Genomic DNA, 57,671 nt, shown 5'->3' with positions numbered 1-57,671 from the left:
AGTGCCGGGCTTTACCGATTTTTATTCATCGAAAGAACACGCGACCAACGTCGGTACGATGTTCCGCGATCCAAACAATGCCCTGCTACCTAACTGGACCGAAATGCCAGTTGGTTATAACGGACGCGCTAGTACCGTCATCGTCAGTAGAAATGATGTCGTACGTCCCTCAGGTCAGCTAAAGCCCAACCCTGATGAACGTCCTATTTTCTCTGCCTGTAAGCGCCTAGATTTTGAGCTCGAGACCGCTTTTGTCGTTGGTAAAGGCAATCATATCGGTCAACCAATCGCCGTAGATGAAGCGGCTGATCATATCTTTGGCATGGTACTGCTCAATGACTGGTCAGCTCGAGATATCCAAAAGTGGGAATATGTGCCTTTAGGTCCGTTCAATGCTAAGACGTTCGCCTCGCAAGTTTCTCCGTGGATAGTCACGATGGATGCATTGGCACCATTTAGCACCGCTTGCCCAACCCAAGAACCCAAGCCACTGGCTTATTTGAACGAAAAAGACAGTGATAACAGCTTTGATATTAATCTATCCGTTGAGCTACTGCCTGAAAATGCAAAAACGGCTACGGTCATTTGCGAGACCAACTTTAAGTACATGTACTGGTCAATGGCGCAGCAGCTGACGCATCACACTATTACTGGCTGCAAAGTAGAAATCGGCGACATGATGGGCTCGGGCACAATCTCAGGGCCAACGCCTGATTCTTATGGCTCAATGCTAGAGATTGCATGGAATGCTACCAAACCCGTAGCACTTGAGGGCGGTGAGTCGCGCACCTTCATCGAAGATGGCGACACCGTCATTATGAAAGGCTATAGCGAAAAAAATGGCGTGCGTGTTGGGTTTGGTGAAGTACGAGGCAAAGTACTGCCCGCACTTAGCTTTGATTTTAACGAATAATAATGGCATAGAAAAAAGGCGTAGTGACAGTAGATTTGAGCCGTTAGAACCATCATGACATTTGGTCTATTAGTACTGGCATCGTTTCTCTTACATTCATACTACGCCTTATCAAAAGGAGTTTGATATGAGCTTTCAAATTGAAAAAATCCATCACGTGGCTTATCGCTGCAAGGATGCCAAAGAAACCGTCGAATGGTACAAGAAAAACCTCAATATGGATTTTATCTTGGCATTTGCAGAAGATCACGTACCTTCGACTAAAGCCTTTGACCCTTATATGCACGTCTTTTTGGACGCTGGCAATGGCAATGTGTTGGCATTTTTTGAAGTGCCCAACCAGCCTGAAATGGGCTTTGATCCGAATACCCCAAACTGGGTGCAACATTTAGCGCTAAAAGTCAAAGATCGTGATGAGCTAATGGTTGCCAAAGAGCATCTTGAGGCCGCAGGTATCGATGTCATTGGCGTCACCAATCACGGTATTTTCCACTCTATTTATTTCTTCGATCCTAATGGACATCGTCTCGAGTTGACCTATGACGACCCGACCTCAGAAGATAAGGTCTCGATGATTACAGATGCCATCAAGCAAGACATGCTAGATGAGTGGTCTCGCACCAAACGCGCGCCAGCACATACGCAGTTTTTGCATAGTGATGAGTTGGCTGAAGCACGCGACATTGCGCCTGTCGGAGAGTAACTGCGTCGTCTTTCTACTTGCTACCTTTTTTACATTATCTATCAATCATTACTTTGAAATTAGATAAGTAGTGATCAGTTCAAAATAATGAAGAGATGGCATAGCTAGCGAACCATATTTAACCATCATGAAAGGACTCAATGATGAAAGTAAAATTCCCTTTAGGCATACTCTTTGCGGCCTCAGTTGCGATAACTGGCTGCTCTAACAATGATCAAAATGAACAAGCCTCAAGCGTGGATGTCAATACAGGCGACGTGACGACTCTGAGATTTTCACACTTTATGACGGCCAATGACAACATCAATACCGAAGCATTGGAGCCATGGGCAAAGAAAATCGAAGAAGACTCAAACGGTCGTTTAAAGATTGAGATTTATCCTTCTGCTACTCTCAGTAAGCCGGGCGCTACCTATGATGCGACTGCAAAAGGCATCGTTGATATCGGTATGCAAGCGCAAGGATATACCGCAGGACGGTTCCCTTTAACGCAGATTGTAGAACTGCCCGGTATTACCAATACCGCACAGCAGCAAAGCTGTATCCTGCATAAACTTTATGACGAGGGTGTCATTAAAAATGAGTACGAAGATACTCACCTGCTCGCGCTCATCGGGACTGGACAAGGCGCCCTTCATACGGTTGATAAGCCTATTCGCACGCCAGCGGATATGAAAGGCTTACGTATTCGCCAACCTTCTGCCGTTGCTAGCCACATTATCGAGGCAACTGGTGCCGCACCCGTTGGCATGCCTGCCAGTGATACTTATACCTCGCTTCAGCGCGGTGTTATTGATGGGCTTAGCTTTACGTGGCAACCCATTCAGGCCTTCCGTCTTGATGAGCTCATCAATACACATACCAACATTCCTTTTTATAACTCTACCTTTGTCATCAGTATGAACAAAGACAAATATGACAAGTTGCCCGATGATCTCAAAAAAGTGATTGATGACAATTCAGGGGCGCAGATGGCAGCAAATGTTTCCAAAGTATTTGACGTCAGTAATGCTAAAGCCATGGCTGCTGCCAAGGAAAAAGGCGATATCATGATCGATATCCCTGACCCACTCAATGACCCCGACTGGAGGGGCCCATTGATGGAAGGCTCGCAGCACTATCTAGATGAAGTCAATGCCACTGGTCTAGATGCTAATAATGTATACGAAAAAGCAAAAGCAGCAAGTAGCGCCTGCGTGGTTTAGAGGATGGACTTAGTGAGACAACATGAGTAAATAAATCTCTCGACACGATAACGCGATATAGTGAAACCATTATAAAAATGGTACAGGAAGATTAAATGGTATTTTTCGCAGCCTCTGGAGACGCAGTCACAGCAAGCAAGAAAAGTAGCGTTTAATCGAGCGCGTTTCCTATGCTGTATTAATTTTATTAAGGTTCTACTATAGCCAATCAGCTTGTAGTTAATATTTTGGCTATGCTATTTGATAGCGCTGTGCGATTGCTAGTATTTGCTCGACTACGTTCTGTTGCTCACTCATTGTTAGTTGCTCTGTGGTTCCGATGATAGTGATGGCATATTCTAGCGGTAGAGCCTCGCTAGCGGTTTTGTCACTACTCGCGGATAGATCGGCAACACTATTAGCAACACTATTAGCAACACTATTAGCAACACTATTAGCAACACTATTGGCAAGATGCGGCAATATCACAGGTATCGTAATGGCATTAATACCCATGAGCATATCACCAGTAACGGTTGCATAGCCTTGAGTACGAATTTTGGCTTGCAGCTGAGTAAAGCTCTGCCACTTCTCTGTCATATCTGCTGCGGCATTACTTGACTGCCATTCAGCGGTGACCAACGGCTGAATGACCGCATCAGGTTGATAGCTGGCAAATAATTGCCCTGTGGCTGATGTTGTCAAAGGCATACGCGAGCCGATACGAGTAATGATGCTAATCGGACTGTCTGGTTCAACGGACTGAATAATAATTGGGCCTTCGCTAAACCACTTAGCAATTTGCACGCCGCAATTTAAGGTATCTTTAATCTCATTAGCCACCTGCGTGAGACGCGCCAAGAGATTGTTTTGACTGAGCTCAGTATGTCCTAATGCTGCCAATGCATTTACTCTATCGCCAAGCCCATAGCGACCATCATCAAGCTTGCGAGCGTAATTTTTGCGAATGAGGCTGACCAAGTAACGATGAGATTTTGCTGGATGCATTTGCATGGTTTCAGCGATATCCTTTAGCATCATAGGCTCATTGCGATCGATAAGCACATCTAGTATCGACAATCCAATCTCAAGTGACTGGATGCCACTCTGATTTTTACTCGTGACGGATTTATCTAAAAAATTTTTATCTGCTGGCATGATGGCTCGTCTCTAGTGTACTTAATTGTTGTTTCTTGATACTGAATTGCTCAATGAGAATTGCTCAATGAACTGGTGGTGAGATACAGGTCAAATTAATAGCGACATGGCTCAATAATACTTACTTTATCTCACATAAGCTTGATACAAATAACCTATCACAATAAGGACATAAATAATGATGACACTTTACGGCTATTTTCGCAGTGGTACTTCTCACCGTACCCGTATTGCTTTGAATTTAAAAGGCTTAGATTATGATGACATCGCGATCAATCTGGCACAAGATGAGCAGTTAAAGGACGCATTTAAAGCGATTAATCCGCAAGGACTGGTGCCGGTCCTACAAGTGGACGATTTATTATTATACCAAAGTCCAGCTATCTTGGAGTGGTTAGAAGAGACCTACCCTGAGCACGCTTTATTGCCCCAAGATGCCGCTGGTCGCATGCATGTGCGTGCGCTAAGTGCGATGATTGGCTGCGATATCCATCCGATTAATAACCGCCGTATTTTACAGTACTTACGTAATGAGTTGTCAGTAGATAAAGAAGCAGTCATTGCATGGTGCAATCGTTGGATTACTGAAGGGTTTGCAGCGTTAGAGACACGATTGGCAGCAGATAAAAACCGTGGGCAGTTCTGCTATGGTGACAGGCCCACTTTTGCAGACTGCTATTTAATCCCACAGGTTTCTTCTGCACGGCGCTTTGAAGTGGACCTGACTCCTTATCCTAATATTGTTGCTATTGATACGCATTGTCGCACGCTAAAAGCCTTTATAGATGCCGATCCTATGATGCAGCCTGATGCACCAAATTATTGATAAATATCAATATATTTAGACCAATAAATTGATAGACACAATACAGCAAAAGAGTGTATATTTAAAAACGACTTAATAAGGATATTATTTCGTTAACTGGTAATTGCAAGTGAGATCGACTCTCAACCGCCCTATCACTCAAAGTTTCTTTACAAGGATCCGTATGAAACATGCTACCAAGGCTCTAATAGCAGCAATGGCACTGTGCGTAAGCGCAAGCGCCGTTGCATCAAGTCACCGTGAAGCTCCTTCTATCACCAAAACCCCAAAAGTCGATGCGTCTGACTTTTATATGTTCAATAGCTATGAGGCTAATCGGGGAGATTACGTCACGATTATTGCCAACTATTTGCCGCTACAAGATGCTTATGGTGGGCCCAACTACTTCGCCTTAGATCCAGATGCACTCTATGAGATTCATATTGACAACAACGGCGATGCGGTTGAAGACATCACGTTCCAGTTTGATTTCACTCAAAACCTAAACAGTATTGAAATTGACTCAGACGGCAATCCATCAACGCCAAATGTGGCCATTCCTTTATCTAACGCTGGCGATGCCTCACAAGCCGCAAATGTGCAAACGAGTGAAAGCTATAATGTCACGATGGTCAAAGGCGATCGCCGTAGCGGCGCGCGCACTCCTTTAGGAAACTTCAATAAGCCATTCGACTATATCGGTACTAAGTCTTTTAAAGAGATAGACTACCCTACATACGCGCGCAGTTTTATTCAGCCTCTAAATCTAGGTAGCTGTGGTAAAGGTCGAGTATTTGTCGGTCAACGTGCTGAAGGTTTTGCCATTGATTTGGGCCGAGTATTTGACTTAGTGAATCTAAACCCGTTAGACACGCGTACTTCCGGAACCAACATACTAGCAGACAAAAACGTCACCTCAATTGCGATGGAAGTGCCAAAATCTTGCCTCGTCAATAGTACTAGTAAAGATCCTGTGATTGGTGCTTGGACCACAGCCAGTGTCCGTCAGGCAACCTTAGTGAACCCTTCGCCTGCTTCTGGTATCAGTACCACTGCCAAAAAAGGCGGTGCATGGACACAGGTTTCAAGACTGGGTATGCCACTGGTCAACGAAGTAGTGATTGGTCTCAAAGATAAAGACAAATTTAATGCTTCAGAGCCAAAAGATGATGTGGCAAACTTTAAAAATTATGTTTTCTATCCAACGCTTCCAGCGTTGATTCAGACGTTATATCCAACGGCACCTGCACCAACGAACTTCCCACGTCAAGATTTAGTGACCGCATTTTTGACAGGGGTTCCTACTGTCAACAAACCTACTAATGCAAATCAAGTACCTGCCGATATGCTGCGCTTGAATACTGATATTGCGGCAGTACCTGCTGCCATGCAAAATGACTTGGGTCTGATCAGTATCATCTCTGGCATCCAAACTGACGGTCGCCCGAACGCTGGTGCAGATACCGCAGGATTTCCGAACGGTCGACGCCCTGGCGATGACGTCACTGATATTGCATTGAGAGTATCGATGGGTGCGCTCTGTCATTCTGGTTTAGATGCTAAGGTTATTCCATGTGCCCCTAGTGATGCTAAAGCTGGTAAAGCTTTGTTAACTGACGGTACGCTCAAACCTGCTACTGAATTTGACTCGGTCTTTCCTTATTTGAAAACGCCTAATCCAGGTGCTACTAGTCAATAAGCTGAAACTCAACCAAGGAGAAATACTATGCGCTATATAATGTTAGCCGTATTGATCACTGGATCAGCTGCACTTTCTGGTTGCTTCAATGATAACGATAGTTCGTCAAATATAGGTAAAAGTGATGTTGCAGTAGACCAAGCAAAAGCTGAACTTGCTGTCAAAAGAACGTCTGATGTGATTGACGCCAGCAATAATCTAGACACCAATGAGCCTCAGGATATCGATCGAATTGTACTTCCTGAAGCCAATTTGGCAGAGCCTGTTGCAATAAAAGACCCCAACGCTTCACTATAATATGAGACAGTTCCAGCACCTGATCAGTCCACTGATTGGGTGTTTCTTTATCTACTGATCTGAGGTGCGCTTTATGCATTGGATTAAAACGCTTGCCGAATTATTCTTTCTTTTACTCATCAGTATCCAGCTTATTCATGCGGCCCCTTTTATCCCCACAAACGATCAACAAATTCTTGCGACTTTACCTGATAACTCCCCGCCACCGCGCTACCTGAGCACTGCTGACTTTGTATCGGATACAGGGTCAAACAACCTTGATCAAACCAGTGAGCTATTAGAACGCGCCTATCTACAAGGCGATCCGCGAGCGTTAGGACAAGCACGCGCACAATTAGATCAGACCACAGATCAAAGTATAGATACCCTAATGCTACAAGCGCGAGCATTTCAATCGGATCATAAATTTGCCAAAGCAGAAGAAATATTGAAGCAAATCTTGGGTCAAGATGCTGCGCATCCAGATGCGTTATTGACTCTATCTTCTTTATTGCTCGTCCAAGGTCAATTTAGTGATGCCATGAGCTACTGCCAAAAGCTCGATGACCCTGCTCTGCGCGTTTATGAGTTGGCCTGCGAAGTTCAAATACAAAGCATGACAGGTGAGCTTGATGCAGCAAAACAAACACTTAGTGGACTGGCCGCTATCGCTCCTGGTCTAGACGCATCGACAGCACGCTGGATCTATCTGATTCAAGCAGATGCTGCATTGCGTAGTCAAGATGCCACGCTCGCCAAGCAAGTATTTGACGTCATGGACGATCAGACCGTACCAGCACTTATGGCTCGAGCCGACTGGCTACTGAGTATCGGTGAATACACACAAGTTCGCGACTTGCTACAAGAGCATACCGATAAAGATGCATTACTATTGCGCCTCATTACTGCACAAATGAAGCTGAATGACCCCAAAGCTAAGCAAAATTTAGCACTGATGAAAGAGCGCATTGAGGTATGGCAAATACGTCAAGAAAACGCTCATATGCGAGAACAAGCAACCTATGCTCTGCTTGCCAATCAAGTGGAATCAGCGCTTAAACTGGCCCAAGAGAACTGGCAACAGCAACGTGAAACAGCGGATATCGAGCTGTATGCCACCGCAGCACTGAGGGCAAACAGCCAAAAAGATATCGACTTAATACGCCAGTTTATAACCGATACGCAGTTTGAATATCCAGCGCTAGAGCGCGATTTACGCATGGGTAAAATAAGTGATTGTATGAATTGCCAAGCTGTACTGACGTCAGACTCAAATACGCAGACAAGAAGCACCTCAATTACTGAAAATAAGCATCTAGGTATGCAAGTCACGAATAAGGATGACACTATATGAGCGCGCTTTGCAGACTTGTTTGGAGTCACACTTATCGTTACTTCACTTTACTAATGCTCATGCTCGCCTGTACTTTTAGTCAAGCGCATGAGTCCAGTACCGCTTATTTGAACCTTACTATTGATGACGCTGATAGTGCCACAAACATTATGTACGATGCTACATACGAGTTATCACTGCGCGATCTGGCATTGCTCATCGATATAGATCCAAACAAAGACAGTCAGGTCAGCTGGGCAGAAGTGAAATCACAGACGCCGCTTATAGAACAGCTCATAACTGCCAAAGTAAAGCTAGAAAACGCGGCACAAACGTGTCAAACAGCAAATTTCTCACCACTCGCAATCAATTCACGTGGGGGTTTTAACTATTTATATACCAATTTTGCAATAAGCTGTGAGCAGCCAATCGATAATCTTGATTATCAGATATTAGCAGGTATTGATGCCAATCATCGCCTAATATTGACGCAAGCAGATTCTGACGCACCCCTACAAGTCTTAACGGTCGGACAAAGCCCGTTAGGTTCAGAGGCTGATTCTGGCTGGATGGCGACAGCGACAAACTTCCTAAAAAGTGGTATACATCATCTGCTCATTGGCCTCGATCACTTGCTGTTTTTATTTGTATTGCTCATTCCTGCGGTATACATTCGCAAGCAAAAGCAGTTAGTTGCCGTTGCCAATCCAAAAGCGGCGCTACTTGAAGTGTTTTGGATTGCGACATCATTTACACTCGCGCATTCCATCACATTGAGTTTGGCAGCGCTACAGATCGTCAGTATCCCTGCCCGCTTTATTGAATCTGTCATCGCATTGTCTATTGCGTTTGCTGCACTCAATAATTTGGTGCCGATGCTGCGAGTACGCGCTGTCTATTTGGCTTTCTTTTTTGGTCTCATTCATGGCTTTGGCTTTGCCAATGTGTTGGTAGATTTACCACTCGCCACAAGTGCACGTGTACTGGCATTATTGAGCTTTAATATTGGTATAGAATTGGGGCAGCTGGTATTTATCGCTGTGGTATTTCCCATAGCATTGTTGCTGCGGCACACGCAATTCTATAAATGGGGTATATTTTATATAGGGTCTTTGATTGGTATTTTAGTGGCGCTATGGTGGTTTTTTGAGCGCGCCTTTTAAATTTAATAGCGCGTTAATTATTGCGAGAGATTGAGTCTTGATTTTTTGTTATCTTATGAACAGCTGGCATTAAGGTCTTTCGTAAACTAGTGACATCGGTACAATAGCATCAACTACCTTATCATGGTTTGATATAGGATTTAGTTGCCCCGCTCTCACTTGGGTGGTGGCAACAGCGTCAATAACAGGACTGCCTGACGACTCAAGCACTTGCACCTCAATGATATGACCATCTGTATCAACGTGCAGCTCCAACATGACAATAAAAACATCGCCCAATTGACGATCAATATTACGCCATATCAACGATGGAATACTGGTATTAGGCTCTTTTCCTTCACTCCAGCTGCCATACTCTGCAACAAAGACTGAGTCTTCCTTAACCTTATCTTCTACCATATCTTGGTTGTTTTCTTGCTCTTCAGCTTGATCAGCAGCCATCACTAGCATATGGCTGAATGCCTCATAATCAGCTTGCCATTTTTCTTGCTCGGCGCGCTTTTGATTGGCTTGTTTGGCAGCTGAACGTTTTTGCGCAGCTTGATCACGATTAAACTGCTCTGTCACGCTACGTATCATGTCAGACAGATCATCCTCTTCTTTATCTTTTGTACTGCCTGTTTGATTAGAGACGCTCACCACTTTTCTGGATTCTATTATGGTCAGTTTTTGTACCGATGACAGATTGGTAGGCTGCATTGCTGTGTCAGATTTTTCTTTGGACAACTCCGTACTTTTTACGGTAGTCGCTTGTTTTTCTTCTACTTTGGTTGTGATTGGCTCAATTGACTCTGTCTTTAAGTCTGTAGAAACCTCTATCTTTGGCAATGGTTTGGCGGGTTCAACTTTTTCTATTGGTTCAGCTGGTAACTTTTTAGAAGGTAAAGGTTCAGGGGATATAGGCTTGCTCTGGGATTTTGTGTTAGGTAAATTTTTAGCCGGTTCGGCTAACGTTACCAATTCCAATTGAATGGCTTTTGGCCTATTTTTCGGCTCGATAGGTGGCGGGCTATCTAGGGACATCATCGCCCATACAGTGACACCATGCAGGACAATAACCACAATGGTGATCCAAGCTGTAATAGGACGAGTAAAAGGATTGGGTATCATAATACTTATTAGAATACTCATTAAAAACAAACCTGTATATGGGTTTTTTAATGAGTTTTTGAATAATTAAAAACGAATAATCTAACAATCCTTACTCTCTATATTTTTAATATGCTTACCTTCTTAAAACTGGCAAATTGATTAAAGAAATGATTATATGATAGTCAAGATTTATACGATTAATATCGTTATTACATTAAATATTTACTCTTCACCCATAAAAAAGCAAGACATCTAATGCCTTGCTTTTTATATCTTACTGACAGTTACCGTTGAGTAGCTTTTTTAGTCAAAATGGAACCCTGCACCAATCGCGCCACCGACGTTGCCTTGAGTATCTGCCGTACCGTTTACTTTGATAACCCAGCGACCGTCGTTAGAAAGTTTTGAGAAACCGATAGCTACTGCACTTTCTCCATTGTATGTACTCACACCACCACCGATAAGTGACTTGCCTGAAATAAAGGCCTGAGGTAGTGCAGACATTGCCATCGCAGCTGAGATACCTGCATTGGCATCGTCTTCTACTTCATCGATTCTGTAGCCAAGGTCGTTCATGTTGTTATTGAGTCGACTATCAAGTGCACTAAGCTGACTGTAGTTGACAGCATCTTTCGGCTCTATGCCATCAGCAACACCAGTTAAGCGCTGATTGCCTGCATATAAACCTTGAGCGGTCATACTTGGTCCATCTTGCATGGTGATGCCACTACTATTGATAACCGTATTGCCAGCCGTCACACTATCAACGCTGATATTACCATTCAAATCAAACTTGATGCTACTACCCTCTGCGGTGGTGATGATGTTATTACCACCTGTGAAGCTTAGGACACTCTCATCTCCAACTGGCTTGTTGATGGTAGCGCCACTATCGGCACCAAAGTTGAGGCCAGCATCGAGCCTATCCGTGTTGGTCTTGATGTTGGTAGTGTTGGTTGTAATATTGGTGGTATTGGTCATGATATTGCTAGTATTGGTAGCAATGTTTGTGGTGTTGGCCGCAATATCGGTTGTGTTATTGGTGATATTGGTTGTATTGACCTGTACGTTTTCATTGATTTCTATCGTGCCTTGTCTAATAGAAGCAATCGCACCATCGATATTACTTTGACCGGTTCCGCCGATATTGCTGTTGGTAAAAGTACCATCGTCAGGATTATAAACCGTGTTGCCACCGATGATGCTACTGATACCAGCGCCTTGTGCATAGAGCTGACTACCGTTGATAGCATCTTGGCTTTCTGCAGTCACTTCGCCGTTTTGAACATTGGTAACCTTGTTATCAGCTGCATCAATACCACTTTTTGTGATACTAGGACCACCTGCAATCGTGAGTCCATTATCATTGATGGTCGTATCGCCAGCGGTTACGCTAACTACGCTGATGTCTGGATTTAGATCAAAGCTAATATCATTAGCGCCAGCAGGTACAGCAGCTAGGCCTGTATTAGCATCAAGAGCAGCCCCATTATTGACTAAGGTTCTAGATACTTTGATATTACCGTCTCTGCTATTTAGATCGATTGCATCTCCTTGTCTTACCTGAGTAGCAACATCACCTTGAGCAGTAATATCCCAACCTCGATCCAAGGCAATGGTCACTTCTCTTAGTTGCCCGACGTTTACCGCATCAGAATTTAGCTCGCCTCTGCCAACGTTGCGGATAGGGTTGCCGCCGTTGTCAAGGCCAGTGCTGCTTAGTCTGACGGTTCTACCCATGCCATTATCAACAAAGGTAAAACCTGTGCTATTCATGATGCTATTGCCTATTTGCATACGACCTTCGTCGCCCAAGTCCAACTGATTGTTGAGCGTCACTTGGACACCCGTGGCAGACGCTGTAGTCGTTAGGTTGTCGTCGCCTGTGATATTGATCGTATCGCCTAGTGCAAACTGCTGATCGTTATCACTATTGCCATCACCAATGTTAATGCCTTTGGCAATTTCGTTATTGGTCGTTGTGAGCTGTGCAAAGTTGACAGCATCAGTTGGCGCAATACCTTCACCAACCTTGATAATTCTGTTGTTACCATTATCAAGACCTTCGTTACTTAGGGTAATGGTCTGATTAGGACCATCAGTGATGGTGATGCCTGCATTGTTAAGCACCATGCTTTCCATTCTCACGCTACCATTTTTACCAAGTATTACATCTTCAGCCAGTCTAACATTTAGATTGCCTTCTTCATCAGCGACCACCCCGATGTTATTCTCAGTCAGCTCTGTCGCGCCTCCTTGGATCGTTAAGGTTTGACCTAACTTACGATTGACGACAACTGCGGTATCGTCTCCGGTAAAGTCCAATCCCAAGTCGACTGTACTGTTGGTTGCATTCAATTGTCTAACATTAACGGCATCTGTATCGTCTTCACCATCAGCAATCTCCGTGATTCTATTGCCGCCGTTATCAAGACCCATACTGCTCAGTCTAACCGTGCTACCGCCAAGGAAGCTGACACCACCTGTGTTCAACAAGGTATCCCCTGTGGTTACACTAGTAAAGGTGACATTTTCTGCTGTCGAAACTTTAATACCACCCTCTTCAGCACTAAGAACAATGTTATCTCCTATGAGGAAGTTAGCAGTGTTGTTATCTTTGGTCAGTGTCTTGACATCTTCACCATCGATTTGAGTGATGACACTTTGCATGGCACTATCAGCTTTTACTAAGCTGGCTTTGCTGTCGGCACTTAGGTCAACGGCATAGTCAGTTATGTTGGTCGACTCGTCTTTTTCACTAGCTGTGACTGTGACAGCGGAAGAGCCTGCTGAAGCGGTAACGCCATCTGCATTGACGGTGTAGACGTCTTGACCGTTACTACCTGTAGATTTCGCAACATTAGCCACGTTAGTACCTGCGGCAACTTCTGTTTTAGCAGCGGCAGAAGCACGATTCACATCTCCTATATTTGCTGCATTGAAGTCATTACCCACACCGCTTGCGACGTTAGTGATTTGATTGCCGCCGTTATCAAGACCCATGCTGCTCAGTCTAACCGTGCTACCGCCAAGGAAGCTGACACCACCTGTGTTCAACAAGGTCTCCCCTGTGGTAACACTAGTAAAGGTGACATTTTCTGCCGTCGAAACTTTAATACCACCATCTTCAGCACTAAGAACGATGTTGTCTCCTGTGAGGAAGTTAGCCGTATTGTTCGTTTTATTCAGTGTTTTAACCTCATTGCCGTCTATTTGAGTGATGACACTTTGCATAGCGCTATCAGCTTTTACTAGACTCGCTTTACTGTCGGCACTTAAGTCAACGGCATAGTCAGTTATGTTGGTTAGCTCGTCTTTTTCACTAGCTGTGATAGTCACGGCGGAAGAGCCTGCTGAAGCAGTAACGCCATCTGCATTGACGGTGTAGACGTCTTGACCGTTCTGACCTGTAGACTTCACAACATCAGCCACGTTAGTACCTGCGGCAACTTCTGTTTTAGCAGCGGCAGAAGCACGATTCACATCTCCTATATTTGCTGCATTGAAGTCATTACCCACACCGCTTGCGACGTTAGTGATTTGATTGCCACCGTTATTAAGACCCATGCTGCTGAGTCTGACGGTGCTACCGCCAAGGAAGCTGACACCACCTGTGTTCAACAAGGTATCCCCTGTGGTAACACTAGTAAAGGTGACATCTTCTGCTGTCGCCACTTTAATACCACCATCTTCAGCACTAAGAACAATGTTATCTCCTGTGAGGAAGTTAGCGGTGTTGTTCGTTTTATTCAGTGTTTTAACCTCATTGCCGTCTATCTGAGTGACCACCGTCTGTAGCGCATTGTCAGCGTTTACCAAGCTGTTTTTGCTAGACTCGCTTAAGTCCACTTGGTAGTCGGTTATGTTGGTCGCGTCTTTGGCACCCGCTGTGATAGTCACGGCGGAAGAGCCTGCTGAAGCAGTAACGCCATCGGCATTGACTGTATAGACGTCTTGACCGTTACTACCTGTAGATTTCACAACACCAGCCACGTTAGTACCTGCGGCAACTTCTGTTTTAGCAGCGGCAGATGCACTATTAAGCTGACTGACATTGACGGCGTCTTTAGCCTGTACGCCATCGTCAACGTTAATAACTTTTTTATTACCGGCATTGATACCACCCGATTTGGTCACGCTTGGACCACCGATAATATTAAGTCCATTACTAGATATGAGGGTCGTAGAGAGAGGGCTTGAGACTGCTACACCCACGCTGCTAACGGTTGTATTAATCAACCCATTACCTGTTTTAACGCCTAAGCCATCTACAGTCGTACTAAAGTATGAGTTACCTGTTGTTAGACCAGAGCGATCAAGTGTCGTTGTGCTACCTAGTCCAAAAGGAGAACTTGAGCCCATTTCTACGCTACCGTTATCGCCTAGATCTAGGTTGTTGTTAAGCTCGAATGAGACGTCATTGCTGTTTGCTGTTTTGGACACACTAATGTTGTTATTTTTACTATTGAAGTCAACCGCTTCACCTGGTCCTACATTGCTTGCAGTAGCACTGTTACCTTGTGCACTGATATTCCAGCCTTTGTTAGCGGTTTCTGTCACACCATTAAGCTGTCTGACATTGACGGCGTCATCTAGTTCACTACCATCAGCCACCTCAGTGATTCGATTGCCGCCGTTATTAAGACCCATGCTGCTGAGTCTGACGGTGCTGCCACCTAAGAAGCTCACACCACCTGTACTGAGTAAGGTATCTCCTGTGGTCACACTAGTAAAGGTGACATCTTCTACTGTCGCTACTTTAATATCACCATTCTCATCGCTGAGAACAATGTTCTTACCACTAAGGAAGTTAGCCGTATTGTTCGTTTTATCCAATGTTTTAACTTCATTGCCGTCTATTTGAGTGATGACACTTTGCATAGCGCTATCAGCTTTTACCAAGCTGGCTTTGCTGTCAGCACTTAAGTCAACGGTATAGTCAGTCATGTTGGTCAACTCATCTTTGTCACCTGCTGTGACCGTAACGGCGTCAGAGCCTGCTGAAGCAGTAACGCCATCTGCATTGACGGTGTAGACGTCTTGACCGTTCTGACCTGTAGACTTCACAACATCAGCCACGTTAGTACCTGCGGCGACTTCTGTTTTAGCAGCGGCAGATGTGCTATTAAGCTGACTGACATTGACGGCATCTTTTGCTGAGACACCATCTGCGACGTTAACAATCTTTTTATTACCAGCATTGATACCATTAGATTTAGTAATACTTGGACCATTGATCATGCTTAGACCATCACTGGTCAATGTTGCATTAGATAATGGGTTTGTACCCGTTACCGTCACACCAATGCCACTAACGGTTGTCACACCACCCATTGCTAGGCCACCTGTGACCATGCCCAAGCGACTAACCTGAGTTCCGCCAAAGATATTACCTGTGCTGACGCTACCATTACTACCTAGATCGAGGTCGTTATTAAGCTTGACTTCGATTTTGCCATTTCTCACTCTTGTGTCGATATTGTCATTAGAGCCGACGACTTCTACCGCTTGACCCAATGACTTTTGTACGGTATTACCATCAGCAGCTTTCAGAGCAAAGCCTTTATCGACCTTAGTATTAGTTTCAAATAGCTGGCTTCCATTCACTGCATCGGAGCTACCTTCGCTTATTTCGCCTGCAGCGACGTTAGTCAGTGTAACGGGGGTAGTTGAACCCATGCTACCTAGTGTTACACTAGTTTTGGCTAAGTTATCATACTGCACTGAATTATCTGCTTTGATTAGACTGTCTTTAGTGCCTTGGCTTAAGTCAACTGTGTAATCAGTCAAATTACTGGCATCCGTCGTAGCACTTACGTCTATAGCTGTAGAACCTGCTGAGGTTTTAGAACCATTAGCATTGACGGTATACACATCTTGCCCTGTAATACTGTCAGTTGAAAAGTCCACGCTGGCGACATTGGTGCCTTTGACTACTTTGGTTCTAGCAGCGGCAGATGCGCTATTAAGCTGACTGACATTGACGGCATCTTTTGCTGAGACACCATTTGCGACGTTCACCACTTTTTTATTACCAGCATTGATGCCATTGGACTTAGTAATGCTCGGACCATTGATCATACTTAGACCGTCACTAGTCAACGTCGCATTAGATAATGGGTTTGTACCCGTTACCGTCACACCAGCACCACTGACTGTAGTAACACCACCTAATCCTAGACCGCCTGTGACCATGCCCAAGCGATTAACCTGAGTACCACCAAAGATATTACCTGTGCTGACGCTACCGTTATTTCCTAGATCGAGATCGTTGTTGAGTTCAAATGAGACATCATTACTGTTTGCTGTTTTGGAGACAATAATGTTGCTGTTTTTACTATTGAAGTCAACTGAGTCACCAGGTTCTACCGTACTTGCGGTAGCACTGTCACCTTGTGCACTGATATCCCAGCCTCTATTAGCTGTTTCTGTGACCACTTTTAACTGAGATACGTTTACTGCATCAGTATCTGCTGAGCCACCTGCAACGTTAACGATACGACGTTCGCTTCCAACAGCTCCTACCGAGACTGTGCCATTATTGGCATCAGCAGCAATGTTGGTTAAGAATGAAGCGCCACTTTGTACCGCAGCAATAGAGTTTTGACCTAAAGCCACGCTATTTAGAGCATTTGCTCTAGAGCCTTGACCTACTGCAACGCCGCCTACAGCCTGCGCTTGCGCATCAAGACCAAGTGCAACGGTGTCATTGGCAGTTGCTTTAGCTTCGTAGCCGATAGCAACCGCACGACTTGCGCTGGTTCCGTTTGTGGCTCGTTGCCCTATCGCAACTGAATTAACACCTGCTTTTGCATCTTGACCACCAGCAAATCCGTTGAATGAAGATCGTGCACCTTCGCCAATGACGGTCGCGTTTGAGTTCCCAAACGCGTTTTCTCCAACCACGGTTGAGCGATTACCGTTTGCATTGGCATTAGAGCCAACGGCAAGCGCATTAGTGCCTGTTACTGACGTAGTGTATGGCTGTGTATTGCTAGAGCGGATAGGGAAATCAATGCCAGCAACGACAGTATCTAACGCTTTTAACTGAGACACGTTCACTGCATCACTGTCTTGACTACCTGCTGCAACATTGACGATCTGACGGTTTCCACCATCCTCTCCTGTACCAACCGATACAGCACCGAGCGTTACACTCCTAGTAGATTCAATCATTGATCCATTCGCCGAGGTTGGAACAAATACTTGTCCCTGTGCACCAGTAGCAGCACGGTTAGCAAGCGACTTGGAACCTAAAGCCACACCGTCTTGAGCATTAGACTCTGCACCCGCACCAAGCGCAACTGCTCCTTTTTCGGTAGCTGAAGACCCCATACCAAAGGCAGAGGATGCGGTGCCAGTTGAGTTAGCATGTACGCCAACAGCGGTAGATAAATCACCTTTAGACTGTGACTTTACACCAATAGCAATCGATGCTGCACCACCTGACTCGGTGTTCACATCGAACTGATTGGCTTCTACCATATCCTTACCAGCATAATCCTTGAATACAGTATTAACGGTACCACCGTTTAGCACCGCGCTTGTAGAGTTATCTTCAATATTAGCTTTTGAAGCATTGTTTAAATCATCACCGCCAAGCGCAATAGATGAATGTCCTTTCGATACTACATTGGCACCAATTGCGATGGATTGCTCTCCACTTGCTGTGGTGTGTTGACCGCTTTGACCACTACCAATTGCAATGGCTTGCCCGCCAGTAGCACTGGCATTGCCACCCATAGCCATCGCATTTTGTCCGGTTGCGCCATCGTTATTGGCATTGCCAACAGCAGTTGAGTTGACACTATAGTACTTGGTTTTGTTAGCTGCGACTGCATTGTTCAGATCACCGATGTTTGCTGCATTGGAGTCATTACCCACACCACTTGCGACATTTTTAATTTGATTGCCGCCATTATTTAGACCATTACTACTAAGCGTCACATTATTAGCTGCACTGCTAGCCGTGATCTTGATACCTGAATTATCAACCAAAGTATCACCCATTTTGAGGCTACCATCAGTACCCAGATCGATTTTTTGAGCGAGTTTGACGGTTAAAGTATCGCCTATGCCAAACACACCGATGTTACCATTCGTTAGCGTTCCAGTTGCCCCGCCCAAGATATTAAGTGTCTCGCCATTAGTACGTGTAATGGTCGCAGCATTATCCCCTTCAAATTTTAGTGCGATTGAACTACTGGGGTTACCCTGACCAGAACTATTGTGGCTATTGTTACCAGAGGTGTGGGTATGGACGCCATGACTACCATGGCTGTGACTATAGTCACCATCATGGTGATTCTCTGTACCTGTTGCACTTGCCTGCATACCAAAACCAGCCGCCAATAGCCCAAGCCCCATGGCACTTAAGCGTAATGTCTTGATAGCAGATATATTGGATGTGGTATTGATAGTAGCGTTAGAGCTAACACTAGATTTGGAAGATTTGCCACGCCCTTTTGCGTATTCACCGACTGCGGTAAAACAATTTAAGGCTTCATTCCAGATGACTTTATAGATGCGGTTCATGATGTGTACTCCCTTACAGATTTGTCAGATTTAAAAAATCAGAGATAAAATCCATCTTGCAAGAGAGTCGATATGACCAAATAAAACGAGTTATGAATCTATAATAATGAAACCTTGTCAAATGTTACTGGTGTTAACGTTCAATAAATGAGACGTTTTGTTTTGTAAGTTCTGTATCACTCTCTCTATATATTAGTATTACCGAATATATAGAGAGTAACAATGCCGTTCATCTGAGATTTGATACCGTTCATCTATTATATTCATATAAACAAATATATTTATGTTAATAAATGAATATAGATATTCCCATATTGATTTACGATCAATATTCTAATAATTTTTTTTGATGTTTCTTTTAATATCGCTGTCTTAATGTTTATAGAACATAGAACATCAATCCATGAAAAGTATCTACTGGTACGTTAAACTTTTTCCTCATGATAAATTTTACTATTTAATCGGTAATACTATCTGCACCACCAATCCTAGTACACCATCTCGTCGATTATGGGCGTTGATATATCCCCTATGCGCCATCACTACAGCATGAACAATGGCCAGCCCCAACCCATAACCGCCCGTGTCACGATGACGAGCCGTGTCGAGACGGACAAATGGCTGAAAGATGCGCTCTAAGTCATCGTCAGCGACGCCGCCGCCCTCATCCGTGATGGTAATCTGAATCGCAGGCATCTTATTATCTATCTGCACCGCTTTCATCTCAGCGCTGACTGTTGAGCCCGCTGCCGTATGCATAAAAGCGTTGCGAACGACATTCTCAAGTGCACTGTGCAACTGCTCTTGATTGCCTTGTACTGTCCAAGCGCTTTTTAAATCATTTGATAATAAATATTCAGGTGGTTGCCACTGCCATCTGACCTCTTTATGCTGAAACTCAAAACACACATCCTGCCCGATGTCACTGATAATCTCGGACAAATTGACTGCTTCGCTCTCCAAATTATCAATCGTATATTGCTGCATTTGTAGGGACTGAATATGGATGATTTGCTCAATTAACTCATTCATCCGCGCAGACTCTTTGTCAATACGGTCTAAATAACGATGGGCATTGGGTGCAAAATCACGAGTCAGCTCAGTTGCAACATCGAGACGCGCGAGCGGTGAGCGCAGCTCATGCGAGATATCACTGAGCATCTGCTTACGCGCCAGCTCACTATCAGCCAGTCTCGTTGACAAATGAGCCACGTCTTTGGCCAGTAGCCCTAGCTCATCATCACCCATTTTTGATAGCGCTGGATTGGCTTGATAATCCCCATCAATCATACGGTGCACGGTACTCTGTACACGTCCAATACGCTGAGTCAACGTACGGCTGAGCCAGACACAAACCAATACACTAAAGGCAATAATTAATAATAAACGTATAGGGAAATTACCATGCTGTAGCTCCACCACATCTGCAAAACGTAGGTGCGGGCGCAACTGTATGATGACTGATTGTCCATCAGGCAGTTCAACCGAGATATCTGCCAGCTCAGGACGCGCATCAATATCCGCTATCGCAGCACTGCTCGACATTATTGGTTTTAATATTTCGTGCAAAACAGAAGGCTGTCTTGTGGGTATCTCATCATTCAGATTGCTTGGTTTATTATCGTAAGCTCTAGGTAGTGGCGGCAGTGGTTGCTGCATGGCTCGTTCCATCGACTGCTGCCCGCTCTGCCCACGCCCTTGCGTGCGCTCGTCTCTATCTCGATAACGCGGAAATATAATAGCGCCCTGCTCATCGTAGACTCTAATTTGACTCATGAGGCGTCGATCTTGACGATACATCTGCCTGACAGCTATCAAATCACCCACTCGCAGCGCATCGACCATCTCTTGACGCTGAATTAATAGACTCTCAATTTGTATGTCCATACGAGCCGTTAGCTCTTTTTCAGCCAGCCAGCGCTCCACCATAATGGATAACAGTGAGGTAATTAGTATCGTCAGTAATAGACTTAGGAATAAACGCCAAAACAGCGTAATTCGCACTTTGAATTTCGGTGCTTTGATGGAACTACTGGAATTTTGCATCGACGATTTCATGATTAGAGCACCAGTTGATAGCCTTTACCACGTACCGCTTTTATTGGTTCGTCATGAAAAGGCTGAAGTTTTTTGCGCAGGCGAGACACGTGCACATCAAGGCTACGATCAAAAGGCTGCAACTCACGCTGCAAGACATTCTCTGACAGCCATGCTTTGCTGACCACTTCCCCTTTTTGCTTGAGCAGCGCCACGAGTAAGTCAAACTCTGTTCCCGTCACTTGTAGTGCTACACCATCTATTTCACAAACACGCTGGTTTTGATCAAGATGCAAGCGACTCTCTGGTAGCGGCGTATGCTCAGACGTGGTCGTGTTGGTACGCTTAATCACGGCATTGATACGCGCCAGTAGCTCGCGGGGGTTACAGGGCTTGGTGATATAATCGTCAGCGCCCAGCTCCAAACCAATAATACGATCAATCTCCTCACTCTTTGCCGTCAGCATAATCACAGGGATATCACTGATATTTGGCAGTTGCCGCAGCACACTTAGCCCATCTATTTTTGGCATCATGATATCGAGGACGAGCAAATCATAAGCAGAATCATCATGCGCCACCGCTTTTAATCGTTGTATAACCGCTGCACCATCATGGACACAGTCGCAATGAATACCATGGTTGTGCAAATACTCTTGTAGTAACTGAGTCAACTCTTCATCATCATCGCCTATCAATATATTTGGCACACTCACCTCCTTTCCATGATTTTAATTGGCTTTCATTTGTTTACTTGCCCATATTATCAGGCAAGCGCGTATCAATTCGCTATAAACGTTACCTTTCTTAATACTTCATAAATGTTCGTAACCTTTAACTACCGTAAGATAGCTTCTATCAACCGCAAGACCTGCACTTTTAAGACGACTAATCACAACGATTAATAGCGCTTAAAACGCGATGCTTGCAAGATAAGACTTTAGTATTTATTTAACCAAACTCACTGTAATTAAAGGATGTCATCATGAAAAAATTATTATTGGGCTCAGTATTAGCAGCTTCTAGCGTATTTACTGTGACAGCATGCTCTAGTGTCAATGCAGCCTCTGACACCGCGCCAATGAATCAAATGCAAAAGAACCATAAAGACGGCGCCATGAGAGGCCCAATGTCAAAACTGGATCTAACAGCGACGCAGCAAGCGCAAATCAAAGCCATCATGCAAGAAAAACATGGCGATCGTACTGCTGACCGTGCAAAAAACCAAGCTGAACGCGCACAAATGGAACAACAAATACAAGCACTGACCAATGCAAGTACGTTGAACAACGCGGCGGTAAACCGTTTAGCCGATCAGCAAGCGGCAAAAGCAAAACAGCGCTTTATTGAGCGCGTCCAAACGCAGCATGCCATCTCTCAGGTATTAACCGCTGAGCAGCGTGCAAAAATGGAACAGCTCAAATCAGAAAGACAAGAAAAAGGTCGTAAGCACTCAAAAGATCGTAAAGGCCATGGCAAACCACATCATCAAGGTATGTAACTTGTCACTAACCGTCTGTCACTAGCCATCTGATTGGTGCCCATAACCACTTATGAATTTATAGTGATTTGCACAGAAAAATAGTGACTTGTATAGAAAAAGCGCATCGTATAAACGGTGCGCTTTTTTAATATAAAATTATTCTACTCAAAACTCAGTGAGCCTAGCTATTAATTACCCAACTGTTAATTACTCAATCGCATCAAAGCGAGCTTTCGCCATTGGCAATATAGTAAAGATCATCTTACCCACTGCTGTTCCATTACCATCGCGATAATATTGCAACAGCTCAGGGCCGTATTCTCGCATATCAATGCTATTGCTGGCGTTCGGTGATTGAACATTATTTGGCAGATTCGGAAATGCCTTATCTTTGCCATTAATAGCAGAATACTGCTGCAAGACATCTATTGTCATACTTTTATCTGACGCAGTTTTGCCAGTGTTATCTAGTTGGCGGTGCAGATGCTGCCATTTGAGCTGACCACGTTTGTCAAATCCATATAGCTCTTCTACTGTGGTGTTTGCAGCGACTTCAGATTCTGTCTTGTCTTCATCATTTATTTGAGCATTTATCATAGCCAGTATTATTTGTGCCATCGCTTTACTAGTGAGTTCCTTTGAGCTTTGAATCGTCTCAAAGGCTGTCATAGGCTCGGCTTCTTTTACCAGCTCTGGGTATTTTTGGCTAATGCGCTTGTAGAAGATTTGCAGATAATTTTGATAATCGTCTTGATAGCTATCAAAACTTTGCAGTCGGCGAATCACTTGGTCAGTTGAGATCATTGCTGATAGCTGATGCGCAGGCAACTTGGGAGATAGCGATGCAAGCGTATTAGGCGCGACATAGTTGAACTGGCTAACAGGCGCCGCCTCATAAGTCAGATCCAATGCAGCAAAATGGCTTTTTATCACCTCACTACCGAATCCTTTAGGGAGCGTTCCATCATCAATCGCTATTTTGAGCCATTTGTTTTGCCATTTTGTACCGAGCTTATCGTCTAATAGCTCAGAATTGAACATCGCAAAGTTATCTGCCCATAGGTATATATCACCATTTTTCATGTCGATGTAGACAGGCTGATTGATACTACTATGATGATTGCGCGCTTGATACTGAGCGCTGGCGAGCATCGTCGCCTTGCCTGCCATCGGCTGATAGATGCCTTGAGCATTGATAGATAACGGTTTTAGCAAGTACTCATCTAGCAGTTGCGCTTTTTTTATATCTAGCGGCTTTGGTTTGTCTTCATAGTTGTCAAATAGTGCCTGATAATCTGGCGCAACCTTAACATCACTATCGTACTGATGATCATCCCATGCATGGTAAGCATTGACGCACTCAAAATAAGACTGTTTGATAGCATCACGCTTGTCATCGTAATCCGCAGCTGAAATATCTTTGTTTTGTTTTTTTGCCTGCATGATCAATGCCGCATAGGCTTGGTCATGCGTCTCTTCGCAATGTGCATCCACATAATCTGATGCCACTATTTGTGTGCCAGATGTCGCCGTACGCTGCTGATGGTTACTGATCTCGATATTACTATGGTAGCTGAACGATTGGCGGCGCTGTTTTTGTAATGCAGTCGCTAACGTCTTTTTAGCCGTACTAGGTGATTGCTTAACGGTCAATGCATTTGACTGGTTCAAATTGGCAGATTGGCAACCCGTTAAGAGTAATGCTCCTGACAGCAATGTACTGGTCAATAATAAGTGACTTTTCATCATAGATGACAGACATAGTGTAAGCGTTTGATGTGCTGTTTTCATTTTTTATCCTTAATAGACATATGCTTAAATGCGACGTAGTCTCTATTTTTCATTATCATCTTTAGCATCGCCGATACGGCTCTCATCGATTGATTCTGCACCATAACGATTGTCATATTCGTCACTACTATAATCAGTCTCTAAGCTGCCATCCTCATAATCGTAGCGCGCATAGCGTGCCGTTTGTAGTCTGTCTTTTTTCTGGCGCTGCGCTGCTATCCATGCATTACCATCGATAGGCGCTACCGCATTTGAGCCAAACGATTCTGCCAGCAATGGCGTTAGGGCATGTCTTTTAAAGCTAGATTTATCATAACGTACTTGGTTGAGCATAGTCGTCGTAGAGCCCAGCAAATCACCACCGATATTGACGCGCTGCTGCTTGGCAAGCAGGCGATCTGAGTTATCTAAATAATAGTAATTAATCTGATTAAAAGAGATAGGACCAATGGCTTCGATAAGCTGCAATAGCGAACCCACATCCGCACTTTGATAGCCTTTGTTGTATAGCTGAACTTTAGCAAGCGCGGCTTTTAGGATGGCTCCATCAGGATATTTATCTGGGTTGGCATCCACATACTCTTGCAACGATTTCGTCACATATTTCAGAGTCTTACCAATCATTTCACCACTTTGCTGACTGCCAAAATAAACTTTTACTGCTCGAGTCGCACCAACTTCTTTAGCAAACGCATCACCACTGATATCTACGGCGCTAAAATGCTCAGGTGCCAATTCTGCCATGCTGCTCTGTATGGCATTGAGCACCGCATCATAAAGCACTGCTGGTGGCAACTGCGCCATGATACTTTCAGGCAATCCAAAGCTGACCGTATGTGAGGCCATTTGCGAGGGTAATGGGGTGTTCTCAGGATTGACGAGCGCAACGATTGGCATGATTGCCGATGGGTCGACCGTGACACTGCTGTTGTTAAAATCAAATGCCACTGGTATCTGTATGGATGAGCTGATCGTTGGCGTGGCATAGTCGTAGCTATAGACGCTTTGTAATTGCCGCTGTTTGGGGTTGTACTGACTGACACTATTGAACGTCAAGTGCTGATATTGATAGGCGTTGGATGCAGCGATTTGCTCAGGAGTGCGGCTGAACATCGTCAGTATGTTACCAATCAAGCCAGTAGAAGACATTGATAGCCCGTCACTATTGGTCGGCTCTGTCTTGGCTTGCTGTTTTGCCATTTGCATGGCCTCATATTTTGCAGCCATTGTTTTTGGGTTTAACCCCGACATGCCGGAGAGCATGCCTCCAGTCTCACCGCCGTACTCATCATATTCATCAGTAGAATAGTCATCACTGGCATAATCGTCGCTATCATAGTCTTCTGCATCGTAGTCATACTCTTCATTATCACTTGCTGGCTCATTTTCACCTGCTTCAGCCAGTATGGCCGCAATCGCTTTTTTCTCTTGCTCAGCTTTTTGTTCTTCGCCAGCATAGTCGCTAGGATAATCCGACTCTAAAGCGTCTTCTGTCCCATCATAATTGTGGTCATCATTGTATGGCTCAGAATTGTATGGCTCATCATCGCTACTGTCGTACATTCCCTCAGGCTGATACGCATAGGTTTCTATAATCGTTCTAAGCAAACTGCTTGAGCCTGCATCAATACTATCGGCATCGATGAATGGTACTGCTTGGTAATTGGCTTGCGCGACGGCCACATGCTCTGTTGCCAAATGCTGGCGAATCGCTGCCAATAAATGCGCCTTGGCTTGGTGTTCAGTATTGGGATATTTTTCTTGATCAAACAGTTGCGCGTAACGCTCAGCTTGGGCATCTTGACTAGCCGTAAAAGCGCGACCTTGACGTTGGCTCTGAGCAGGATTTGCAGTGCTAAAATCCATAAGTGTACTGGAGGCTGTCACATCCGCTGAGGCAGTCGGATTTGATTGACAACCTGTAAGCATAAGCGATGCACTACCAACTAGCAAAGCGATAGAGGTTAATTTGCCTGTTTGAAATACATGACTATTATTGTTTTTATTGTTGATGATAGGCAAATAATTACTCGCCATCTCAGAGTGGCACTGTCGATTACGGTTATTAACATGGTTTGATGACATAAGAATCTCTTTGTATAAATAGCCAGTCGTTAACGGATGTACATTAGTAGTGTTATTTATATCACAAGACGTTACAATTTAGTAATATTAAGACCTACTTTTAAAGAAAATCTTCACTGGTTAGTGAGCTTCTCTGCACAACTTACATGACACTAATTATGTATATATCGGTAGAAGACCACTCATACTGCACATCATATAAAAACTCAAATCATAAAAGATGATAAACAACTTTCTACTATTTGATATTTTCGTTACTATTTAAGCGTATTTATTTGATACCCTGTTTTTTCTACTTGCCCAAAAAGGACTTTGCGATGTCACCATCATTATCTCACCAGCATCGAATTACTCAGCAAAAAAAACCAAAGACTCATAACAAGTTAAAATCTAGTGCTTTACTGATTACGAGTGCGCTACTACTGTCTGTCTCAGCCCATGCGCTAGAGCCAACCGTTTCAGCCAACAGCCCCACGGTCAATAACACATCCATTGATACCAATGCGCTAAATTTAGCCATTATGACGGACAATCCAACTGTCCTATCTGAAACTAAGCGCATCACACGAGCGAAAACCAGTACTCTCAAAACCACATCAAACAATGCTAATAGTGACCAAGCTATCTACTCTGAAGATGCAATTCATCATCCAGTATGGGCAAAAAATGGCATGGTCGCCACCCAAGAAGCGCTTGCTTCCGACATCGGTTTGCAGATTTTGAAAAACGGTGGTAATGCGGTAGATGCTGGGGTTGCGGTTGGCTTTGCCCTTGCTGTAACCTTGCCACGTGCTGGTAATATCGGTGGTGGCGGTTTTATGATGATTTATGACGCTAAGCAAGGCAAAACCGTCGCGCTTGATTATCGCGAGAAAGCACCAAGTAGCGCCTCTCGTGATATGTATCTCGACGATGAGGGCAACGCAGTCAGTGACTTATCTCGTTATCATGGCCTAGCCGTTGGTGTGCCGGGGACAGTAGCAGGGCTACTAAAAGCACTAGAAGAGCATGGTACCATGAGCCGCGAGCAAGTCATGGCACCAGCGATCGCATTGGCAGAAGATGGCATAGAGGTCACCGCAGGCTTGTCCGAATCGCTCACTGCTTTGAGTGATCGCTTACAAAAGTGGCCAAGCACCAAAAAAGTGTTTTTTAAAGCGGACGGTAGCGTTTATCAGCCGGGTGAGCGGTTAAAGCAGCCTGAGCTTGCCCGCTCGCTAAAGCGCATTGCAACACAAGGTGCAGACGGGTTTTATAAAGGGGAAACCGCGCGTGACATCGTAAAAGCCGTCAATGCTGCGGGCGGTAGCATGAGCTTACAGGATTTAGCCGATTACGAAGCCATCGCCCGCGTGCCTGTCAAAGGCGATTACCGTGGCTATGAGATTGTCTCAATGCCGCCACCCTCCTCTGGTGGTATTCACATCATTGAAATATTAAATATCTTAGAAGGCTATCCCCTCAAGGACTACGGTCAAAACAGCGCACAAACCATTCATTTGATGGCAGAAGCGATGCAACTGGCTTATGCAGATCGTGCTGAGTACCTAGGTGATTCGGATTTTATTGATGTCCCTGCCAGCGGCTTAACGTCACAAGCCTATGCGGATAAACTGCGCACTTTGATTGATCCCAATAAAGCCACGCCAGCATCTACCATCAAAGCCAACAACCCGCTCCCTTATGAGAGCGATCAAACCACGCATTTCTCTATCGTTGATAAAGACGGCAATGCCATCGCCAACACCTATACGTTGAACTTCTCTTATGGCACTGGTCTCGTGGCTGACGGCACAGGTATTTTGTTAAACAATGAAATGGATGATTTTTCTGCCAAGCCGGGGGTACCTAATGGTTACGGATTAATTGGTGGTGACGCCAATGCCGTTGAAGCCAATAAACGTCCGCTATCCTCGATGAGTCCAACGCTCGTATTTAAAGACAACAAACCTTACATTGTCACTGGCAGCCCAGGTGGTAGTCGTATCATCACGACCGTCACCCAAATCATCTCTAACGTCATCGACCATGATATGAACATCGCTGAGGCAACCCACGCGCCGCGTATTCATGACCAATGGCTACCTGATGAGATTCGAGTTGAAAAAGCACTAAATATTGATACGGTCAAAAAACTAGAATCTATGGGTCACACAGTCAGTCCAAAATCAGCCATGGGCTCCACGCAATCGATTATGCTCACACCGAACGGCGTCTATGGCTCTTCTGACCCCCGTATTGTTGATGCGGCGGTGGTTGGATACTAAGTCAAATTGTCTTTAATTATCAATTATATACCCCTCTACGCCTTATCGTGTTGAGGGGTTTCTTATATCATTTCTTACCTAATTAAATTAGCATGATGACTTATCTTACTCAGATTAAACCCTTGCAATTAGTGGCTGTTGGTAGCAAATAATGCTATTATTAACGACCCCATTTAAAACGTATCAACATGGCTTCCGAGGTCTTAACCACCTCTCGATAACACTACAAATTATTGATAATCATCAATTATTTTATCAGTAGCTTATTTCTTTTGATCGTACTAGTAAGAGTCTTCTATGGCATTTGTACACCTTGGTATCCACAGCGAATATTCCATCACCGATTCTATCGTGCGCATCAAACCGCTCGTGAAAGCGGCGGCAGCTGACAATCAGCGTGCGCTGGCTTTGACCGATTTATCCAATTTATATGCCACGGTGAAGTTTTACCGTGCTTGCCTAGGCGCGGGTATCAAGCCCATTATCGGCAGCGAAGTCATCATGGATAATGAAGACACACGCCTCACCCTACTCGCAATGAACAACGAAGGCTATCAAAACATTACCCGTATCGTGTCGCTTGGGTTTACCGAAGGTCGCGCTGATCCTGTCAATCATGGTACGCCGGTTATCAAGCGTAGTCATATTCTAGAACATGCGGCAGGCGTGATTGTGCTACTCACCGAAAAGTCAGATGTTGGTCAAGCACTGGTTGGCTCTATGCCAGAAAAAGCCGATGAGCTGCTCACCGAGTGGCAAGCACAATTTGACGATCGTTTATACTTTGCGATCAAGCGTACCAATCGTTCAGGCGAAGATGCCTTTATTAGAGCAGCCATCCATTCAGGTGCCAAACACAACATCCCCATCATTGCGCATAATGACGTGCGTTTTTTGGAGCAAGAGGATTTTGATGCGCATGAAGCCCGCGTATGTATCGCAGGCTCTTATGTCCTTGCCGATCCAAATCGCCCGCAGACCTACTCAGATGAGCAATATCTCAAAACCCAAGATCAAATGGCGCAGCTGTTTGCTGATATTCCGCAAGTGGTCGATAACACCTTACGCTTGGCAACCCGCTGTAATGTCACTTTAACGCTAGGCATTAATGTACTGCCTGACTTCCCTGTCCCTGAAGGCGAGACGATTGAATCGTTTTTTCGGGCCGAGTCGCAGCGCGGTCTTGAAGAGCGCTTAGACAAGCTGTTTCCTGTCGAAGCACGTACTGATAATTGGAGCGACTTCCGTCAGAGATACGATGAGCGCCTCGCCTATGAGTTGGATATTATTCTATCCATGGGCTTCCCTGGTTACTTTCTTATCGTCATGGACTTTATCCGCTGGGCGAAAGCCAATGGCGTGCCAGTAGGCCCTGGACGTGGTTCTGGTGCAGGTTCATTGGTCGCCTACGCGCTCAATATTACCGACCTTGATCCGATTCATTACGATCTGTTATTCGAGCGCTTCTTGAACCCTGAACGGGTATCCATGCCCGATTTCGATATCGATTTTTGTATCGAAGGCCGTGACCGCGTGATCGACTATGTGGCGCAAACTTATGGTCGTGATGCCGTTTCACAGATTATTACTTTTGGTACGATGGCCGCAAAAGCGGTCGTGCGAGATGTGGCACGCGTACAAAGCAAATCGTATTTTTTGGCCAATAAAATATCTAAACTCATTCCCAAAACTCCCGGTATCACCCTAAGCCAAGCGCTTGAGCAAGAGCCACAGCTTAAAGACTTGATCTCTAATCCTGATAACATGGATTATGAAGATGCCATTGAAATCTGGGAGATGGCGATTAAGCTTGAAGGCGTCTGCCGAAACGTCGGTAAACATGCCGGTGGCGTACTGATTGCGCCGCATAAAATCACGGACTTTAGTGCCATTTATTGTGATGACGATGGGCACCGTGTCAGCCAGTTTGATAAAGACGATGTAGAAGCTGTCGGTCTGGTAAAGTTTGACTTTTTGGGTCTACGCAACTTAACCGTTATCAACGCAGCGGTTGAGAATATCAATTTGCGCCGTGCAAAAGAAAACGTGCCCGCATTGGTATTGGAAGATTTGCCACTCGATGATGTTAAAGCCTATAAGCTACTGCAAGATGCCAAAACTACCGCCGTCTTTCAGCTAGAAAGTATGGGCATGAAAAAGTATTTGGCCAAACTGCAGCCGACCAATATCGAAGATGTGATCGCCATGTGTGCGCTCTATCGTCCCGGCCCACTTGATGCAGGCATGGTAGAGATGTATATCGACCGTAAGCACGGCCGTGAGGAAGTCATTTATGACCATCCCAATCTCGAACCGATTTTAGAAAATACTAACGGCGTTATTGTCTATCAAGAACAGGTCATGCAAATCTCGCAGGTCATGGCAGGTTATAGTCTGGGCGGTGCTGATATGCTGCGCCGCGCGATGGGTAAAAAGAAACCTGAAGAAATGGCAAAGCAGCGCGATATCTTTGTCACTGGTGCCACCTCACAAGGCATCGACGAGGTCACATCAGGCGGCGTGTTTGACCTAATGGAAAAGTTTGCAGGTTATGGTTTTAACCGCTCGCATTCTGCCGCTTACGGGGTACTTGCCTATCAAACGGCTTATCTCAAACAGTACTACCCTGCTGAATTTATGGCAGCGGTATTAACGTCCGATATGAACAACACCGACAATGTGGTGTTCTTTATCAATGATTGCCGCGAAAACTTTGATTTGACTGTGGTCAATCCGTCAGTCAATCGCAGCGAGTGGCATTTCGTCGCGGATACGCCGACCAATATCATTTATGGTCTTGGGGCGATCAAAGGTGTTGGTGAAGGGGCTGTCGAGTCCATCGTTAATGCTCGTCGACGCGAAGGACCTTTTAAAGACTTATATGATTTTTGCCGCCGTGTGGACATCAAAAAAGTCAATAAGCGCACGCTTGAAGCATTGGTTAGCGCGGGCTGTTTTGATGACTTTGCTGCTACTTTGCGTCCTGACCTGCCCGCAGATGCCGCGTTTGAGATTCGCGGTGCATTGATGAGCCAACTGCCAAGCGCGGTACAAGCTGCTGAGCAAGATCGGCAGAACAACGAGCTTGGTATGATGGACTTGTTCGGTGAGATGGATGGAGTCGTTGCAGCGCCGCCGCTCGTGATGACGCCAGAGCTGATCTGGGGCGACAAGCATCGCCTAAAAGCGGAAAAGAACACCTTGGGGTTATACCTAACCGGTCATCCAATTAATGAATATTTAGACGAGTTAAAACGCTACACCTCTGACGCTCGTCTTAATAAACTGGCAGATACTGGTTATAATGGTAGCTGCTATTTTGCAGGACTCATTATAGATATTGCCAATTTTGGTAATCGTAATGTGATTACGTTAGATGATGGCACGTCGAGACTCGAGGTCAGCTGCTATGCTGAGCGTTTCAACCGCGTCAAAGAGCAATTGAAAATCGATGAAGTTGTCATTATCAAAGGCAGTATTCGTGAGCGTGACGGACGCTTGTTTGCGCGTCTTGATAGTGCCATGAGCATGGTCGATGCGCGCCTACGTTGGCTCAAAAAAATCAGTATCAAAGTCCATGGTAGCGATATCGATCTACTCACGCGCTTGCAGCCATTACTCAAATCTGCACAGGCTGACATCATTCCTGAGCCACGCTTAGCTTATAATCAAGAGCAAGATGAGCAAGGCAATAATGGTAGTAACACTTACGACCCTGCCATGGGCGGCAGTTTGTATGATGAAAATGGCAATGATTTATTGGCTCTAGAGAACGATATGAACCATGACGCATTGAATCAAAATAGCATGCTCCAAAGCTATGCAAATAATGCGCTCAGTAATACGGATGCTTCTATCAATGATAACTGCTTGCCACTTGGCTTGAGCGTGTATGATGTTTATGGTATCGCAAATGTGGGGCTATCTGAACATTGGCGGGTCTACCCGAACGATGATAATTTGCAACAGCTGAAGACTTTAGTTAGTGAAGATAACTTACACTTTCATTACAGCTAAAATGTACAATCCCACCAAAAATCTACTATAGTAACTTGACTGCTTTAACTTTTAACAATTGGATAAAAGCCATGACTGACATGACGAATAATAATATGACTGGTCAGACTGATGAAGAGATTATCAACCACGAACAGTTCGAAGACATGCGTGACTTGCTAGAAGAAGACTTTGTCGAGCTGATACAAGTGTACCTCAATGACAGTCAAAAACGCGTTGCGACACTGCGAATCGCTCAGCAAGAAGATGATAACGCCAACGGCTTTGAAACTGCTCATGCCCTAAAAGGCGCAAGTGCCAATTTGGGTACGACTCAGCTGGTTCGTCTTAGTAGCCGATTGCAAGAGCACTGCCGTGAGCGACGCATTAGTGAACAAGCTGACCTTATTGAAGAGATTGCCGCCGCATTACAACGCGCCGAACAAGAAATCAATCAAAGATTGGGGCAATAATGAGTAACGACTCTTTATCATCTACTGAGCAAGCCCGTACAGTGAATGAATACCTCGACTGCTTACAAGTCATCATGGTCAATACGACTTTGCCTGCCAATATCGGCTCAGCCGCACGCGCCATGCATACCATGGGCTTGTCCCGTTTAACCGTTGTCGACCCCAAATTGCCAATTGACGAGACCAGTGTCTCTCATGCGGCAGGTGGTAGTGAATTATTATCGTCAGCTTTGATTACACCTACCTTAGAGTCTGCTATTTCAGACTGTCAATTGGTGTTTGCTGCTAGCAGTCGTAGTCGTCATCTGCCGCGCCCTGTTGTGACACCCACGCAAGCCGCTAAGATTATGTTTGATTTTATCGATACACAGTCGGCTTTAAGTGCAAATGATAATAACGTTAACACCTCATCAGACGCTGTTTCTAGCAAACCGAATATCGCTATATTATTTGGTCGTGAAGATCGTGGGTTGACCAATGAAGAGTTGGCTTATGCTGATTATCACATTCAAATTGACGCCAATCCTGCTTACCCTGTATTAAATGTCGCCTCAGCAGTGCAGGTCATTGCAAGCTTTATCTTTGCTTATGCTCAAACGCATGCTCAGACAGCTGATAATTTAGATTCGGATACAAGCGCAGAAGCCCAATCGACGATTAATGTGAATTTGCGTCAACAGTGGGATGAGCCTGCTATCAATCAGCAGCAGTTGCAACAGCTTACTCAGCGCACTACTGACCTTATGGTACAGCGCGGTCTGGCAAATAGCGAACATCTAAAGTCATTACCATCACGCCTATCCAGACTGGGATCACGTCTACAGCTTGATCAAAAAGAGTATCAGCTATTAAGCGCTTTGATTGCAAAATTATCCAAAGACTAAAACAAGTCATTGCTTATCAGCTCGCCTTCATTTGACAGCTTTTTACTATATTTTGCGGTACAAAGCTGTTATAACTTAGAAAAAATGAGCAACAATATACTCTCATCATTATTTAACCATCATGACCATAAAATAAAGACATTGCTACTTTAGCAACGCTACTTTACCGACGAATAGATAGGACGCTTTATGTCATTGCCATCCAAATTGTTCAGATCGCTTGTCAGCATCAAAAAAGATTTGAAAGAAGATATCGATGCGGTATTTAACCGCGATCCTGCAGCGCGTAATAGTCTGGAAGTCATCCTAACCTACCCAGGTATCCATGCGCTTGTTTTACATCGAGGTGCGCACTGTCTGTGGAATCATGAACAGAAACTGGCGGCTCGCGTCATCTCATACGGCTCGCGTATTATTACAGGTATTGAGATTCACCCTGCTGCCAAGATTGGTAAGCGTTTCTTTATCGATCATGGTGTTGGGGTCGTCATCGGTGAGACTGCTGAGATTGGCAACGACGTGACGTTGTATCACGGTGTTACTCTAGGCGGTGTATCTTGGAATAATGGCAAACGCCACCCAACGCTAGAAGATGGTGTAACCGTTGGTGCTGGTGCAAAAGTCTTAGGGCCATTTACAGTCGGCAAAAACGCCAAAATTGGCTCGAATGCAGTGGTAGTCAAACCAGTACCAGCAGGCGCTACGATGGTCGGTAGTGCCGCTCGTATGATCTCAGATCATCACGATGAAAAAGGCAATCCCATCGCGACAAAAGTACAAGATGCCAAGCAACAAGAGAAAGTCGCGCAAGCTGGCAATATCAGCAGAGATCAACCAACAGACACCACCTCTACTGAAAAGCGCACTAATACCTTCCGTGCCTATGGTATTGATCCCTATTCACAAGACCCTGTCGCAGAAGCGTTTGCTAAAATGCTCGAACACATTCAACAATCAGAGAATCGTCTCGATCAGTTGCAGTCAGCGATGTGTGATATCGATCCTAATTTCTGCAAAAAGGAATACGATAAGTTGTGTTTAGAGGATTTAGATGTGATTGGTCGTGCTGATATCGATGCAGCAGATAACGAGCAGAAGTAGCTACTAGAACTTCAGTAAAACAAATAAGACTAGGGGGCGTACAATACATTGTACGCCCCCTAGTCTTATCTACTGCAAAAATATCAGATGTAGTCAGTGTCAGTTAAAATAAATTAATTTACCATCTATCTATTTATTATCAATTTTTCCTCAAAACATTATTCAAACAACTAATCAACTAATCAGCAAATGCGGTCAATTCTTTAACCCCAGCTTCTTCATGTGCTTTAAAGGGATAACGATCTGCCATTACTATCCAATCATATATTGATTTAAATATCGAGTATCTACTTAGGCTATTTTCTATAGTAGCCAATCTAACCATCAAAATATCAATATCCATCGTCACTCGTCGCACTTGATTTGGTTCAGTCTGTCGACATCTATTACAGTTCCCTTCAAGTGTTTTAAAGGTTTGCTGTAGTTGCTGCAGGCTCACCGGTGTATTCAGTGTTAGATGGACACATTGATTGGTATAGTCAGGCTTTGGCTGTTCCAAGGTTGCAGTAAAATCAGGGTTTTGAAAAGCCGTAGATAGCTTTACCTCACCCAGCGCTGCCAAACGCTCTCGAGCAAGCGGTAGATACTTCTCGGCTTGATAGTTGCTACCTAGCGCTAACACCACCTCTACCACAGACTGCGCTTGCACAGTTTCAGGTGCGCATTGTGTTAGCGTTGCCACATTCAACTCCATCGACGTTTTATGCATCATCGGCTTGGCTGTCATTAACTTCTTTAGTAGCTGACTCGTTGGTTAGCGCTGGCGCATAACGTGTTATTTGTACCCCTACCGCATTTGCTTGGGCAATGGCAGTCGGCTTGGCAATGCTCAACGTGATTTTTTGACAGTCATATTTTGCAAATAGCTTATCAGAGATCTGACCAGCCAAATGCTCGAGCAGCTTTGCCTGAATCTGTTTGCACCACTCGCTCACATCATCGCAGACTTCTTTATAGCTCAGCGCATCACTGACATCATCGGACACAGCAGCACGGCGAATGTCCGTCTCAAGCGCGATATCGATCAGTAACGGCTGAGTAATGGCGCGCTCCCAATCAAACACACCAATGACCGCTTCAACTTTTAGACCTTTTATAAATACTACGTCAGACTGGGTATGAAACATGCTTCCATCCTTGTTTGCTAATTTTTGTGCGTATTTTTAGTTCTTTACTTAACCGATTATAAAGCCTCTTTGCGTAGACGCTCAGCCTTTAACAATTTACTTGGACGATGTCGCCACAGATCAATGCTAAATAATAGTAACCCTAACCAAATTAAACCAAATACTGCCAGACGATGTAGATCAAATGGTTCATTGTAATAAAATACCGCTAAGAAGAAAATAAAGGTCGGCGTCAGATAATTCATAAAGCTTAAGATACTATATGCGACAAGTTTGGTCGATTTATTAAATAATAATAGCGGTATCAAAGTAATCGGGCCTGCGAGCATCAATAACCAAATGTTTGCGCTAAACCAAAAGCTTAGCTGATGGCTGACGACATCTGACTGCCAAAACCACCAAATACATAAGGGTACTAGCATGGCCGTTTCAACAAACATAGCATCGACAGCAGTCAATGGGGTTTGCCGCTGAATGGTGCCATAAGTACTAAAGCTAAACGCCAAAATCAATGATATCCACGGCAGACTACCAAGCATCACCACTTGAATGACTACAGACAGTAGTGCAAAGCCAATGGCTACCCATTGTAGCGTGCGCAGGCGCTCTTTGAATAAAATCATCGATAGGCCAACACCCACCAATGGCCCAATAAAGTATCCCAAACTTGCCTCAAGGATACGATCGTGATTGACCGCCCATACATAGGTCAGCCAGTTGGTTGCGATAATCAAACCAGAGACGAGTGACAACGCGATCCATCTTGGGTTTTGTTTAAGCGTCTCTATCCACCCCCAACGCTTGGTCGCTACCAATACAATGAGTAGGCAAAAAAACGTCCAAACAATACGGTGCCCGATAATCTCTGTTGCATCATAATCGGATAATTGCTTAAAGTATAAAGGGAAACCACCCCAGATAAAAAAGGCAATAAGCGCAGTGATAATACCGCGTCTGGTTGTGGTAATCGGTGCAACAGGCTTTTTGACGACATTTTGGGTAGTCATAGTACAGGACAACTTTTTAGAGCAAAGCGCACCCTCACCTAATTCTGATTATTATTATCAATCTAGTGGTGAAAGCGCAGGGTCACTACAGTGAAATTATAAGATAAAAAGCAATGTACTCATGCCAATAGTGACATGAGTACATTGCTAACGATATTAGATTGAGCTTTTTATGGATGCTTTACAGTGCATGATCATAGGAGCGTATTAATCCACACTCATTCATTTATTCAGCGTCAGTATCCACTTGAATAGACATACCGATTTGGTTAGCCAGCTCAGCAAAACCTGGGAAGCTGGTATTGACCGTCTCCGTACCCTCAATGGTAATTTGCTCAGCAGCACGCAGACTCGCAACAGAGAAACTCATCGCAATACGGTGGTCATGATGCGAGACAATGTGACCACCACCAAAGACAGGCTGGCTATTATTTATATCGCCGTTCTCAGTAGCAGTGCCTTTGCCTTCAATAATCAGCCCATCATCAGTGACGGTACAATCGATGCCAAGCGTCTGTAGGCCCTCTGCCATCACCGCAATACGATCCGACTCCTTAACACGCAACTCTTTAGCGCCAGTCAAGACGGTACGCCCTTGCGCACAGCTAGCCGCGACAAACAGTACAGGGAACTCATCAATTGCTAGTGGTACGAGATGCTCTGGTATCTCAATACCGACCAAGTTTGAGCTGCGAATGGTAATATCAGCCACTGGCTCGCCGCCAACATGGGTCTCATTGCTTAGGCTAATATCTGCATTCATTAATTTTAGAATATCAATAACGCCAGTACGCGTAGGATTGATACCGACTTGCGTCAAGGTCAACTCACTATTTTGGCTAATAGCAGCGGCCACCATAAAAAACGCTGCAGATGAGATATCGGCAGGAACCGCGATATCGCCGCCTGTTAGTGTGCCACCACCAGTGACACTGATACGATTGCCTTCTACAGTTACTGGATAACCAAAGGCTGATAGCATACGTTCGGTATGGTCACGGCTGATTTCAGGCTGAGTGACCGTTGTCGTACCCTCGGCCCATAGACCTGCTAGCAGCAAGCAAGATTTTACTTGTGCTGACGCCACTGGCATATCATATTCGGTGCCTTGCAATGGCTTACCAGCTGTATCGCGACCCGTGATGCTAAGCGGTGCCGTACCACTATGACCCGTACTTTGGATGACGGCACCCATCGCGCGTAACGGTGCAGCCACACGCTCCATCGGGCGTTTATTCAAGCTAGTATCACCTGTCAACACGCTATCAAACGATTGCGCTGCTAAGATACCAGATAGTAGACGCATACTGGTACCAGAGTTACCCATATATAAAGGGGTTTTACTAGGTTTTAGGCCATTCATACCAACACCATGAATGGTCAAGTTACCATTATCAGGGCCCTCAATCGTGACACCCATATCACGAAATGCTTGCAGCGTTGCAAGGGCATCTTCCCCTTCCAAAAATCCAGTAACGTGGGTTACGCCTGTGGCAAGACTGCCGAGCATGATGCTGCGATGCGAGATAGATTTGTCACCAGGAATGGCAATGGTGCCAGAGACAGTATTGCTAGGGGTAATATTATAAGAAGCTGACATGGCAGAAGTATCCGTATAAGGGGTGCTGGCTAACATATGGCCAAAATGTCGCCGTGCGGCTTGCGCGCGGCCCAAAAGTCCCATCAGGGCGGTTGAATCTTTATCAATGATGAGCTGGCGCATGGTTTGCAGATAGACACCATACTCATCAAGGGCGCTCACAATGGCGCTTTGATTGGCAAAAAATATATCATGCCACATTTTAGGGTCGCTTGCGGCGATACGCGTAAAATCGCGGAACCCACCAGCGGCATAACGAAACATATCTAAATTATCATCGTGGCTTGCTAATTGCTCAACCAAGTTGAAGGCAAGCAAATGCGGCAAATGGCTGGTATGCGCTAATATACGATCATGGTGACCTGCATCCATCGATATAACATTTGCGCCCACTGATTCCCATAATAATCGCAGCTTAGTAATAGCAATATTACTTGTGGTAGCTAGCTCACAGATAATAACACTATGATTGACAAATAAATTGGCGCGTCTGGCATGATACCCTGAATTTTCAGCCCCAGCAATTGGATGCGCAGGCACCAACCCTACCGGCAACGAACCAAAAACCACTTTGGCCGCGTCAATGATATTGACCTTGGTACTACAGACATCCGTCATGATGCAATTGGTAGCGAGCTGTCCGTTGTCCATAGCCTGTTTGATGTCTACAAACACTGCTTGTACTGCCTGTACAGGCACTGCAATGATGATTAAATCACTACCGCTTATGACGTCTTGTAAGTTTGCACTACCAGCATCAAGCAGACCATGCTCGATGGCTTCTGTTATACTTGGTGCATGCCTATCGACTGCTACCAGTCGTTCACTTAAGCCATTATCTTTAATGGCTTGCGCAAAGCTAGCACCAATCAGCCCAAGTCCAATCACACAAACTTGTTCGAATATAGGTCGATGCATATTTAAAGAGGGCTGAAGATTGTTTTTTTTCTGACGACTCACGGCTTTTCTCGTTGAACGCGCTCGGATACATTTCGGTAAATCCCAGCGTTATATAAGTTAATGGCTAGTTAAGAACAGTTTTCTAATTAAAAAGCACCTATAGATGTGCTTAGTCTTCACTCAGAATAGAACGCAAAGTATCAATCAAACGTAAATTGTCCTCGGCCACACCCACCGTAATACGCAACCAGTTTAGCAGCCCATAAGCGCCTAACGGCCGAACAATAACGCCTTGCTCCAGGAGTGCTTGATGGATTGACGCCGCAGTTATATCTTCCATCTCAACCTGCACCTCAACCATAATGAAATTGGCATGCGACTTCACAAACCCCAATCCCAATGTATCAAACTGCTTTTCTAACCAACGCATTTGCTCATCATTCATCTGGCGCGTTTTTTCGATAAAATCTTGATCAGCAAGTGCCGCAGCGGCAGCAGCTAGGCCTACACGACTGACATTAAACGGCTGACGAATTCGGTTTAATAACTCTGCAACAGCTACTGAGCTTAATGCATAGCCCACACGTAAACCTGCCAGCCCATAAGCTTTAGAAAACGTGCGCACGATGATGACATTATCAAACTCGTCTAATAATGCGCGGTTGTTACTCTCAGGGCTATACTCGATATAAGCTTCATCCAATACAACCAAGACTGAACTTGGCACACTAGTAACGAATTGACGCAGCTCCTTGCGGTCTAGCTGCGTGCCAGTTGGATTGTTGGGATTGGCAATAAAGACAATTTTGGTATTGGGATTATCTTGGACTGCTTGACTCATGGCTTTTAGGTCGTGACCAAACCGATGAGCAGGCACCTCAACATCCATAGCGCCTTGCATCTTCGCCAGCATAGAGTAGACCACAAATGCATACTGACTATAGACGATGGCATCATCAGCACCCACAAAACTACGTGCCAAAATATCGAGCAAATCATCAGAGCCATTGCCAAGCGTAATCTGCTCGACTTTAACGTCATTAAAGTCAGCCAATGCTTGCTTCAGATAATAGCCATTGCCATCAGGATAACGTGATAATTGACCCAACTGCTCAGTGACCGCTAGCGTCACTCGTGGTGAGCACCCCATCGGGTTCTCATTGCTAGCCAGCTTCACCACATCTGAGACACCATATTCGCGCGTCAGCTCTTCAATTGGTTTACCTGTCTGATAAGGTGCCAACGCCAAAATACTGTCGTAAGCTGGCGTTAATGGCGATAGGTTTGATGCTGTCAATTGATCAGGCTGCATGGTTTATCCTTTGATGTTATCACTAAATGCGATCACCCATCTACTAGGTGTCAATCTTGATAGATAAACAAGCTAATAGATGAGCCGATATATTTCTACAATACTGCTTTTGGATACGAGCCTAAGATGCGCAGATCTTTTACCAATGGGCGAATATCGTTGATAGCGGCGCTGACATTTGGATCATTGATATGACCGTTCATATCAATAAAGAACACATATGCCCACTTATTAGGACGCTCAGGACGTGTCTCGATACTGGTCATCGATACGCCATGATATGACAAAGGTTTCAAGATTTCGATCAATGCACCAGCTCTGTCATGGGCTGAGACAACGATGGAGGTTTTGTCTTGACCAGAAGGCGCAATGGCCTCATGACCGATGATAAGGAAACGGGTGGTATTGCTTGGGTTGTCTTCAATGTTTGAGTAAAGCTTATGCAAGCCGTACTCTGCAACCGCAACGTCACCAGCGATTGCTGCTGAGTGCCATTCGTTTTTGAGGCGACGCGCCGCTTCACCATTGCTTGATACCGCAACGCGCTCCACATTAGGAAAATTCACATCTAGCCAATGACGGCACTGCGCCAATGACTGCTGGTGCGAATAAATACGGCTCAAACCATCAAGCTTAGTATGCTCAGCGACCAAGAAGTTCTGATGAATAGGTAGCTCAACTTCACCAATAATTTTTAGCGTAGAAGATAAAAATCCGTCCAAAGTATGATTGACCACCCCTTCTGAAGAGTTCTCGACAGGGACAACACCATACATCGCAGTCCCTGCTTCAACTTCACGGAATACATCGGTAATGGTCGTCATTGGTACGGTATCAGCAGCTTTGCCAAAATGCTTTAGTGCAGCGGCATGGGTAAAGGTGCCAACTGGTCCTAAAAAGGCAATACGCTGCGGCGCCTCTAAGTCTAAGCATACTGACATGATTTCACGGAACAAACGCGCCATCTTTTCGTCAGCGATTGGACCCGTATTGCGCTCCATGACCGCTTTTAACACCTGCGCTTCACGCTCAGGACGATAAAATATAGGGTTGGTATTATCATCAGCGGCCGTGTGGTTTTTCTTTACCGCTGCTACTTGTTGCGCCAGCTTGGCACGGTTATTGATGAGTGTTTGGATTTCGCAGTCGACCGCATCAATGTTTTGGCGAATATTGTCTAAAAACTCTTTTTCAGTTGCGGTGTCGCTAGCGCCTGCGGCGGTTTGATTTAGATTGTCCATGGTTTGTTCTGGTGACTGCTCGCTCATTACCGCCCATCCTTTTTAGATTTTATCACTGTTAGGTATTACTAATATTTAGATATGAATATCTGCTAAATTTTACTGTGTTTTTTAAATGCTTCGACTATCTCTACATACCGATATGTGATTGAGAGTGTCATTATGAAGTCATTGGTAAATAGTGGTCAATGACCAAAACTATTTTAACCATCATCCAAAAACAGTCTATCAGAAACATCGCGTGTCATTGGCGTTCTCTGGTATTACTGCTATATTGGTCGCCAAGTACAGCAGACCAGTGGATGACCGGCTCTACTATAGCAAAAACTCAGGTCAGTGCCCATTCGTAAATAGTGATAAGCCAGCAAATTATTATTAATATTATCACAGTTAAGTGATATGACAGTGGCGCATAGCACAACTATGAGCAAACACACGTAGAAAACTGTGTTACAGTTTCCATTCAGCTCCCTACCCTGTCATATATAAGAGGAGCACCACATCATTAATAAGAAAAAGGATATCTGATGAGCGCATTACAACAATTACGTACCATGACGACCATTGTCGCTGATACTGGCGACCTTGCTGCTATTGCCCGACTAAAACCTATCGATGCGACCACCAATCCAAGCCTTATCACCAAAGCCCTCATTCATCCTGATAACCAAGGTATGCTATCAGAAACAATGAGCCGCCATAATGGCGATGTAGATGCAGTGATTGACGCCCTAACCATTCAAGTTGGTTGTGATATTTTGGCGCTTATTGAAGGGCGCGTTTCTACCGAAGTTGATGCGCGTTTGTCTTATGATACTAAAGCGACGATCGACAAGGCCCTTGAGTTTATGGACGCTTATCAAAAAGCTGGCATCGACTCAGAGCGAGTATTGATCAAAATGGCAGCAACTTGGCAGGGAATTGAAGCGGCGCGTTATCTTGAAACCCAAGGCATTCACTGTAATTTGACCCTATTATTCGGTCAGCATCAAGCAATCGCCTGCGCAGATGCGGGCGTGACGCTCATCTCTCCTTTCGTAGGGCGTATTTTAGATTGGCAAAAACGCCAGCAAAGCCGTCAAAACGTACCGGCTTCTGAGGACATGGGCGTACAATCTGTCAAACTCATTTACCAATACTACAAGCAGCATGGCTATCATACGCAAGTCATGGGGGCGAGCTTCCGCTCGACTGAGCAGATATTGGCACTCGCAGGTTGCGATTTGTTGACTATTGCACCCAACCTAATCGATGAGCTGGCAGCCATGGATATTGATGTGCCTCGTCAGTTATCGCCGAGCATGTCCATGGATATGCAAGCGATGAGCCAAGTGAGCTTGACGCATGAAGAGTTCAGCGCGGCATATCAGCAAGACAAGGTCACACAAGATCTATTACCAAAAGGTATTGATGGTTTCATCGGGGCACGTGATGAGCTGGCGAAGACGTTAGCGGCCATCCGCGGGCAATAAACGAGACACGATAAGCACTCGTCTGGCACAAAAGATATTTGCCTGCCCACAGTAAGTTGGCTATCATGAGCGACTTCAGATAACAAGAAGCAAGGCTTAAGTATGAAACGGCTATCAATGTTATTGGCAGGCAGTGTTTTAATGACCAGCACCCATGCGGTCAATTGGGTAGAGGTGACCGAGAGCGACTCTGGATCGACGTTTAGCTTAGATGTAGACTCTATCGAACACTCTGACATCAACATCATAGACGAAAAAGACGTCGAAAACATTACTGTCTCTTTGCTAAGAACCTATCCTACGCAAAAAGATAAGAGCACAGTGAAAGAAAAACCCATCCATCATAGCGATCAGCAACTACTGATTTCTTGTAAAGATTTCAGTTACTATAAAAGAGCTTACGTCGATTATAGTGCTGATAATAAAGTCATTAAGTCTTGGCAATCAGAGAAGCCTATACTGACCACCAAAGACTTTAAGATCACCACACCAAAGACCGTTGGTCGCACGCTGATTGAATACGCCTGTAAAAGCTATGAGCAAAACAAATCGTAATATCATTAGACTCACCACAAAAAAAGCGCCCTGATTATTTTCAGGGCGCTTTTTTATACTCTATAAATTTTCTTGAACGATCAGACTTACGCCTTTAGTACCGTATAGACAGGTACTGGGAACTCGCCATGTAGCTCAACCAAATCTAATAAAACTAATGCACCGACCACAGTATGATCGGCTGACTGGCATAACTCATAAGCGGTCGTCAATGTGCCTCCAGTCGCCAAGATATCATCGACCAGTAGTACGCGTTCAGGTGGCAAGTTGTTTTGCATCTCAAGCGTGTCTTTCCCATACTCAAGCGCGTATGCTTTATTAGCGACAGGTGGTGGCAGTTTACCTGGTTTACGGAGCAAGATCATCCCCTTACCCAATCGTCCTGCCAGCATACTGGCAAATACAAATCCACGTGCTTCAACAGCCCCTAAGCAATCCACCTCATCCATCAGTCCCTCTGGTAATGCGGCAAGCAGTGCATCGATGACAGCATCAATATGACTGCGCAGTAACGGAGTAATATCATAAAAATCAATGCCGACTTTTGGAAAGTCTGGTACTGTGCGAATAATCTGCCAAAACGGATGGTCTGTATTGAGCATCGTAGTCGTCTCATTTTCGGTAGTGGCAGATGTGGCGGCGTTAATACTCATGAAAACCCTTAGCGTGTGTGTTTATATGGTTTAGATAATAAATAGATATGGCTTGGATAATAACTAAATACGAATGTATCAGTGCTAAATAATGGATAACACTGTGAATTTGGCGGCGATTATTATAGCATAATTGACTTTCTTATTGCAGATTGACGCCCGTTATTGTATTTGGTCGTAGCAAAATAGTACGAATCCCTACCTTGATAAAAGATAAGTCATCTCAATATACAAGTGTAAACTTAACTATGAAAATAACGGTTATATGCTAAACTACGTGCGCTTTTACCGTCTAATATAATGACTGTAATACGAAATATAAGTGTTTATGACGCACTGTGACACTGGTAATGATCGATAGGACTATTTATGAAACGTTATGAATGTATTGTCTGCGGCTGGATCTATGATGAAGCGCTTGGCTGCCCTGAAGAAGGTATTGCCCCTGGTACCAAATGGGAAGATATCCCTGATGACTGGACCTGCCCTGAGTGCGGTGTCGGCAAGCTTGATTTTGAGATGCTTGAGCTGTAGTAGATGACCCTCTAATTAGGACACTTCATGACAACATCAAATGACATTAATAGTGCCAAATTGCCGGAAACGTCAGATACCAGTTTAGACAATACTCTAGACTTTTACCCTACTCCTGAATGGCAACGGTTTGGGAATCATCAGTGGCGCGACTCCGATCTTAGCCAACACCTTCATCAAGCAATGATTGATATTGGTGATGGTATAGAGCTGTGTGTCGAAGCGGGTGGCAACCCTAATAATCCGCCGCTGCTGATGATCATGGGGCTGGGTTCGCAAATGATATTTTGGCCAGACAATTTTATTAAGCGCTTTATTGATGCTGGTTTTTTTGTGATCCGTTTTGACAATCGTGATATCGGCCTGTCTTCTAAAGTACAGATCGAGGGCCTACCTCGTATCAGCCAGCTCAAAATGATGGTACGCCTACAAACGGGGCTATCGAACAAAAGCACTCAGGTTGCTTATAACTTGACTGACATGGCAGAAGACACCGCGCGTTTGATCAAGGCGCTAAAGCTTGGCAAAACGCATCTGCTTGGCGCCTCTATGGGCGGGATGATTGCACAAATTGTGGCGGCACGTTATCCAAGCTTGGTACAGCGTATGGCCCTTATGTTTACCACGACCAATCGAGCATTTTTAAAACCGCCAAGACCTAAGCAGCTATACACCCTTATCAATCGTCCAGAGAGCCACTCTGAGCGTGATATCGTACGCCATAGTGTCTGGTTTATGAAAACTGTTGGTACACCAGGTCACGTCAATGTGCGCATGGTGCGTGAAATTGCCAAAATTCGCTATCAACGCAATTTTCACCCACTTGGTACGGTACAGCAGCTTAATGCTATCTTGGCATCAGGCTCTATCAGCCGCTTTAGTAAGCAAGTCAAAGCACCGACAATTGTCTTACATGGTAGCGCTGACGGATTACTACCGGCATCACAAGGTCGAGTGGTGGCAAAAACCATTCCTAATGCCAAGTTTCATTTAATCGAAGGTATGGCGCATGATATTCCAGAGTATTATCAGCCTTATATGGTCGATTTGATTAGCAATCATTTGTTAGAAAAATAGCTATTTGCCTATAGTAACACCAGCTATAAAAAAGAGTGTAAATCCTATCGATAATGGATAGGGCTTACACTCTTTTTCGTTGTATACCAATTACAGATATAACGCTAATCGCAGCTGACACCTGTGCCTTCTTTATCGATACACATTTTATTGCCGTTTTTTAAATTGCCGATCCATGCCTTACCACCTGTAAATACAAACGAGGGTTGACCCTTATAATTATCATCAGCCAATACCCCATCACTAGTGAAGCGAAAAGGAATCACTAGCTCACCGCCCAGATTGACAAAGCCCCACTCTTCTCCGATACGAACGCCCGCTAATTCTTCAGAGAATGGACGGACTTCATCAAACGAATAGGTAATCATCGTAACGTCGTTATCGTCAACGAAGCCCCATTTTCCATCTTGCTGACGTGACTGTAACGTCGTAAAACGTGTGGGTGCAGGTTGTCTTGATTGTGATGATGTATTGTTAGGAGAAGCTGAGGATTTTTTAGCCGACTGACTATCATCCTGAGCATTTGGATCACGCGTTGCATTACCATTTTTATCCAACCAACTTATCGCACTGTTTTTACGGACGCGCGCTCTCCCATTACGATAATCATCGATCTCGTCAATCGATGCTGAAAACGAGACAACCGTGCTGTTGGAGGTATTGATAACACCGTAGTTACCATCTTTTTTTACGACGATACGGCCTTCAGATACTGGACGTGCCCACCCTTGATTCCCTGTGAGCATATCGTACATTGCTGGCACAACTTCGCGGCCCTGCATATTGAGATAACCGACTCGACTGTTGCGCAATACAGGTAGTAACCCGCCCGATATCTTGTCGGCATCGACTTTCTGATAGCGTGATAAATCAACGACCCTTTTACCTTTGCTGTCAATCAGAGCGACTGGGGCACCAAAATCTTTGATTGCCAAAAAATAGCCGCTAGTAGAGGTACAAGAGACATTTTTATAGTAGCTTTTGGGGAGTTTGCAACTGGCCGCTTGTGCGCTAGGCATTAAAAAAAATGCACTAGAAACGATACCTATCGCAAAGCTAAATTGCGATATTTTTAGAGGCAAACAAGAGGTCACATTTGGTTGTATTTTTGACATAAAATGTCGGAGCATAAGCAAACCTGGGCAAATGATGTAGATTGTTTGATATAGCGAATTATGAATGGTGATTTTATGAATACTAGACTAACAAATTGTGATATCAGCGCCAATGTCATTCCTGTAAGGATGTGACTCGATTATATAAGCGCTGTTGTACAAGCATTATTGTGTGAATAAGGTCACAAGATGGTTCTACTGCCCGAGAGACTTTTTCGTACTATGTAGTTTAATAGATTATCTATAGCAACGACCTATCTAATAACTAGAATAAATTTTGGTTTTGCCATTTCATTTTTTGCTCAAAACCACGACAATGGGGCTTTGGCTAACCCTCACATTGGTCTAGTACCATAAAAATAATAGTATAAGGACGTTTTATGGCGACTGCTTCTTCACGCGCTGCCCCTATTGGCTTGGTTATCGGTTGTATTATCTTTGGGCTGGGCAGTCTGATTGTCGCTCACGTCGATATCGGTGGCTGGGCGATGTCATTTTGGCGACTGGCCATTTCAGGTATTGTCTTTGCGATTTTGGCCAAGGTGATGCGCCAACAAATGCCACAATCAAAACGTGCTATTTTTTATGGTTTATTATCAGGTGCATTTTTAGGATTAGACTTGGCGCTTTGGCACGAGAGTATTTATGCTGTGGGTCCTGGTATTTCGACCTTGCTCAATAGCTTACAAATCTTCTTCTTGGCTGCCATTGGTTTTTTGTATTTCAATGAGCGCCAATCTATCGTGCAGATCATCAGTTTATTTTTAGCGATGCTGGGCGTTGCAATGATAGGCAGTCCTGAATTTGCACACAACTCAGCGGCCACTTGGGGATTTGTCACGGGTATTGTGTCAGGAGCAATGCTAGCCGCGTCGATGACTTTTATTCGAAAGACACATGATACCGAACCAACACCGATATTTATGCTGATGCAACTGATTAGTATCGGTGGCGTCTTAGCGATGATTGTGCCTATGTTTATATTCGATACAGGTCATATCTTGCCCAACACATGGTCGGAGATTGGTTGGGTGCTTATCTACGGCACAGTGATGCAGTGTTTGGCATGGGGACTGATTGCCTATTCTATTCCCAAGTTGTCTCTGGTATTGACTGGTTTGTTACTATTAACCGAGCCTATTGCAGCACTTGTCATTGATTATAGCTGGCTGGACAAACCTATCAACAGCTTACAATGGGGCGGTGCCTTGTTAACCATGTTTGCTATTTATTTAGGGTCACTAAAACCAAAACCGCGTGCATTGCGCCGCTATCGATTTTTTTCAAGGTTTTATAAGCGAGACTATAAGTAATTAAGTGATATTGATACAGCTACTCAACACCGTCATTCAACAAAAAGCGCCCATGCTACAGATAGCATGGGCGCTTTTTGTTAAAGGATATATGCTTTTACTATCTGTATTCGATAGGCGCAAACTTTAATCTTATTAGCATCACTTATTTAACGTCAGAACTTTGATGAAATAGAGCATTTAATACGATAGCAGCTAAAGTGGCGGTACCGATACCACCCAAATCAAAACCACCTAAGTGCAAGCTAAAATTACCTGTACCCATGATTACGGTTACTGCCGCGATGATCAAATTGCTGTTTTTACTAAAATCGATGTGGCTATCGATCCAGATTTTTATCCCAGCGATCGTGATCAGACCAAAAACAACGATAGAAGCGCCGCCTAATAAAGCCGCTGGTATCGTTTGGATAATGGCACCAAATTTTGGTGATAGTCCTAATATGATAGCGACCACACCTGCTACGACAAATATCGTCGTGCTATATACTTTGGTGACCGCCATCACCCCAATGTTTTCAGCATAAGTAGTCACACCTGTACCGCCAAATCCTGCTGAGAAAGTCGTTGCCAGGCCATCGGCAAAAAATGCTCGGCCCATATAAGGGGTCACGCGAGACTTGGTCATACCTTCCACTGCCTTAAAATGACCTAAGTTTTCAGCGACCAAAATAAAGGCGACAGGCGCAATGAGAATAATAGCGCTCATCTCAAAGCGCGGGGTATGAATGCTTGGCAAGCCAAACCATGAAGCCGCAGCGACTGCGCTAAAATCAATTGCCGCACCAAAACCTAGAATATTGGTCATCACAAAATAAGCAATGTATGATAATACCAAACCCACGAGTAGTAGCAAACGACGCAACATGCCACGGGTAAACACCGCCACCCCACTGATGAGTAATACAGTCAACGTAGCCATCCAAGCATCAAACTGATTGGCAGATACGCCCTGAATAGTGACTGGCGCCAAATTAAGACCAATAATCATGACAATGGCACCGGTGACGATAGGCGGCATCAAGCGCTCAATCCAGCCAGTGCCGGTTTTCATCACCAACAGGCCAATCAACGCATAAATGATACCGCAGGCCATGATACCGCCTAACGCGACATTCAAATTATCATTGAACCCTGCCCCTGCATACGCAGTCACCGCAATCACCGGACCGATAAAAGCAAAGCTTGACCCCAAGTAGCTTGGCATACGTCCACCAGTGATCATAAAGAACATCACCGTACAGATACCAGACATCAAAATGGCTAAGTTAGGGTCAAATCCCATCAATAATGGCGCAAGGACGGTCGCACCAAACATGGCAAACGTATGTTGTATACCAAGTAATACACTCTTCGATGGTGGCAGATAATCATTGATACCCACTGGATCACGATCCAAATCGCCTTTGTAAGGTCGCCATGTCGGAAACCAGCGACCATTTTCAAAATCTGGATTGTGCGGATAACTGATCGCTGCTGAATCAATACCTGCAACCTCTAATGAGTTTTGAGCTGACTGATCTTGAGCGCTGTTGTCTGAAGCTGATGATGGGTCTTTTTGAGATGGCATGCGCGCGTGTCCTATGTGAGCTGAGGTAATAGGCTAAAATAACTAATAAAGTAAAAACTGAGCTGAATTGAGAGGCTGATAGACAGGGTTGTATGGATAGCAGGTCATATAGGTAGAAAAACGTTATAATACTCTACCCATAATATGTCATCCCAATTCATTCGTTTATGTTGTAATATGACAAACCAAAAGTATTATTTGGTATGATAGCCAAGTCTTGCTAGTTGTATCAGGTTAATATGTACTATCAAAAATACTTTCTGTCTTCTACAAGCTAGCATACTTAATAGCGGTACTGACTTACAGGATGTTACATAGTCGTTGACTCCGAGCATGATAGCGGAGTTTCAAAATAAATAAAAGTGATTATTCAGTCACCACTTGTACTCTTTTACAGCACCCTTTCCATAGACAGCCACTCACAAGTACCTTTTAACGGTGCCTGCGAGCGATGACTGCCTATTATATTTTCAATAAAAGCGCTCAAGGCAATCATCACAATTGCTCAAGCTTTTGAATTTTTCGGTAACTCATTATGATTAGTATTTTTGATTTATTTAAGATCGGCATTGGTCCATCAAGCTCGCATACAGTGGGACCAATGGTGGCAGCCAATTTATTTTTAGCCTCATTGACCAAGCAAATGGAACTGACGGCTATCGCAAAGATTGAAATTGAGCTTTATGGCTCTTTGGCGGCGACAGGAAAAGGGCACGCAACAGATACTGCTATATTGTTAGGGTTACTTGGCCATACACCTAGCACCATTGATACACGTATGACCGGCAGCTATCTTTCTCCTATTTTTTCTGGCAAGACATTAGATGTGTCAGGTATTCACACGATTGCATTTGATACAGAGCAGGATATTTATTGGTACGACGACACTGTCCTGCCCTATCACCCTAACGCATTGACGCTTCGTGCTATATCGACTGACGGTATTCGTTATCAGCAGACTTATTATTCAGTCGGTGGCGGTTTTGTTATCAATGAAGAAGATGCGACTAACCCAGACGAAGATCATGCTAGCCCGACCATCGATAGAGTTCCCTACCCGTTCAATAACGCAGCAGAGCTACTAGAGCAATGTCGTGAGCATGATTTGAGCATCAGCGAATTGGTACTAGCAAACGAATGTCACTTCCATGACAAAGAAGAAGTATTTGCCTACCTAGATAGTATTTGGGAGGTTATGCAAGATTGCGTCAAACAAGGCTGTGAAAATGGCGGTATTTTGCCAGGTGGCTTGGATGTCAAACGCCGTGCACAAGATTTACACATGCAACTGTCTGCGGAAAAAGACCAACCTATCACCAAAACTGATAAATTAGCCGCCATGGATTGGGTAGACTTATACGCGCTCGCCGTCAATGAAGAAAACGCCAATGGCGGCAAAGTCGTGACCGCACCCACCAATGGCGCAGCAGGTATCATTCCTGCAGTATTGCACTACTATCGTGATTTTTTACCTAACTATAGCCAAGATGGTGTCCGCAAGTTTTTATTGAATGCTACCGCTATCGGTAGCCTAATCAAGCAAAACGCCTCCATCTCTGGTGCTGAAGTCGGCTGCCAAGGCGAGGTTGGATCGGCGTGTGCGATGGCAGGTTCTGCATTAGCAGAAATCATGAATGGCACACCAGCTAAATGCTTAAATGCGGCAGAAATCGGTATTGAGCATAATTTAGGTCTAACCTGCGACCCTATTGGTGGTCTAGTGCAGGTGCCTTGCATCGAGCGCAATGCCATGGGTGCGGTCAAAGCTATCAATGCAGCACGTCTAGCCTGTAGAGGAAATGGTCAGCACTTTGTCTCTTTGGATAAGGCTATAGAAACCATGAAGCAGACAGGTGCTGATATGTCTGATAAATATAAAGAGACCGCTCGTGGTGGCCTAGCTGTCTACGCTGATAATAGAATTCCTACTGCGACGCGCGGCGTCAGTGTTAACTACAGTCAATGTTAATGTTAATGTTAAACTTTACTTTCAATCACGCTATCTCATCATAGCAGCAGATATCGTATCAATAAAAAGGCCGCTAATCTATTAGCGGCCTTTTTATTAAGCGTATACTTTCAAGCTATCTTATTCAGCAGTTTTTGAAACGACTTCGTTTAAGATCCAAACTGGTTTGACCACATTAGAGCCTTCAGCAGTGACGGCTTCTTGGCGTACATCTAATACGTAACGATAGTTTGGCTCGTAAGTAAAGCCTTGGATATTACCATTTAGAGTAGTGTAGTTTTTCTGATAGGTTTGGCGATACTGTAGGCACTGTGATTCAACCATCGTACCGTCTGTTGCAGTCAGGTCACAAACTGCTTTACGCGGTGCAATTTCTACTTCAAAACTTGGAATATTTACCACTTTGACGTTCATAGGCTGTCCTTCTACAACCATTGTACGCTCATTGTCCATGTCCATAGTAGAACAACCAGTAAGAGCAAAAGTTGTCATCAATGCTACAAGTGCTAATTTTTTCATTATTAAATCCTCAGATAATTGGTAATAATTCTTCGTTTTCTATCTAAATTTATTATTTTAAAAACTTTACTGCATTTCTTCATGCAACAAAGCTTCTTTCTATCATGATGATATTTAGAGTCACGCTAATTGAAATCTCCAGCCAGCTTTACTAGCGGTGTAGTGAATATCATCTGTTTACCCGAGCAAGTATAGGCCTCAACTCACCTTACTCTCTATGACTGCTTTGTAAAGTAACGTCAGCTTTTGCAACTGATGTTAATAAAACGTATTGAATAACAGAGTAATTTGATAATAGCTTAGTGTTAGACACTAAAAAGCCAGAGCAATATTTACTCTGGCTTTTTATAAATAGATTTAAAAAAATCTATTGAGATTGAAACTTTTAAGACCTTTTCTAACTGCGATAGTCAGCGTTTATCTTGACATAGTCGTATGACAAATCGCAGGTATACACCGTATCGCTAGCATCGCCACGAGCAAGATCAATGTGAATAGTAATCTCAGCGCGGCTCATGACTTTCTTACCTGCTTCTTCTGTATAGCTGGGCGCGACACCGCCATTTTGACAAATCATCACCTCATCCAAATACACATCGACTTGCTCGGTGTCTAGGTCGCCAATACCAGCATAACCGACTGCCGCCAAGATGCGTCCCCAGTTTGCATCACTCGCAAAGAATGCCGTTTTTACCAGCGGCGAATGCGCCACTGCATAAGCTACATCGCAACATTCTTGCGTGGTCTGACCACCAGTCACTTTGACGGTCATGAATTTAGTAGCGCCTTCACCATCACGCACAATGAGCTGTGCCAAACGTACAAATACTTCGGTCAATGCATCAAAAACAGGTTGATAATGCGGATGCGTTGGACTATCAATCATATCTGAGCTGGCAGCGCCTGTCGCAATCAACACGCAGCAGTCATTGGTCGATGTGTCACCATCAACAGTAATACGATTAAAAGATTGCTCATTGATAGCGCTTAGCATCTCTTGCAATAAGTCGGCCGCGATATTGGCATCTGTTGCGACATAACCTAGCATAGTCGCCATATTTGGACGGATCATGCCTGAGCCTTTTGACATGCCAGTGATATGATAGCTAGTACCTGCAACCTCGATTTTTTGGCTAGCAAGCTTAGGGATAGTATCTGTTGTTCGAATACCGTTAGCAGCAGCCAGCCAGCTGTCATAGGCTAAGTTCGCCAGCGCATTGTCTAGACCTGCAATGACCGCGTCACTATTTAATGGCTCGCCAATCACGCCAGTAGAGAATGGCAGTACTGTATTAGCCTCTACGCCAGCTTTCTCAGCCAAAGCGATACAGATTTCAGTAGCGCGGCGTTTACCATCAGCGCCCGTGCCTGCGTTTGCATTACCCGTATTAGTGACCAAATAGCGCGGGCTGGCCTTGGCAAAGTGCTCACGTAATATACGTACAGGCGCGGCGCAAAATGTATTTTTAGTCGTGACAACTGCGGTCGTGGCCTGCTCAGCGATTTCGATCACGACCAAATCATCACGATTTTTGTAGCGTACGCCTGCTGCAGTTGCGCTCAGCTTAATGCCATCAATGGGATAAATAGTATCAGGTACTGTTACGTTTCCAACAGCCATAGTAAAATCCTTATTTTTCAATTTTTATCGTTGTTTTTAGGTGATGTAATAAACACTATAGTTGATCCAATTTAAAGGTGGTACAAGGCAACCGAGTGCAGATGTATATGTCATACTTCAAGCGAGGTTAACGCCTTAACGCTTTTATAGTGGATTAACTATATCTAAATATTACGGTTTTTTTAAATCAAATGCCGACCAGATTGGCGCATGATCTGAGGGTTTTTCCATCGCACGCAGCTCATAGCTGATTCCAGCATCGATGCATTCACTGACAAGGTCTGAGGTACATAGGATATGATCGATACGTAGACCGCGCTTAGGTTCATCATTAAAGCCGCGACTGCGATAATCAAACCAGCTGTATAATTCTGTACTCTCTGGATAATGCAGACGATACGTATCGGTCAACTCACGCGACATCAATGCTGAGTACCACTCGCGTTCCTCTGGCAAAAATGAGGTTTTTCTATTTTTTAACCAGCGCTTTGCATTGACCTCACCGATACCGATATCAATGTCTTCTGGTGCAATATTCATGTCACCCATGACAATGATCGAACGACCTTCTGCCTTTAGTGTATCAATATAAGCCATTAAATCTGCATAATAAGCACGCTTCATCGGAAATTTGGTCGGATGGTCTTGGCTCTCTCCTTGTGGAAAATAACCGTTGAGCACATCCACTTCACGCCCTTCGAACTTATAGCGTGCATGTATGAAACGCTTTTGTGCTTCAGCATCTTCGCTAGGAAAACCTTTTTGTACAAATATAGGCGCCACTTTCGACAATAATGCCACGCCATAATGTCCTTTTTGCCCGAAATACTCTACGTGATATCCTAGACCTTCTATGTCATCAAGTGGAAATTGATCGTCATGGACTTTGGTCTCTTGTAGACCCATGACATCAGGATCGATTACCTCGCGCACTGCCTCAAGCTGATGCTGGCGCGCGCGGATACCATTGATATTAAAACTGACAAAACGGGTCATAAACTGTCCTATACTGATTGATTAAAATACGGTGCTGATATAGATGTATGCGATGCAAATGTCTATGATAACAGACCTAGGCTGTCCTAGCTGTTGCATGGCCTTATATCTTGAGCTAGAGTAGCTCTTATTATAAATATAATAGAGACTATTTTTTGTTGGGTTTCTTATTTGCCCGCATATATAAATTACGTTCGCTACACAACCTTTATCAAAAATACTGAGCACCCTTATGACGACAACTGAGCATAAAAATAAAAATACAGCCGTGAATAATATGGAACCACTATTTGCTAAAGATTATAACGTCTACATCAACCATACGGATGCAGGCGGCATAGTTTATCATGCTAACCATCTGGTATTTTTCGAAAACTGCCGCCGTGATTGGTTTACCAAACTGGGCTTAAACGGTTACTTTTTACAAACTGATGATGGCGACATACAACATTTTGTCGTGAGTCAGGCGGATTTACAATACAAGAGAGCCATTCTCTTAGATGAAGTCATCTCTGTACATATCGATAAAGTAGAGCTAAAGCCTGCCAGCATCATATTTTATCAAAGCATTCATCGCAGCACATCAGACAAAGCTAGTAACCAACTATTAAGTAGCACCAAAATCGTCATTGCTTGTGTACAAAACCTCGTTAAGCCAGAACCAATGGCTAATAACGAAATAAATAATAATCAACCTGACAACGCAGTGAATACCACACCAATGCGCCCTATCCGTGTACCAAGAGAGCTACAAGATGCCATTGAGCAAGCGATTAGTGAGCAAATGAACGAGCGACTGTAGAACGCTATGCGCATTGATCCTGATAGACCCTTGCTTGAATTTAATACTCTCTGGGTGCATGGCAGACCGGTAGTCGGTGGCGATAATCCTAAGCATAGTAGTGATGAACAGACAAAAACCTTTGTACCGCATAAGCTCTATCAAAGATGGTCAAATAAGCGACAAAAAAATTTGCTATCTGATGGCCTATCGCCTCATAGTCGCATATTGATAAATGATGCGAGTGGCAAGCTATTATCAGGGCAAGTTACCGTTTTAACTGGTGCTTCTGGTAGTGGCAAGTCAGTACTATTGCGGGTGCTGGCAGGATTATTGCCGATGACCACTGGCGATATTCATCTACGAGATAATGCCACGCCAAATCAGAACCATGAAAGCATCCATACCGCTTCACCTACGGACTGGCGTAAGCACGTTGCTCTACTTGCTCAGCATCCACAGTTATTAGAAGGGAGCGTGCTTGAAAACCTAAAAATGCCTTATGACCTACAAGCACATCGGACTCAGAGTTTTGATATGGCTTGGCATATATCCCAGCTTGAGACGCTCAATAGACATTCAGACTTTTTACAACAAGAGGCTCATCATTTATCTGGTGGTGAGCGTCAACTGGTGAATACGTTGCGTCTATTGCAATTAAATCCACAAGTACTATTGCTAGATGAACCAACCGCTGCGCTAGATATCGATACCTCAGCGCAGATGGTCACTCTTCTTACGAGGTGGTTACAAGCAGATACTCAGCGCACATTGTTATGGGTAACTCACGATACCAAAGATATCATGCCGCTGGCTCATAGACATTGGCGTATGCAAGCAGGTGTACTAACTGAGGTATTATAGAACACTGTTGTTAAAGTTTTCCCCAAAACCTTGAGTAGATTGCGTTCATTATACTCCCATCTTTTTTCACCTTTTTATCATGAGCACCCATGAATGGTACGGACGATATGCAAGTATTTCTAACTTACAGTGATATTGCACTCGCCAGTTGTATGATTATCATCGTACTACTCATCTCATGGCAACTGCGCTTAAAACTGACAAAAACGCTCTTGATCGCTGCTATTCGCACCATCGTGCAGCTTAGCTTTATTGGTCTGATACTGGCATGGATTTTTGCCCGTGAGCAGTGGTATGAAGTTCTGCTGATTTTGACCATCATGACTCTGATTGCAGGCAGTGCCGCCAAAAATCGTGTCAAACGCAGCTATAAAGGGTTGCTAACTGATACGTTACTAGCCGTAGGTACCTCAGCGACACTGGTCACTGCGATAGCGATGATAGTTATCCTAAGAGTACAGCCTTGG

42 protein-coding genes (2 of these 42 cut by a window edge) are annotated in these 57,671 nt (G+C 44.5%); 23 read left to right on the top strand and 19 right to left on the bottom strand.

The features are described from left to right. The 3 genes from fahA to dctP all read left to right on the top strand — a co-directional run. Window positions 1-913: the 3' portion of a fumarylacetoacetase gene (fahA, locus tag QO189_RS02930; protein ID WP_371531438.1), read on the top strand. The gene continues 377 nt to the left of window position 1, outside the view; 913 of the gene's 1,290 nt are visible here — the last part of the coding sequence; the start codon falls outside the window, past its left edge; it ends in the stop codon at window positions 911-913. 127 nt (window positions 914-1,040) lie between these two features. Continuing rightward, on the top strand, window positions 1,041-1,616 hold the full coding sequence (locus QO189_RS02925) for a VOC family protein (protein WP_371531437.1): 576 nt from the start codon (window positions 1,041-1,043) through the stop codon (window positions 1,614-1,616). Window positions 1,617-1,759: 143 nt separating this feature from the next. After that, complete coding sequence (dctP, locus tag QO189_RS02920) at window positions 1,760-2,821, top strand: TRAP transporter substrate-binding protein DctP (protein ID WP_371531436.1); 1,062 nt, start codon at window positions 1,760-1,762, stop codon at window positions 2,819-2,821. A 231-nt stretch (window positions 2,822-3,052) separates the two neighbouring features. Here the strand turns inward: dctP and QO189_RS02915 are convergent, their stop codons facing one another. Further along, entirely contained in the window at window positions 3,053-3,958 is a 906-nt protein-coding gene (locus tag QO189_RS02915) for an IclR family transcriptional regulator (protein WP_371531435.1), read from the bottom strand. A gap of 181 nt (window positions 3,959-4,139) precedes the next feature. On the opposite strand from QO189_RS02915, the gene maiA reads away from it, so the two are divergent. The 5 genes from maiA to QO189_RS02890 all read left to right on the top strand — a co-directional run bounded on the left by maiA (window position 4,140) and on the right by QO189_RS02890 (window position 9,234). Then, complete coding sequence (gene maiA, locus QO189_RS02910) at window positions 4,140-4,784, top strand: maleylacetoacetate isomerase (protein ID WP_371531463.1); 645 nt, start codon at window positions 4,140-4,142, stop codon at window positions 4,782-4,784. Window positions 4,785-4,947: 163 nt separating this feature from the next. Further along, the gene (locus QO189_RS02905; protein WP_371531434.1) at window positions 4,948-6,462 is read left to right on the top strand and encodes a DUF4331 domain-containing protein; all 1,515 of its coding nucleotides are present in this window, start codon (window positions 4,948-4,950) and stop codon (window positions 6,460-6,462) included. 27 nt (window positions 6,463-6,489) lie between these two features. Beyond that, complete coding sequence (locus tag QO189_RS02900; RefSeq protein ID WP_371531433.1) at window positions 6,490-6,759, top strand: hypothetical protein; 270 nt, start codon at window positions 6,490-6,492, stop codon at window positions 6,757-6,759. Between the two features lie 73 nt (window positions 6,760-6,832). Beyond that, window positions 6,833-8,092 carry a tetratricopeptide repeat protein gene (locus QO189_RS02895; RefSeq protein ID WP_371531432.1) on the top strand — a complete coding sequence of 420 codons (1,260 nt, stop codon included), beginning with the start codon at window positions 6,833-6,835 and terminating at the stop codon, window positions 8,090-8,092. Next, window positions 8,089-9,234: a HupE/UreJ family protein gene (locus tag QO189_RS02890; protein ID WP_371531431.1), complete on the top strand. Its 1,146-nt coding sequence runs from the start codon at window positions 8,089-8,091 to the stop codon at window positions 9,232-9,234. The genes QO189_RS02895 and QO189_RS02890 overlap by 4 nt, the downstream gene beginning before the upstream one ends. Before the next feature lie 69 nt (window positions 9,235-9,303). On the opposite strand, the gene QO189_RS02885 is transcribed toward QO189_RS02890, so the two are convergent. The 4 genes from QO189_RS02885 to QO189_RS02870 form a co-directional block, all read right to left on the bottom strand. Beyond that, window positions 9,304-10,365: an energy transducer TonB gene (locus QO189_RS02885; RefSeq protein ID WP_371531430.1), complete on the bottom strand. Its 1,062-nt coding sequence runs from the start codon at window positions 10,363-10,365 to the stop codon at window positions 9,304-9,306. Between the two features lie 264 nt (window positions 10,366-10,629). After that, window positions 10,630-18,861 (bottom strand): ESPR-type extended signal peptide-containing protein, encoded by an 8,232-nt coding sequence (locus QO189_RS02880; protein ID WP_371531429.1) that lies wholly within the window; start codon window positions 18,859-18,861, stop codon window positions 10,630-10,632. Window positions 18,862-19,314: 453 nt separating this feature from the next. Further along, window positions 19,315-20,907 carry a sensor histidine kinase gene (locus QO189_RS02875; protein WP_371531428.1) on the bottom strand — a complete coding sequence of 531 codons (1,593 nt, stop codon included), beginning with the start codon at window positions 20,905-20,907 and terminating at the stop codon, window positions 19,315-19,317. Between the two features lie 14 nt (window positions 20,908-20,921). Continuing rightward, window positions 20,922-21,608 (bottom strand): response regulator transcription factor, encoded by a 687-nt coding sequence (locus tag QO189_RS02870; RefSeq protein WP_371531427.1) that lies wholly within the window; start codon window positions 21,606-21,608, stop codon window positions 20,922-20,924. A 275-nt stretch (window positions 21,609-21,883) separates the two neighbouring features. Between QO189_RS02870 and QO189_RS02865 the strand changes: the two genes are divergently transcribed. Continuing rightward, entirely contained in the window at window positions 21,884-22,399 is a 516-nt protein-coding gene (locus QO189_RS02865; protein WP_371531426.1) for a Spy/CpxP family protein refolding chaperone, read from the top strand. Between the two features lie 189 nt (window positions 22,400-22,588). Here the strand turns inward: QO189_RS02865 and QO189_RS02860 are convergent, their stop codons facing one another. Next, the gene (locus QO189_RS02860; protein WP_371531425.1) at window positions 22,589-24,172 is read right to left on the bottom strand and encodes a hypothetical protein; all 1,584 of its coding nucleotides are present in this window, start codon (window positions 24,170-24,172) and stop codon (window positions 22,589-22,591) included. A gap of 42 nt (window positions 24,173-24,214) precedes the next feature. Then, window positions 24,215-26,257, bottom strand: coding sequence for a hypothetical protein (locus QO189_RS02855; RefSeq protein ID WP_371531424.1), 2,043 nt, complete (start codon window positions 26,255-26,257; stop codon window positions 24,215-24,217). A 317-nt stretch (window positions 26,258-26,574) separates the two neighbouring features. On the opposite strand from QO189_RS02855, the gene ggt reads away from it, so the two are divergent. From ggt to cysE, 5 genes are all read left to right on the top strand, one after another. Further along, window positions 26,575-28,524 carry a gamma-glutamyltransferase gene (gene ggt / locus QO189_RS02850; RefSeq protein WP_371531423.1) on the top strand — a complete coding sequence of 650 codons (1,950 nt, stop codon included), beginning with the start codon at window positions 26,575-26,577 and terminating at the stop codon, window positions 28,522-28,524. A 297-nt stretch (window positions 28,525-28,821) separates the two neighbouring features. Next, entirely contained in the window at window positions 28,822-32,541 is a 3,720-nt protein-coding gene (gene dnaE / locus QO189_RS02845; protein WP_371531422.1) for a DNA polymerase III subunit alpha, read from the top strand. A 71-nt stretch (window positions 32,542-32,612) separates the two neighbouring features. Then, window positions 32,613-32,993, top strand: coding sequence for an Hpt domain-containing protein (locus QO189_RS02840; RefSeq protein ID WP_371531421.1), 381 nt, complete (start codon window positions 32,613-32,615; stop codon window positions 32,991-32,993). Beyond that, a complete protein-coding gene (locus QO189_RS02835; RefSeq protein WP_371531420.1) occupies window positions 32,993-33,877 on the top strand; it encodes an RNA methyltransferase in 885 nt (294 codons plus the stop codon). Before QO189_RS02840 ends, QO189_RS02835 begins: the two co-directional genes overlap by 1 nt. A gap of 189 nt (window positions 33,878-34,066) precedes the next feature. Further along, on the top strand, window positions 34,067-34,978 hold the full coding sequence (cysE, locus tag QO189_RS02830; RefSeq protein ID WP_371531419.1) for a serine O-acetyltransferase: 912 nt from the start codon (window positions 34,067-34,069) through the stop codon (window positions 34,976-34,978). 178 nt (window positions 34,979-35,156) lie between these two features. Here cysE and QO189_RS02825 read toward each other — a convergent pair whose 3' ends face one another. The 6 genes from QO189_RS02825 to pheA all read right to left on the bottom strand — a co-directional run bounded on the left by QO189_RS02825 (window position 35,157) and on the right by pheA (window position 42,192). Continuing rightward, entirely contained in the window at window positions 35,157-35,660 is a 504-nt protein-coding gene (locus QO189_RS02825) for a 2-amino-4-hydroxy-6-hydroxymethyldihydropteridine diphosphokinase (protein ID WP_371531418.1), read from the bottom strand. Window positions 35,661-35,679: 19 nt separating this feature from the next. After that, entirely contained in the window at window positions 35,680-36,105 is a 426-nt protein-coding gene (gene folB / locus QO189_RS02820) for a dihydroneopterin aldolase (RefSeq protein ID WP_371531417.1), read from the bottom strand. Window positions 36,106-36,161: 56 nt separating this feature from the next. Then, window positions 36,162-37,112, bottom strand: coding sequence for an EamA family transporter RarD (gene rarD, locus QO189_RS02815; RefSeq protein ID WP_371531416.1), 951 nt, complete (start codon window positions 37,110-37,112; stop codon window positions 36,162-36,164). A gap of 226 nt (window positions 37,113-37,338) precedes the next feature. Further along, the gene (locus QO189_RS02810; RefSeq protein WP_371531462.1) at window positions 37,339-39,630 is read right to left on the bottom strand and encodes a bifunctional prephenate dehydrogenase/3-phosphoshikimate 1-carboxyvinyltransferase; all 2,292 of its coding nucleotides are present in this window, start codon (window positions 39,628-39,630) and stop codon (window positions 37,339-37,341) included. A gap of 151 nt (window positions 39,631-39,781) precedes the next feature. Beyond that, window positions 39,782-40,924 (bottom strand): histidinol-phosphate transaminase, encoded by a 1,143-nt coding sequence (gene hisC / locus QO189_RS02805; protein ID WP_371531415.1) that lies wholly within the window; start codon window positions 40,922-40,924, stop codon window positions 39,782-39,784. A gap of 95 nt (window positions 40,925-41,019) precedes the next feature. Further along, on the bottom strand, window positions 41,020-42,192 hold the full coding sequence (pheA, locus tag QO189_RS02800; RefSeq protein ID WP_058024282.1) for a prephenate dehydratase: 1,173 nt from the start codon (window positions 42,190-42,192) through the stop codon (window positions 41,020-41,022). Window positions 42,193-42,692: 500 nt separating this feature from the next. Here pheA and QO189_RS02795 point away from each other — a divergent pair, with 500 nt between their 5' ends. Both QO189_RS02795 and QO189_RS02790 read left to right on the top strand, forming a co-directional pair. Continuing rightward, window positions 42,693-43,637, top strand: a complete 945-nt coding sequence (locus tag QO189_RS02795; protein ID WP_371531414.1) for a transaldolase — start codon at window positions 42,693-42,695, stop codon at window positions 43,635-43,637. A gap of 102 nt (window positions 43,638-43,739) precedes the next feature. Beyond that, complete coding sequence (locus tag QO189_RS02790; protein WP_093069139.1) at window positions 43,740-44,192, top strand: surface-adhesin E family protein; 453 nt, start codon at window positions 43,740-43,742, stop codon at window positions 44,190-44,192. An 86-nt stretch (window positions 44,193-44,278) separates the two neighbouring features. Here QO189_RS02790 and QO189_RS02785 read toward each other — a convergent pair whose 3' ends face one another. Then, window positions 44,279-44,845, bottom strand: a complete 567-nt coding sequence (locus QO189_RS02785; RefSeq protein ID WP_371531413.1) for an adenine phosphoribosyltransferase — start codon at window positions 44,843-44,845, stop codon at window positions 44,279-44,281. A gap of 369 nt (window positions 44,846-45,214) precedes the next feature. Between QO189_RS02785 and QO189_RS02780 the strand changes: the two genes are divergently transcribed. Beyond that, a complete protein-coding gene (locus QO189_RS02780; RefSeq protein ID WP_057759803.1) occupies window positions 45,215-45,379 on the top strand; it encodes a rubredoxin in 165 nt (54 codons plus the stop codon). 27 nt (window positions 45,380-45,406) lie between these two features. After that, on the top strand, window positions 45,407-46,456 hold the full coding sequence (locus QO189_RS02775; RefSeq protein WP_201601643.1) for an alpha/beta fold hydrolase: 1,050 nt from the start codon (window positions 45,407-45,409) through the stop codon (window positions 46,454-46,456). Between the two features lie 104 nt (window positions 46,457-46,560). Here the strand turns inward: QO189_RS02775 and QO189_RS02770 are convergent, their stop codons facing one another. Beyond that, a complete protein-coding gene (locus QO189_RS02770) occupies window positions 46,561-47,571 on the bottom strand; it encodes a WG repeat-containing protein (protein ID WP_371531412.1) in 1,011 nt (336 codons plus the stop codon). Between the two features lie 380 nt (window positions 47,572-47,951). Between QO189_RS02770 and QO189_RS02765 the strand changes: the two genes are divergently transcribed. Then, window positions 47,952-48,884 (top strand): DMT family transporter, encoded by a 933-nt coding sequence (locus QO189_RS02765; RefSeq protein WP_371531411.1) that lies wholly within the window; start codon window positions 47,952-47,954, stop codon window positions 48,882-48,884. Between the two features lie 145 nt (window positions 48,885-49,029). On the opposite strand, the gene QO189_RS02760 is transcribed toward QO189_RS02765, so the two are convergent. Then, the gene (locus QO189_RS02760) at window positions 49,030-50,454 is read right to left on the bottom strand and encodes a solute carrier family 23 protein (protein WP_371531410.1); all 1,425 of its coding nucleotides are present in this window, start codon (window positions 50,452-50,454) and stop codon (window positions 49,030-49,032) included. A gap of 535 nt (window positions 50,455-50,989) precedes the next feature. Here QO189_RS02760 and QO189_RS02755 point away from each other — a divergent pair. After that, window positions 50,990-52,423, top strand: a complete 1,434-nt coding sequence (locus tag QO189_RS02755; RefSeq protein WP_371531409.1) for an L-serine ammonia-lyase — start codon at window positions 50,990-50,992, stop codon at window positions 52,421-52,423. Window positions 52,424-52,543: 120 nt separating this feature from the next. Here the strand turns inward: QO189_RS02755 and QO189_RS02750 are convergent, their stop codons facing one another. From QO189_RS02750 to xthA, 3 genes are all read right to left on the bottom strand, one after another. Then, complete coding sequence (locus tag QO189_RS02750) at window positions 52,544-52,942, bottom strand: DUF4377 domain-containing protein (RefSeq protein WP_371531408.1); 399 nt, start codon at window positions 52,940-52,942, stop codon at window positions 52,544-52,546. Between the two features lie 397 nt (window positions 52,943-53,339). Next, window positions 53,340-54,563, bottom strand: a complete 1,224-nt coding sequence (gene argJ, locus QO189_RS02745; protein WP_371531407.1) for a bifunctional glutamate N-acetyltransferase/amino-acid acetyltransferase ArgJ — start codon at window positions 54,561-54,563, stop codon at window positions 53,340-53,342. A 171-nt stretch (window positions 54,564-54,734) separates the two neighbouring features. Beyond that, window positions 54,735-55,559 (bottom strand): exodeoxyribonuclease III, encoded by an 825-nt coding sequence (xthA, locus tag QO189_RS02740; RefSeq protein ID WP_371531406.1) that lies wholly within the window; start codon window positions 55,557-55,559, stop codon window positions 54,735-54,737. Between the two features lie 232 nt (window positions 55,560-55,791). On the opposite strand from xthA, the gene QO189_RS02735 reads away from it, so the two are divergent. The 3 genes from QO189_RS02735 to fetB form a co-directional block, all read left to right on the top strand. Continuing rightward, on the top strand, window positions 55,792-56,361 hold the full coding sequence (locus QO189_RS02735) for a hotdog domain-containing protein (protein WP_371531405.1): 570 nt from the start codon (window positions 55,792-55,794) through the stop codon (window positions 56,359-56,361). Between the two features lie 6 nt (window positions 56,362-56,367). Continuing rightward, on the top strand, window positions 56,368-57,204 hold the full coding sequence (locus QO189_RS02730) for an ATP-binding cassette domain-containing protein (protein ID WP_371531404.1): 837 nt from the start codon (window positions 56,368-56,370) through the stop codon (window positions 57,202-57,204). A gap of 89 nt (window positions 57,205-57,293) precedes the next feature. Next, a protein-coding gene (fetB, locus tag QO189_RS02725) for an iron export ABC transporter permease subunit FetB (protein WP_371531403.1) crosses the window boundary here: on the top strand, window positions 57,294-57,671 show its 5' end (the start). 417 nt of this gene lie beyond the right edge of the window; the window shows 378 of its 795 coding nt (coding positions 1-378); the start codon lies at window positions 57,294-57,296; its stop codon lies off the right edge, out of view.

The organism is Psychrobacter sp. Arc29 (assembly GCF_041431175.1).
Lineage (GTDB): Bacteria > Pseudomonadota > Gammaproteobacteria > Pseudomonadales > Moraxellaceae > Psychrobacter.
Note: the sequence above shows the minus strand (reverse complement) of the source record. Positions and strands in the feature narration are given on the sequence as shown.

What these genes read in the sequence shown, in the direction of transcription:
- QO189_RS02925 (WP_371531437.1), top strand. Translation starts at nt 1,041, where the DNA reads ATGAGCTTTCAAATTGAAAAAATCCATCACGTGGCTTATCGCTGCAAG.
- dctP (WP_371531436.1), top strand. Translation starts at nt 1,760, where the DNA reads ATGAAAGTAAAATTCCCTTTAGGCATACTCTTTGCGGCCTCAGTTGCG.
- QO189_RS02915 (WP_371531435.1), bottom strand. Translation starts at nt 3,958, where the DNA reads ATGCCAGCAGATAAAAATTTTTTAGATAAATCCGTCACGAGTAAAAAT.
- maiA (WP_371531463.1), top strand. Translation starts at nt 4,140, where the DNA reads ATGACACTTTACGGCTATTTTCGCAGTGGTACTTCTCACCGTACCCGT.
- QO189_RS02905 (WP_371531434.1), top strand. Translation starts at nt 4,948, where the DNA reads ATGAAACATGCTACCAAGGCTCTAATAGCAGCAATGGCACTGTGCGTA.
- QO189_RS02900 (WP_371531433.1), top strand. Translation starts at nt 6,490, where the DNA reads ATGCGCTATATAATGTTAGCCGTATTGATCACTGGATCAGCTGCACTT.
- QO189_RS02895 (WP_371531432.1), top strand. Translation starts at nt 6,833, where the DNA reads ATGCATTGGATTAAAACGCTTGCCGAATTATTCTTTCTTTTACTCATC.
- QO189_RS02890 (WP_371531431.1), top strand. Translation starts at nt 8,089, where the DNA reads ATGAGCGCGCTTTGCAGACTTGTTTGGAGTCACACTTATCGTTACTTC.
- QO189_RS02885 (WP_371531430.1), bottom strand. Translation starts at nt 10,365, where the DNA reads ATGAGTATTCTAATAAGTATTATGATACCCAATCCTTTTACTCGTCCT.
- QO189_RS02880 (WP_371531429.1), bottom strand. Translation starts at nt 18,861, where the DNA reads ATGAACCGCATCTATAAAGTCATCTGGAATGAAGCCTTAAATTGTTTT.
- QO189_RS02875 (WP_371531428.1), bottom strand. Translation starts at nt 20,907, where the DNA reads ATGCAAAATTCCAGTAGTTCCATCAAAGCACCGAAATTCAAAGTGCGA.
- QO189_RS02865 (WP_371531426.1), top strand. Translation starts at nt 21,884, where the DNA reads ATGAAAAAATTATTATTGGGCTCAGTATTAGCAGCTTCTAGCGTATTT.
- QO189_RS02860 (WP_371531425.1), bottom strand. Translation starts at nt 24,172, where the DNA reads ATGAAAACAGCACATCAAACGCTTACACTATGTCTGTCATCTATGATG.
- QO189_RS02855 (WP_371531424.1), bottom strand. Translation starts at nt 26,257, where the DNA reads ATGTCATCAAACCATGTTAATAACCGTAATCGACAGTGCCACTCTGAG.
- ggt (WP_371531423.1), top strand. Translation starts at nt 26,575, where the DNA reads ATGTCACCATCATTATCTCACCAGCATCGAATTACTCAGCAAAAAAAA.
- dnaE (WP_371531422.1), top strand. Translation starts at nt 28,822, where the DNA reads ATGGCATTTGTACACCTTGGTATCCACAGCGAATATTCCATCACCGAT.
- QO189_RS02840 (WP_371531421.1), top strand. Translation starts at nt 32,613, where the DNA reads ATGACTGACATGACGAATAATAATATGACTGGTCAGACTGATGAAGAG.
- QO189_RS02835 (WP_371531420.1), top strand. Translation starts at nt 32,993, where the DNA reads ATGAGTAACGACTCTTTATCATCTACTGAGCAAGCCCGTACAGTGAAT.
- cysE (WP_371531419.1), top strand. Translation starts at nt 34,067, where the DNA reads ATGTCATTGCCATCCAAATTGTTCAGATCGCTTGTCAGCATCAAAAAA.
- folB (WP_371531417.1), bottom strand. Translation starts at nt 36,105, where the DNA reads ATGTTTCATACCCAGTCTGACGTAGTATTTATAAAAGGTCTAAAAGTT.
- rarD (WP_371531416.1), bottom strand. Translation starts at nt 37,112, where the DNA reads ATGACTACCCAAAATGTCGTCAAAAAGCCTGTTGCACCGATTACCACA.
- QO189_RS02810 (WP_371531462.1), bottom strand. Translation starts at nt 39,630, where the DNA reads ATGCATCGACCTATATTCGAACAAGTTTGTGTGATTGGACTTGGGCTG.
- hisC (WP_371531415.1), bottom strand. Translation starts at nt 40,924, where the DNA reads ATGCAGCCTGATCAATTGACAGCATCAAACCTATCGCCATTAACGCCA.
- pheA (WP_058024282.1), bottom strand. Translation starts at nt 42,192, where the DNA reads ATGAGCGAGCAGTCACCAGAACAAACCATGGACAATCTAAATCAAACC.
- QO189_RS02795 (WP_371531414.1), top strand. Translation starts at nt 42,693, where the DNA reads ATGAGCGCATTACAACAATTACGTACCATGACGACCATTGTCGCTGAT.
- QO189_RS02790 (WP_093069139.1), top strand. Translation starts at nt 43,740, where the DNA reads ATGAAACGGCTATCAATGTTATTGGCAGGCAGTGTTTTAATGACCAGC.
- QO189_RS02785 (WP_371531413.1), bottom strand. Translation starts at nt 44,845, where the DNA reads ATGAGTATTAACGCCGCCACATCTGCCACTACCGAAAATGAGACGACT.
- QO189_RS02780 (WP_057759803.1), top strand. Translation starts at nt 45,215, where the DNA reads ATGAAACGTTATGAATGTATTGTCTGCGGCTGGATCTATGATGAAGCG.
- QO189_RS02775 (WP_201601643.1), top strand. Translation starts at nt 45,407, where the DNA reads ATGACAACATCAAATGACATTAATAGTGCCAAATTGCCGGAAACGTCA.
- QO189_RS02770 (WP_371531412.1), bottom strand. Translation starts at nt 47,571, where the DNA reads ATGTCAAAAATACAACCAAATGTGACCTCTTGTTTGCCTCTAAAAATA.
- QO189_RS02765 (WP_371531411.1), top strand. Translation starts at nt 47,952, where the DNA reads ATGGCGACTGCTTCTTCACGCGCTGCCCCTATTGGCTTGGTTATCGGT.
- QO189_RS02760 (WP_371531410.1), bottom strand. Translation starts at nt 50,454, where the DNA reads ATGCCATCTCAAAAAGACCCATCATCAGCTTCAGACAACAGCGCTCAA.
- QO189_RS02755 (WP_371531409.1), top strand. Translation starts at nt 50,990, where the DNA reads ATGATTAGTATTTTTGATTTATTTAAGATCGGCATTGGTCCATCAAGC.
- QO189_RS02750 (WP_371531408.1), bottom strand. Translation starts at nt 52,942, where the DNA reads ATGAAAAAATTAGCACTTGTAGCATTGATGACAACTTTTGCTCTTACT.
- argJ (WP_371531407.1), bottom strand. Translation starts at nt 54,563, where the DNA reads ATGGCTGTTGGAAACGTAACAGTACCTGATACTATTTATCCCATTGAT.
- xthA (WP_371531406.1), bottom strand. Translation starts at nt 55,559, where the DNA reads ATGACCCGTTTTGTCAGTTTTAATATCAATGGTATCCGCGCGCGCCAG.
- QO189_RS02735 (WP_371531405.1), top strand. Translation starts at nt 55,792, where the DNA reads ATGACGACAACTGAGCATAAAAATAAAAATACAGCCGTGAATAATATG.
- QO189_RS02730 (WP_371531404.1), top strand. Translation starts at nt 56,368, where the DNA reads ATGCGCATTGATCCTGATAGACCCTTGCTTGAATTTAATACTCTCTGG.